Raw genomic sequence first — 57342 nt, 5'->3', positions numbered from 1 at the left:
CTCGAGGCGAACTTCGCCCTGATGTCCCGGCCCGAGGCGCACATCTTCTCGACACTCCTGATCGAAGCGGTGAGCCGCGAGTCGGCCCTGCGCACGACGTACGCCGAGGAGTACGCCAAGATCCGCGGCCTGTACGCCGACCACCTGCGCGCGACCGGCGCGCACGTCACCGACCCGGAGGCCGTCGCGGCGGCACTGCTCGGCGGCACCCTGGGCATCAACATCCAGCACCGCCTGGACCCGGCCCTGAACCGCCGACGGGCCGTGACCGCGATGACGGGCATCTACACCGACGCACTGTCCGGAACCGGAGCTGACACTCCGTCCGGCGCCTGACCCGCACCCGGCTCCGGGCCGCGCCGGACGAGGACGGTCACCAGTGCGCCGATCGATCCGACGAGCAACATGGGCACGGTGGTCGGCGCGGTGGCGACACAAGCCCGCCCCGCAGGAGTCCACCGAGCGGGCGCGTGATCGTCCTGCCGCCGAACACGAAGCCCGAAAGGCATGACCCCGTCGCGTGCCCGACGGAAGAGCTGCTGACAGCCGGCCGAACAGGCCGGTCACGCCCGGCCCGGGCCGAGGCAGCGGCTGCTGCGCAACGCCCGCCGGGACGCCGTCCTGGTCCGCGAGGACCTGCGTGCCTACGCCGCCGAGCATCTCGGCGCCGACGGTGTCGGAGTCGGAGGGCGGCTCGGGCTCGCCGGACATCACCCGCTCGATCGGCATCGCCCGGCATACCGCGATTGCGCAGAAGGGCAACCGAGGCACCGGTCGGTCGGAGGACCGGACCTCCGGGCGATGCCGTGATCGATCCTCACTGTTTCAGGCGAGGGTGACCTCAACAGGCAGCTTCTTGATGCCGTTCACGAAGTTGGAGCGCACCCGCGGGATGTCTCCGGCGAGTTCGATGCCCGCCAGTCGGGGGATGAGCTCCTCGAACATGATGCGGATCTCGGTGCGCGCGAGCAGGTTGCCCAGGCACAGGTGGGGGCTGCCCTTGCCGAAGGTGACGTGGTCGTTGTCCTTGCGGGTCACGTCGAAGTCGTAGGGGTTGCCGAAGACGTCCTCGTCGCGGTTGCCGGAGGCGAACCACATGACGACCTTGTCGCCCTCCTTGACCCGCTTGCCGCCGAGTTCGACGTCACGCGTGGCCGTGCGGCGGAAGTGGTAGACGGGAGAGGCCCAGCGCAGGAACTCCTCCACCGCCGTGGGGATGAGGGAGGGGTCCTCCTGGAGGCGGGCGAGCTGCTCGGGGTGCTGGAGGAGGGCCAGCATGGAGTGGCTGATGGTGTGGCGGGTGGTCTCGTTGCCGGCGACGACGAGGAGCAGGAAGTAGTTGTCGAAGTCCTGCGGCGAGAGCGGCACCCCGTCGCGCGGGGTCTCGTTGACGAGCTTGGAGATCAGGTCGGTGCCGTCGCCGCCGCGCCGCTGCCGGGCGAGCTCGCGGCCGTACGCGAAGACCTCGAGGGAGGCGGGCGAGCGGAACGGCAGGTCGCGGTACTTCTCGCTCTCCTCGCTGGCCAGGAGGACATCGGCGTAGTCGGGGTCGGTGTTGCCGATGATGCGGTTGCCCCAGTCGATGAGCTGCTGGTTGTCCTCCGGGGGCACGTCCAGGAGGCGGGCGAGGACGTTGATGGGGAAGTCGGCGGAGACCTCCTTGACGAAGTCGAAGGTGCCCTTGGACAGGGCCGCGTCCAGCGTGGTGGCGGTCAGGCCGCGCAGGAAGTCGGCGTAACTGTTGATGACGCTTGCGCCGAACTGGCGCTGCAGGAGGCTGCGCATGGCGCGGTGGCGCACTCCGTCCAGCTCCAGGATGGAGGCGCGCTTCTTGATCTGGTCGTCGTCGACCTCCTCCAGGTTCACGAACCTGGTAGAGGTGAAGGTCTCGGCGTCCCGGTCGACGCGGGCGATGTCGGCGTGCCGGGTGACCGCCCAGAAACCGGAGTTGGGCGCTTCTTCCGGCTGCCAGTGGACGGGGTCCTCGTGGCGGAGGGTATGGAACATGCGCCACGGTGTGACACCGTCGGTGAAGTTGTCGAGATCAGCCAGGTTCACCTGGTCCAGGGGCATCGGTTCGTCGATGGCACCGGACGCGGACGGTGTGGTCGTCACGGAGGTCATGGGTTCGTCTCCTCGGCTTTACAGGTGGTAGGCGTACTCGGTGAACTCCCAGTCGGTGACGTGCCGATGGAAGCGTGCGACCTCGTCGCGCTTGTACGAGAGGTAGGCGGTGGTGAAGTCCTTGCCGAGCACGTCGGTCAGAGCGGTGTCCGCTTCCAGCGCGTCGAGGGCGTCGGGCAGGGTCATCGGCAGGACGGCGGACTTGGTGGTGTCGTAGCCGTAGCCCTCCAGTGGGGCGGCCGGCTCCTCGCCGGCCACGACTCCCAGGAGCGCTGCCGCGATGGTTCCCGCGATCAGCAGGTAGGGGTTCGCGCTCGCGTCTCCCAGACGCAGTTCGAGGCGGGTTCCGGAGCCGCGTTCCGGCGGGATGCGGACCATGGCGCTGCGGTTGTCCAGCCCCCAGTCGATCAGCCACGGCGCGAGGGTGTCGGGGCCGAAGCGCTTGTAGGAGTTGACCGTCGGGTTGGCCAGCGCGGCAAGTGCCGGGGCGTGGGCAAGGATGCCGGCCACCGCGTGGCGTGCGGTGGCGGTCAGGCCGTACGGCGCGGACGGGTCCGCGAAGCTGTTCTTGCCCTCGTCGTCCACGCAGGACAGGTGGAGGTGGAAGCCGGATCCGCCCGCGCCCTGGAAGGGCTTGGCCATGAAGGTGGCCAGCCGGCCTTCCTTGCGGGCCAGTTCCTTGACCGCGGATTTGAAGCGGAAGGCACGGTCCGCGGCCTCCATGGCGTCGGAGTGGGTCAGGTTGATCTCGAACTGCGAGCCGTCGAACTCGTGGTTGCCGCTGGTGATGTCGATGTCCAGGTCGCGCAGCAGGCGCAGGGTGCGCAGCAGGTGGTTGTCGCTGTCGGCGCGCAGGCCCGCTGTGTAGACGACGCCCGCGGCGTCGCTGTAGCGGCGCCAGCCCTGCGGGTTGTCGGAAGTCGCGTCGCACAGGAAGTACTCCAGCTCCGGGCCGACGACCGGGTTCAGACCGTACTCGCCGCATCGGTCGACGACCGTGCGGAGCAGATCGCGGGGAGACTCCGGTGCGGGCAGCTCGGTGGCCGGGTCGGTGACGTCGCCGAGGCAGCTGGCGACGCCGGGTTCCCAGGGCAGGGCGGTCAGGGTGTCGAGGTCGGGGCGTACACAGATATCGGGCAGGCCTGCGTCCAGTCCTCCAGGGACGGGGACCACATCGCCCTGGGGGTTGGTGTGGTAGACGGCGCGGCAGAAGGCGAGGCCGTGGTCGCAGGCCGAGGGCAGGTGGTCCAGCAGGACGTCCCGGGCGCGTTCGGTGCCGATGAGGTCGGGATAGGTCACCCGGACCACGTCGATGCCCTCGGCGGCCAGCCGCTGCATGTGGTGGCGGACGGATGGGATGTCGGATGCGCTCACCGGTGTCTCCTCTGGGGAAGTGGGGCGCCTCCCAGGGCTCGCGGCACTGGGGGAAGGGAGTGCGACGGCTTCGGACTGCGGAAAGGCGCAGGACACCGCTCGCTTGCTGGTGGCAAACGGTAGGAACGCCGGTCGCTCTCCCGCAAGGGTTCTGCCGCAGAAATTTATCCATACGGATAGCTATTGACCGGAGCCCGGCCGGTTTCTATGTTGTTTGACGCCAAACGAGTTAGGGGCCGGTGCTCACCGAGCCCCTTTGGCCGGGCCCCGGCCCCCGTGAGTCCGGGTCCCCCTTTTTCTCCCTTCCCTTTCCCGACGCTCCCCCCAGCACCAGGAGGACCGGTCATGCAGGTCGTCGTCGACATGAACAAGTGCCAGGACCACGGCCAGTGCGTCTTCGCCGCCCCCGATGTCTTCCGCTTCGACGACGACGGGCGTCTGGCCTACGTCGCCGACCCCGACGAGGCGCTGCGCGGTGATGTCGAGGAGGCCGCCGACGTCTGCCCGCTGCAGGCCATCCGGATCGAGGACTGAGCCGTGAGCGCACCCATCGTCGTGGCCGGCGCCTCCATGGCCGGGCTGCGCGCCGCCGAGCAGCTGCGCGCCGCGGGCTGGGGCGGGCCGATCACCCTGGTCGGGGATGAACCCCACATGCCCTACAACCGGCCTCCGCTGTCCAAGGAGGTCCTGGCGGGCAAGGCGTCCTTCGCCTCGCTCGCCTTCCGGCCCCGGGCCGGCGTCTCCGACGCGCGGTGGCTTCTGGGTACCAGGATCGTCCGCGCCGGCCTCGACCGGCAGGTCGTCGAACTCGACGACGGCGAGACCCTGCCGTACCGCGGTCTCGTCGTGGCCACCGGCATGCGCCCCCGGCGACTGCGCTGCCCCGGTCCCGTCGTCGGCCGGCACACCGTCCGCACACTGGACGACGCCAGGGGACTGCGCGAGGCGCTGACCCGGCCGGGTGTGCGCGTGGTCGTGGTGGGAGCCGGATTCATCGGCTGCGAGGTGGCCGCCACCGCCATGGCCCTCGGCGCCGCCGAGGTCACCGTGGTCGACCCGCTGCCGCTGCCCATGGTCGGACCGCTGGGCGAGCTGCTCGCGGGAGCACTGCTCAGGCGCCATGAACAGAAGGGCATTAGCTTCGCCCTCGGCACGGGGGTGACCGCCTTCCACGGCGACGACCGGGTCACCGGGGTGGCCCTGGCCGACGGCAGGGTCCTCGCCGCGGACGTGGTGGTGGAGTCGGTCGGCTCCGTGGCCAACACCGAATGGCTCGAAGGCAACGGCCTGGACCTCTCCGACGGCGTGCTCACGGACGAGCACCTGCGGGTCGGCGGACGCCCGGACGTGATCGCCGTCGGCGACGTCGCACGCTTCCCCAACTCCCGGTACGACGGCGTCCCGCGACGCGTCGAGCACTGGTCCATCCCCACCGACACGGCCAAGCACGCCGCGAAGGTGCTCACCGACCACCTCACCGGCGCCGACGGCGACCTCGCGCCGTTCGCGCCGCTGCCGACCTTCTGGAGCGACCAGCACGACTTCCGTCTCCAGTCCTTCGGCACCCCGGCTCTCGGCAAGGACGACGTACGCGTCCTGGACGGCGACCTCGACGGGGACGTCCTGTGCGGCTACCACCGCGCGGACCGCCTGGTCGGCGTCGTGGCCCTGGGCGGCCGGGCCGCCGCGGCGGCCGCCGCCCGCTACCGCGCCGAACTCCTCAAGCAGCCCTCTCCCACCACGTAAGGAACCCAAGTGGCCCGTGTCCGTGGATACTTCCACCCCAAGACGGCGACGGGTGCCTCGTCGCTGATCCCCTCTTCGCCGTGGCGCTACTCCGGCGACCTCCTCACCGTCGAATACCGCACCGACCCCTCCCGCGTGCGCGAGCTCCTGCCCGAGCCCTTGGAACTCGCCGACGAGGACCCCGGCGCCGTCGCGCTGATCTGGGCCGACTGGCAGTCCTGCTCCGCGTCGGGACAAGAACTGCTCGACCCGGTGCTCGCCCAGTACAAGGAGGCGTTCGCCGTCGTGCGCTGCACGTACAAGGGGCGGACCTACACGCGCTGCGTGTACATCTGGGTCGACAAGGACTTCGCCATCGCCCGGGGACTGCACCAGGGCTACCCGAAGAAGCTCGGCTCCATCCACCAGACCCGCCCGCACCCGTACGGGCCCGCGCCCCGCATGGAGGCCGGAGCCCGTTTCGGCGCGACCCTCGCCGCCGCGGACCGGCGCCTGGCCCAGGCCGTCGTCACCCTGCGCGAGCCGTCCGAGACCAATGGCTTCGTCAACGGCCACCCGATGGCCCACCACCGCTGGCTGCCCTCCATCGAGAAGGGCAAGGGCCTGGCTCTGGACGAGCTGGTCGAGTCCGGCGCCGCCTCGTTCGAGGGCGGGCAGTCCTGGGTGGGCGACGCCGATCTGGAGCTGTTCGAATCGCCCACCGAGGAGCTGGCCAGGCTGGAGGTCCGCGAGCCGATCGCCGCCTACTACCGGCAGATCGGCGTGGTGTGGGACGGCGGCCGGCTGCTGGAGTCGAACACCTCCGGCGCCGAGTGAGCCCGCGCCGCATCGATCACGAGGACCGTGAGGACATGAGCGAACACATCACCACCGTCGCCGGAGTCGCCGTCGACACCCGGCACTGGATCGGCGGCGAACGCGTCGCGTCCACCGAGACCTTCACCGATGTCTCCCCCATCGACGGCAGCGTCCTCGGCGAGATCGCCCGGGGCACCGCGCCGGAGGCCGCCGCGGCGGTCGCCGCCGCCAAGGCCGCCTTCCCCGCCTGGGCCGCCACCCCGCCCGCCGAGCGCGCCCGCATCCTGCACGCCATCGCAGACGGCGTCGAGCGACGGCTCGAAGAGCTGGCCGTCGTGGAGACGGCCGACAACGGCGCCCTCCTGCGCTCCCACCGCCGCGGTGTCATGCCCCGCGTCGCGCACAACTTCCGATTCTTCGCCGACTGGCTGCTGCGGCTCGGCCACGAGGACTTCGACACCCGCGGCCACACCAACCACGTCAGCTGGGATCCGGCCGGCCCCTGTGTGCTGATCACCCCGTGGAACGCGCCTTTGATGCTGGCCACCTGGAAGGTCGCGCCGGCGCTGGCGGCCGGGGACACCGTCGTCCTCAAGCCCGCCGAATGGTCCCCGCTGACGGCCTCGCTGCTCGCCGACATCGCCGCCGAGGCCGGGCTCCCGGCCGGTGTCCTCAACGTCGTCCAGGGGTACGGCTCCGAGATCGGCGACGCTCTCACCTCCCACCCGGACGTACGCCGCATCAGCTTCACCGGGTCCGTGCCGACCGCCCGTCGCATCGCCTCGTCGGCCGCGGCCAACCTCACCCCCCTCAGCCTCGAACTGGGCGGCAAGTCCCCGCTGCTGGTCTTCGCCGACGCCGACCTGGACCTCGCCGTCGACCTCGCCGTCGAGCAGTACGACAACGCCGGCCAGGTCTGCCTGGCCGCCACCCGCATCCTCGTCGAGGAGACGGTGGCCGAGGAGTTCACCCGCCGCTTCGTCGACAAGGCGTCACGCCTCCGGCAGGGCGACCCGCGCGACGAGGCCACCGACGTCGGCCCCAACATCCACCTGCGCCAGCTGGAGAAGATCGACGGTTTCGTGCGGCGGGCGCTCGCGGCCGGGGCCCGTGCGGTCATCGGCGGACACCGGGGCGAGGGACGGTACTACGCCCCGACCCTCCTCACCGATGTCGCCCAGGACTCCGAGATCGTCCAGGAGGAGGTCTTCGGCCCCGTCCTGACCCTGCAGACGTTCATCGACGAGGACGAGGCCGTACGCCTGGCCAACGACACCCGCTTCGGCCTCGCCGCCACGGTCGCCACCGGCGACGCCGAGCGCGCCGGACGGGTCACCGCACAGCTCGTCGCCGGCACGGTCTGGGTCAACTGCTTCTTCGTCCGGGACCTCCAGGCACCGTTCGGCGGCTCCCGCCACTCGGGGGTCGGCCGCGAGGGAGGCACCTGGAGCTTCGACTTCTACTGCGACCTCAAGAACACCGTCACCGCGCCGAAGGGATGGAAGGACCATGGGTGAGATCGTCGGGGCGGGCCTGCTCGCCCACGTCCCCACCATCGTGCTGCCCGAGGAGACCAGGCGGGAGCTGAACGGCGGCAAGGAGATCACCCTCGTCACCGGCCTGAGGCAGCTGCGCGAGGACGTCTTCGAGCGCGACGACTACGACACCGTCGTCGTCCTGGACTCCCACTGGGCGACCACCGTCGAGTTCGTCGTCACCGCTCAGCAGCGCCGCGCCGGCCTGTTCACCTCCGAGGAGCTGCCGCGCGGCATGTGCCGCATGCCCTACGACTTTCCTGGAGATCCCGAACTCGCCCACAACGTCGCCTCGTTCGCCGACAAGCACGGCACCTGGATCACCGCGATCGACGACGCGTACCTGCCCGTCTACTACGCCACGATCAACCTGTGGAAGTTCCTCGGCGAAGGCCTGCCGGACAAGCGGTGGGTGACCATCGGCGTCTGCCAGACCGGCGACATGGAGGACCATCTGCGCCTGGGCCGCGCCCTGGCCGACGGCATCGCCGCCACCCCCGGCCGACGCGTGCTGCTGATCGCGTCCGGCGCCCTGTCGCACACCTTCTGGCCACTGCGCGAGCTGCGCGACCACGAGGCGAGCGACCCGGCGCACATCTTCACCCCCGAGGCACGGGCGGCCGACCAGGAGCGGATCGCCTGGTTCCAGGAGGGCAGCCACGACAGGGTCCTCGACACCATGGACGAGTTCTGGAAGTACAAGCCCGAGGCCAGGTTCTTCCACTACCTGATGATGGCCGGCGCCCTCGGTGAGCAGGCGTGCAAGGCCAAGGCGCGCCAGTACGGCGCGTACGAGAACTCGATCGGCACGGGCCAGGTCCATCTCTGGTTCGACCGCCCGCGGGACGGCTGGACGGGCGTCGGCCCGTCCTCGCCCTCCGCCCCCCGCAGCCACGCCTAGAAAGGCTCCCGCCATGCCCGAGTACCGCCGCATCCTCCTCGACGGCGCCGCAGTGGAAACCCTTCGCGACGGAGACGAACTGGTCGCCGGTGACGGCCGGCGCGTCGCGATCGACGACGCCCAGCACCTGCCGCCCGTCGTTCCCTCGAAGGTGATCGCCGTCCACCTCAACCACCGCAGCCGGGTGGACGAGTTCCAGATCGGTCTGCCCGACACCCCCACGTACTTCCACAAGCCGACCTCGGCCCTGAACTCCCACAAGGGCGCGATCGTGCGCCCCGAAGGCTGCAAGTGGCTCAACTACGAGGGCGAGGTCGCCATCGTCATCGGCCGGACCGCGCGCAACATCTCCCCGGCCGAGGCGGGCGAACACATCGCCGGCTACACCGTGGCCAACGACTACGGCCTCCACGACTTCCGCGACACCGACGCCGGCTCCATGCTCCGCGTCAAGGGCTCCGACACCCTGTGCCCGCTCGGCCCCGGACTGGTCACCGACTGGGACTTCCGCGGCAAGCGACTGCGGACCTACGTCAACGGCGAGGTCGTCCAGGACGGCTCCACCGACGAGATGACGTGGGACATGCACTATCTCGTCGCCGACATCGCGCGCACCATCACCCTGTACCCCGGCGACGTGCTGCTGTCCGGCACCCCGGCCAACTCCCGGCCCGTCCGGCCCGGGGACGTCGTCGAGGTGGAGGTCGAAGGGCTCGGCCGGCTCACCAACCACGTCGTCACCGGACCGACCCCCGTCCGGGCCGACGTGGGGGCCCAGCCCACGGAGTCGGAGGAAGTGCTGTCCACCGCGCTCGGCGGCGACTGGGAGTTCCGCGGCATCCGGCCGCCGAAGCGCTGACCGGCACCCCCCGGTAGGGTCGGCCTCATGACGGACCCCGCCCGGCCCTCCGGCGAGCGCAGCCCCCGCAAGCGCGTGACGAACTACGGGACGGGCCGGGTGGCCCTGCTGGACGCCGCCGTACGCGTGGTGGCCCGGGGCGGGCTGCGCAAGCTCACCTACCGGGCCGTCGCCCAGGAGGCCGGTGTCACCCATGGGCTCGTCGTGCACCACTTCGGTTCGCGCGACGCGCTGATCGAGGAGGCCGTCACCCACGCCATCCGCTCCTCGTTGGCCAGCAGCACGCTCGACATCGGCACGGGCAGTCCGGCCGACTTCGCCACCGGTCTCGTGGACATGGTCGAGTTCGGCCCCGAGCTGCAGGCGTTCCAGTACGAGTTGCTTCTGGAGGCCCGGCGCAGGCCCGAGCTGCAGTCACACCTGCGCAGCCTCTACGAGGAGTACTTCGAGGCCACTCGACGTGAACTGGACCGTATCCTGCCCGGCCCGGCGAGCCGCGGCATGTCCCGGCTCGTCTTCGCGGCACTGGAGGGCCTGGTGCTGCACCAGCTGGTGTTCGGCGAGCGCGAGGCCACCGAAGAGGCGCTGACGGAGCTGAGGAGCCTTCTGGCAGGACTGGCCGAGGGGCCCGACGGGCGCTGACCCGTTCCATCGGGCCGTGGGCTGCCGGCCGTCCGGGCGCCGTGGCCCGGGCCTCGGTCACGTCCGCGTAAAGATCCGTGCGACGGCCGGCCCTCCCGTCCCTCAACCCCTTGCCAAGCGGATGGTTGCACCCCACGATGAGGCAACTCGTTTGGCCTGAAACGAACTCCCTCTCTTCTGGCAGGTGATCCGAGTGGACAGTCAGACGGCTTCCGCCGAGCGGACCGTACGGGACGCCCCCACTGCAGCCACACTCAAACCCAACGCCCTGGGTGTCCTGGGCATCCTCTTCTTCGTACTGTCCGGTCAGGCCCCACTGACGGGTATCGCGGGCGCCGCCCCGATATCGGTCGCCATCGGCAACGGCTCCGGTACTCCCGCTGCCTACGTGGTGGCCGGGGCAGTGATTCTGCTCTTCTCCGTCGGGTTCGTCGCGATGGGCCGGTACATCGTGGACGCCGGCGCCTTCTACACGTACATCGGCACGGGCCTCGGCCGTGCCGCCGGCGCCGGCAGCGCGAGCGTCGCCCTGTTCGCCTACTGCGTCATCCAGGCAGCGATGTACGGCCTGTACGGCTCGATCGTCAGCGGGCTCCTCGCCGACCACACTCCGCTCCACGCTCCGTGGTGGGTCTGCACACTGGTCACCATGGCCGTGGTGCAGGTCCTCGGCGCCGCGGGAATCGAGATGGGGGCGCGGGTCCTGGCCGTGTTCGTGCTCGCCGAATTCGGCATCCTGCTGCTCTTCGACCTGGGCACCCTTCTCGAGGGCGGCGGACCGGAAGGGCTCGGGGTGGCCGACAGTTTCTCCCCTTCGGCCGCTCTGCAGGGTGCGCCGGGCGTCGCCGTGATGTTCGCCCTGGCGTCGATGTTCGGCTTCGAGGCCACCGCCATCTACGGCGAGGAGGCAAAGAACCCCAAGAAGACGGTGCCGCGGGCCACGTACCTCTCGGTGATCGTGGTCACCGGTTTCTTCGCCCTCACCTCGTGGACGCTGATCTCGGCCCACGGCGCCTCGAGAGCGCCGGGGGCGGCGAATGCGGCACTGGCGAGCGGTGACTCCGCCGGCTTCGTCTTCGCGCCCGTGGCCGACCTGCTCGGCGGCTGGGTCGACGGCGTGCTGCCGGTCCTCCTGGCCACCTCACTGTTCGCCGGCGTCCTCACCTTCCACAACTCCGCCAACCGCTATCTGTTCTGCCTCGGCCGCGACGGCCAACTGCCCACGATGCTGTGCCGGCTGAACGACCGGCACGCCCCGTGGATCGCGGGCCGGGTGCAGACCGTCGTCGCCGCGCTCCTGGTCATGCCCTTCGCCCTGGCCGGCGAGGACCCGGTACTCACCCTCTTCTCCTGGTTCAGCGGGCTCGCGGTCCTGGCGATGATGCTGCTCTACCTGCTGACCTCGGTGTCGGTCGTGGTGTTCTTCCGCCGCCGACGGGCGGACACCGGAGTGTGGAACACCCTGTTCGCCCCCGTGCTGGGCGCGCTCGGCATCGCGGGTGCCATCTGGCTCATCCTGGCCAACTTCACCACCCTGATCGGCGGCGAGGCGAGCACGGCGCTGTGGCTGGTCCTGTCGGTGCCCGTCGTCATGGTGCTCGGTGTGGCCAACCACCGGATCCGCCGCCGACGCACCGCGCCCGGCACCGGCTGACACCTCGTGCCCTTGGCGCGCCCGGCGACCGGGCCCACGCCAAGGGCACGGCCCCGCCGCCCGCTTCCGCTCCGCTTCACCGACGTGGTCTGGAGGACCGCATGACCCACGCCACCCATGACGATTGGCTCCGCCGGGCCGAGGCGTTGGAACCGCCCGGCGTGCACCTGATCGACGGCGCCGACGAAGCCGGTGGCGGCGGCACGTTCTTCGTGGTGTCGCCCCGCGACGGACAGGTGCTGGCCGAGGTCGCCGATGCCGACGTGGCCGAGGTCGACGCGGCCGTCGCCGCCGCCCGCCGCGCTTTCGACGACGGCCCCTGGCCGCGCCTGTCTCCCGTCGGACGAGGGCGCGTCCTGCTGCGGTTCGCCGATCTCCTGGAGGAGCGGCGATCGGAGCTGGCGCTCACGGTCAGCCTGGAGATGGGCAAACCCGTCACCGATGCCCATGACATCGAGATGCGGGCCGTCATCAGCACCTTCCGCTGGTACGGCGGGCTCGCCGACAAGCTGACCGACGAGTCCCCGCACACCGCGCCCGACGCCCTGGCCCTCGTCACGCGGGAGCCCGCCGGTGTCGTCGGCGCGGTCGTCCCCTGGAACTTTCCCCTCACGCTGGCCGGCTGGAAGATCGCCCCGGCGCTGGCCGCCGGATGCACGGTCGTGCTCAAACCCTCGGAGAACTCGCCGCTGTCCGCGCTGCTGCTCGGGCGAATCGGTCTGGAGGCCGGATTGCCGCCGGGCGTTCTCAACGTCGTGGCCGGCGACGGACCGGTGGCCGGACGGGCCCTCGGACTGCACCCGGACGTGGACGTCCTCGCCTTCACCGGCTCCACCGCCGTCGGCCGCCACTTCCTGCGCTACTCCGCCGACTCCAACCTCAAGCGGGTCTGGCTGGAACTGGGCGGAAAGTCGCCCAACATCGTCCTGCCCGACGCCCCCGACCTGGAGAAGGCCGCGGCCACGGCCGCCTGGGGCATCTTCTTCAACCAGGGCGAGATGTGCACGGCACCCTCCCGGTTGCTGGTTCACACCTCCGTCGCCGAACATGTCACCGAAGCCATCGTGGCACGCGCCCGCGCACTGCGCGTGGGCGACCCCCTCGACCCCGCCACCGAGATGGGAGCCCTGGTCGGCGAGGACCATCTCGGCCGCGTGCTCGACCACGTCCGCACAGCCCTCGACGACGGCGCTCGCCTGCGCACGGGCGGCGCGCGCACCCGGACCGGGACCGGTGGCGTCTACCTCGAACCGACCGTCTTCGACCGGGTCGCCCCGGACAGCCGCCTGGCTCGTGAGGAGGTCTTCGGCCCCGTGCTGTCCGTCGTCACGTTCGACGACCTCGACGAGGCCGTCGCCCTCGCCAACGCCACCGAATACGGCCTCGCGGCCGGTCTGTGGACGTCCGACCTGTCCACCGCCCACAAGGTCTCCCGAGCTCTCAAGGCCGGCACGGTATGGGTCAACTGCTACGAGGAGGGTGACCTCACCGTGCCCTTCGGCGGGATGAAGCAGTCCGGCAACGGACGCGACAAGTCCGCCCACGCCCTGGAGAAGTACACCGAACTGAAGACGACTTGGATACAGCTGTGACCCACCGCCCGCTCATCGCGATCCCCGCCCGTTTCGCCGCCACCACCTCCGCCCTGCGCCACGCTGCGGAGGCCAACGCCCGAGCCCTGATCGACGCCGTCTGGCGGGCGGGCGGCGAGCCCGTCACCCTCCACCCGCACGCTCCCCGGGGCGAGGCCGATCCCGCCGAGGTCTCCGCCCGTCTCTCCCGGTTCGACGCACTCCTCCTCCCCGGCGGCGGCGACATCGCCCCCCACCGCTACGGAGCGGCCCACACCCACGAGGCCGTCTACGACGTGGACGACGAGCAGGACGCGTTCGACCTGGAACTCGCCCGGCAGGCCCTCGCGAACGCGTTGCCGTTGCTGGCCGTCTGCCGCGGACTCCAGGTGGTCAACACGGCCCTGGGAGGCACCCTGCACCAGGACATGGGCGGCCCCGGACGCGAACACCGCAATCTCCGGCACCCCGTCTCCTTCGCCCCCGGCTCCGCCCTGACCCGTATCACCGGCGCCGACAAGGCCGAGGCGTCCTGCTACCACCACCAGCACGTGGACCGGCCGGGGGAAGGACTGGCCGTCGCCGCCCGGGCCGCCGACGGAACGATCGAGGCGGTCGAGCTCACGCGGCACGACGGCTGGTTCCTGGCCGTGCAGTGGCACCCCGAGGACACCGCCCACGAGGACGCGGCCCAGCAGCGCCTCTTCGACGCGCTGGTGCGCGCCGCGCGGGGAGCCGCCTGAGTCCGTGTTCCCCGGCCCTCCACCGGGGAACACATCGGCCGGCCCCGCCGCGCGCGGCAGCGGCGGCCGGCCGAGACCGCGTCAGGCGCGGGCACGCCGTCCGCTGCGGCGCGGCGCGGGTTCCTCGCCGTTCAGCAGCGACCGGCGTCGGTCTTCGCCCTCTTCCTCGACCTGGAGCACCACACGCCGCAACCCGTCGGCGAGGCTGCGGCACTCCTCATCGCTCAGCCGCGAGGTGACGAAGGACTCCTCCTCGTTGAACGCCGGGAACACCCGGCGCATGAAGTCCTCGCCGTCCTCGGTGAGCGCGAGCAGCACCAGCCGTCCGTCGGTGGGATGACCGATGCGCCGCAGCAGGCCGCGCGACTCCAGTGTGCGGGACACCCCGGTCAGCGTGCCCTTGGAGATCCCCGCCTCCTCGGCGACGTGCCGCGTCTCGGACTCGCCCCAGACCCACACCACCCACAGCACCACGAAGGCGGTCCAGGTCAGGTCCGAACCACGCAGGACGGAGTTCTCCAGATGCTGCCGCACCGCGGACGCGGCCCGGTAGACGTTGGCCACCGCGGCCATCCGTTCCCGGCGGATGGGAACCCCGCCGAGCTTCGCCTCCACGAGCCTTTCCGCCTCGTTGATGGACCGCTGGCCGGGCACGGGCGCTCCCTCATGTCGTCACCGAGCCGTGGGCCCGGCCGGGCCCACCGCCGTTCGGTGTCGCATTGTACGGGCGGACCGGTCGCGTCCGCCGGGCGCGGTACCCGGAGGGCTGTGCGGGTACCGGACGGGCATCGCCGCCGAGCAAGTGCCCGTCGCCTCGGCCTGGGCGGCCGTAGCCGGTTCGCCGCTCAGCGGGTCAGTTGGCGGCTGATGACGAGGCGCTGGATCTGGTTGGTGCCCTCGAAGATCTGCGTGATCTTCGCTTCGCGCAGGTAGCGTTCGACGGGATAGTCGCAGGTGTATCCGTAACCGCCCAGGCCTGGACGGCGTCCGCGGTGACCTTCATCGCGGCGTCGGTGGCGATCAGTTCGGCGACGCCGGCCTGCCGGCTGTAGGAGAGACCCGCGTCGCGGCGGCGGGCGGCGTCGAGGTAGGTGGCCCGCGCCGAGTCGACGGCGGCAGCCATGTCGGCCAGCAGGAACCCCCATCCCTGATGGTCGATGATCCTTCGGCCGAAGGTGGTCCGTTCCTGCGCGTGGGCGACCGCGGCATCGAGGGCGCATTGGGCCAGGCCGGTGGCGCAGGCGGCGATGCCAGAGCGGGGCGAGTTCCTTGTCGGCGACATCCCGGGCACGAGCGAGCAGGTCCTCGGCTTCCCGTGTGGGCAGCAGGCGATCGACAGGCATGACGGTTCTCGTTCTGGACGGCCGCAGCCGGTGGTCAGGACGTGGTGGCGGGGGCGGATTCCAGCGCGCCGAGAGCACCGCGTGCCTGATCGCGGAAGTCGGCGAGGCGGGCCAGATTGATGTCCTCGTAACCGCGGATGCCGTCGACGAGCCGCACCAGTTCCTCGACCGCGGTGGCGTTGTCCGGGGTGAGATGCGCCAGCGCGGCGCGGACCAGCCGTGGGTACTCCTCGAGCAGGGCGCGTTCCTCGCGGCGGACGTGGGCGTAGCCGAACTGTAGAGCAGTTTGTAGGTCATCGTCGCCCCGGCGGCCACGGCCGCGCGGATGGCGAGAGATCCGGAGTGGTGGAAGGTGCCGTCGCCGAGGTTCTGTACGAAGTGCCGGTCGTCCGTGAAGGGGGCGAGCCCGATCCACTGGGCGCCCTCACCTCCCATCTGGGTCAGCCCGATCTGGTTGCCGCGGCCCGCGCCGTCCAGCGCGATCATGACGTAGCGCCGCGGTCGGTCCGCGTCGGGCTGTCGGTCGCCGCGGTCAAGCGCCGGGTCGACCGACTCCGGGACAGCGGCGTCATCACCGGATTCACGGTCCAGGTCGATCACTCCAGGCTCGGATGGACCATCGAAGCCTTCGTCGAACTCACCTACACCGGCACCACGCCTGTGGGCGAGATCGTCCGCACCGCCTACAAGACGGCTGAAGTGCAAGCGGTCTTCACCATCGCCGGCGCTCCGGACGCCCTCGTGCACGTGCGCGTACGCGACATCGGACACCTGCAGCACGTCATCGACGGACTACGCCGCACCGGCAATGTCACCGGCACCAAGACACTCATGGTCCTGGGATCGTGGACGAGGAACTGACCCCCACCACGGTGACGGCGGCTCGCACGGCGCGGGCGCAGGTCACCGGATGTGGGCCGCCACCCCGCGCTGCCGACGCAGGGCGAGGTGCATGGCGGCGCGTCCGCCGAGTTCCAGATCGTCTTCGAGGGCCCTGAGCGCGACCTCGCCGCCCACGCGGAGTTGGTCGACGAGATGCCGGTGCACCATGGCCAGCCGCGGTGCCGAGAAATCGGACCGGATCGTCGCGAGCATGCAGTTGAGTTCGTTCTGGCACGCACGATGCGCCGCCACCACTCGTGCGTTGCCACCGGCCTCCACGATCTTCGTGTGCACCGCGCTGTGCGCTTCGACCACATGACGCCACGGCGTCTCGGCGGTGAGGGACTCGAGCCGGTCGACCGCTTCGGAGACCGCCGAGAAATCCGAGCCCTGGGTGAGCGCCAGCCTCAGCGCACCCAGTTCCAGGACCGACCGATACGAGCACATGTCATCGATGCGTTCGGCCGTCACCGCGGGGACGACGATTCCCTTGTTGCGCTGGTGTTCGAGGAGCCCCTCGGACACCAGGGCCTGCAGGCCGGACCTCACCGAATGCCGGCCGCACCGAAAACGAGCGCTCAGCGCTTCTTCGGTGAGCCGAGTCCCGGGTTCGAGGACACCCTCCAAGAGGTCATTGCGCAGCGCGTGCGCGATGCTTTCCGGCGTACTGCTCGCCTCGACTCCATCACGCAATTCGTCACTCGATTCGGCAAAGGCTCTCCCGGCGACCATTAAGCATAGACTCTCGCGGACCGCGCGGCGCAGCGACATCGACGGCGCTCCAGGAGGCCCGATCGAGACCTCGCCGCGTCAAGGCCGAAGGCACCATTCGCTGTTCCTCCCCCTCGTGCGCCGATCCGCCGGCCGCGGAGCGCCACGACCGACGCCCCGTCGACGCGCCGACGGGGCGAATGCACCCGGGAGGCAGAGGGGCATGGTGTGCCCCCACCGTCACAGTCGATGGGCCGGCCTCAGCGAGGCATGCTGTGCGCGGATCTCCTTCGTGCTCGCCACGCCGAGCAGCCGCATCGTTCGCGCGTACTCGGTGTCGAAGATCTCGATCGCCCGGTCGACGCCCTGCTCCCCCGCCGCCATGAGGCCGTAGAGGTACGGCCTGCCGACCATCGCCGCGGAGGCGCCCAACGCGCGCGCGACGAGCAGGTCGGCGCCGGTTCGCACGCCGGTGTCGATGAGGATCTCGCAGTCGTGCCCGACGGCGTCAACCACGCGCGGCAGCAGTTCGAGCGGAGTCGGAGCCCGATCGAGTTGCCGCCCCCCGTGGTTCGAGAGCACGATCGCGTCCACGCCGTGGTCGACCACCGTCTCGGCGTCCTCGACGCTCTGGATTCCCTTGACCACCAACTTTCCCGGCCAGCGTTCCCTCAGCCATCGCAGATCCTCGACGGTGACCGAGGGGTCGAACATTCTGCCGACCAACTCCTCGACCGTGCCGTCGAAGCTGCTCAACGCGGCGAACCGCAACGGCTCGGTGGTCAGGATGTTCATCCACCAGGCGGGCCGCATCGCCATGCCCGCGAGCGTGCGCAGCGTGAGGGTGGGCGGGATGGTGAGCCCATTGCGGATGTCGCGCATCCGCGCCCCGCCCACGGGCGTGTCGACGGTCAGGACCAGGGCCTCGTACCCGGCCTTCGCCGCTCGTTCGAGGAGCGCCTCGCTCGCCTCGCGGTCCTTCCAGAGATAGAGCTGAAACCACTGCCGTGCGGTCGGCGCACAGGCTCTGACGCTTTCGAGGTCGGTGGTGCCCATCGTCGACAGCACGTAGGGGATGCCGGCCCGGGCCGCCGCCCTGGCGACGGCGATCTCGCCCTCGTGGTGCATCATGCGGGTGAACCCCGTGGGCGCCAGCACGAGAGGGAGGGCCGTCCGCGCACCGAGAACGTCGGTGGACGCGTCGACCCGTGAGACGTCGCGCAGCACCCGCGGATGGAGCTCGGCGTTCTCGAACGCACGACGCGCCCTGCCGATGCCGATCTCCTGCTCCGCCGCGCCGTCGACGTAGTCGAAGACCGACCGGGGGGTACGGCGCCGCGCGATGGTTCGCAGGTCCTCGATGGTGTGAGCGTGTGCGAGGCGGCGCCCGCGGGCGTCGAACCGCGGCCGTCGGAACGTGATGAGCGGCCGGATCTCCGAGGGCCGGGGAAGTCGACGCTTCGGTCTTTCCCTGGGCAGCTTCTCGGCCGCGGGGTCGAGCGTGGTCATGCGGATACTCCTCATCGCCGAAGCGGAAGAACTCATGGGTGACGCCTGGCACGATCGGCACACAATGCCAACTCAAACCTGGGGGCATATCGCCAGAGATTGTCGGAGCGCTTCCCTTATCTGCCGTAACACCCCGCATTTCACGCAGGTTGGCGGCACTGCCATCGGCCGAGGCGGGCCGGTGGGCCTTTGTCGGCTCGACCGTCACGCCCGATCGGCACCGCTCTCCGTTGTCGGATCAAGCACGCGACCGGCCAACCGATTCATGGATTGTTACACAATTTTCGACGACGCTCCATCGGGTACATGACGACCGGACGCGAGGGGGATCGGCCGACGCACCCCCTCCGTATCCGTACGTCCCGCCGTCGGTGCCCGGGTGGTGAATGGTCTCGTGGCCGCAGTCAGCGATGCGCGACGCGCAGGGCGCACAGGGTGTCGAACTCGCGCTCGAAGGCGGTGCGGGCGAGTGCGGTGCGATTGGGGCAGTCGAGTTTGATGAGCGACGACTCGATGTGGCTCCGGACGGTGCGGACCGCGATGCCCAGCGCCTGGGAGATTCGTTCGTTGGGCCACCCTCGGGCGACCAGGCCGACGACGTCGAGTTCGCGGCTGGTGAGGTGGCCGAGCGCAGGGGCCCGGCCGATCCGGACGAGGACCCCGTCCGGCCGGCGCACCGCGCGCACGCGCCACCAGGTCCCGTCGGCGGAACGGTGATGAAATCCGATGCCCTCGCCCGTACCGGCGAGGGCGGACCGCACGGCGGGCCGAAGCTCGGCAGGGGTGAGCGGCGCTCGGTCGAGGTCTCCCGCCCTGACCTCGACCAGGTCCTGCGTGATCCAGAGGACCACCTCGGCCGCGGCGTCATCGGCCTCGGCCCCGGGGTCGACGAGTCCGGCGAGGTCGTGCGACAACAGCGTCAGCGCGAGACACGACTCGTCGTCGAGCGGAGTGGCGTGCCTCGAACTCATCACGACGAAACCGGGAATCGCCGCGCCGGCGACGGACGGCACCAACGGCAGGGTCAGTCCCTCACGAAAACCGTTGGGCCGGATCGCGTCCCGGTACGTCCGGGTCTCGCGGATGTCGAACGGCACGTCCACGAATCGCAGGGGGGTCCCCCGGCGCACGGCGAGCCGATGGACCGGACACGTCCGGCTGTATGTCGTCGTGACGTAGGCGAGGGTCTCCGCCGGATAGTCGAGATTGACGACGGCGGTGTGCGTGTTGCCGCCGGAGTGCGGAGGGCCGGAGGCGACCAGCGCGGCACAGTCGAAACCGAGCTTGTCGCGCGCGGCGCGAAGGGGGACCTCGACCGGCATGTCACCGCGGCCGGCCGCGCGGATCTCCCCGGCGAGCCGGACCCACCACTGTACGTCCGCGGCCATTCGGAACCTCCGATATCGGACGGATCATGACGGCGGTCACACGGCGGTGTCAAGCCCATGGACCGTGTTTGTAGAGCAATACCAGTACTCGAACGACGTCGACTTCGACATGGTTGTACGCCTCTTCGAGGCGCCCGCTCGCCCGGCGTCCGCTGCCGGATGCATATCCGGGGTGCGGAGGGAACGGCTTTTCGGCCGAGGTGCGGCACCTCACAGGCTCGTACCTTCAGGCGACCAAGCCGGCCAACGAGCCACATCCGCGTCACGGCAGAAGGAGTTCTTGATGAACATCGACGAATACGCCGCCCTCGACGCGACCGCCCTCGCCGCGGTCATCGCCTCCGGGGAGGTCACCGCCGACGAAGTGGCCGCACTGGCCACCGAGGCCATCGCCAGTGTCGACAAGGAACTGAACGCGGTCGCCGAGGGACCGTTCGACCGTCCCCTCGACCACGCCGCCGACGGCCGGTTCGCCGGCGTTCCGTTCGCGATCAAGGACCTCGTCTGCCACGCGGCAGGGGTGCCGACGCGCATGGGGACGCGCCTCCTGGGCGAGGGGTACGTGCCTCCTGCCGACACGCATCTGATGGAACGCTTCCGCGCGGCCGGCCTGGCGACGTTGGCCGTGACGACGACGCCGGAGCTGGGCTACAACGGCAACTCCGAGGCGCTGGCCTACGGCTCGACGCGCAATCCGTGGAACACCGCCCACAGCGCCGGCGGGTCCAGCGGCGGCTCGGCCGCGCTCGTCGCCGCGGGGGCGCTTCCGATCGCGCACGCCAACGACGGCGGCGGATCCATCCGCGTGCCCGCCGCCTGCAACGGACTGGTCGGGCTGAAGCCCGGCCGGGGCCGGGTGCCCTCCGGGCCGGACTGGGCAGAGGGGCTCTACGGGATGGGCGTCGAGCTCGCGGTGTCCCGGACGGTTCGCGACACCGCGGCGCTGCTCGACGAGGTGGCCGTGAGCTACCCGGGCGATCCGTTCGTCATCGCCCCGCCCGCGCGCCCGTGGCTCCAGGAGGTGGGTGCCGATCCGGGACGGCTGCGGATCGCCGTCCACACCGAATCCTGGGCGGGCAGCTACGTCGACCCGGAGGTGGCCCGGGCGGTCGAGGAAACCGCCAGGGTGCTCGAAGCGGCGGGACATCACGTCGAACGCCGGACGCCGAACATCGAGTGGGAGACGCTCCTCAACACGAACGTCGTGCTCTGGTCGTCCTTCCTGGCCGGTTCCGTAGCCGGGATCGAGGCGTTGACCGGCGTGACGGCGGGCCCGGAGAATCTCGAACGCACCTCGTGGGCATGCGTCGAGTACGGCCGCAAGGTCGGCGCGGTCGAACTCGGCATGGCCCTCACCGCGCTCAACACCGTCTCGCGCGAGGTCGGACGGTTCTTCACCGAGTACGACCTCCTGCTGACACCCACCATGAACACTCCCGCACCGCTGCTCGGCCACCTCGATGCGAACGCGGACCTCAACGCGTTCGAGTGGACCGCGCGCATCTTCGACGTCTGCTCCTTCACCTCCCTGTTCAACCAGACCGGCACTCCCGCGATCAGCCTGCCGGTCGCCCAGTCCACGCAGGGTCTGCCCATCGGCGTCCAGCTCGCCGGTCGGGCCTGCTCGGAGGCGATGCTGTTGCGTGTCGCCGGCCAGCTGGAGGAAGCGATGCCGTGGGCGGACCGGCGTCCCGCCATCCACGCGACCACGATCACGTCCCCCACCGCGTAGGCGCCCGATCGACGGCACCACATCGGTGGAACGAGTCAACGACAACGTCTCCACTCACATGGGATGGCGACGAGGATCCCGACGCCCTGTCGGGCTGTGCGAAAGGAAGCCATGAGGAAGACGCCCGATCTGATCGTTGTCAACGCCGCCGTATTCACAGCCGATCCGGCGGGAAGCACGGCCGAGGCATTCGCCGTCGCCGACGGCGAATTCACCGCCGTCGGAAGCTCTGAGGAAGTCACGCGACTGGCCGGCCCGGAAACGACCGTCGTCGACGCGGACGGCCGGATGATCATGCCGGGTATCTGCGACGTCCACACCCACCTCGGTCTGGGAGGGGCGTCGGTGGCATGGGACCTTCAGATCGCACCGCACTACGGACTCGATGAGATCTGCGAAGCGATCGAGGCGCGGGCGGCGGAGCTGAGGCCCGGCGAGTGGATCGCCGGCGGGGTCATCGGCTCGACGACGATGGACAGGCTCGCGAACGTCGACGCACTCGCCAGACTCGACAGGGCATCCGCCGGACGTCCCGTGGTGCTCAAGGACGATACGCAGCACAACAGGTGGGTGAACAGTGCCGCACTGGAGGCGATGGGGGTCACGGACGACTCACCCGGCCCCGAGGGCGGTACGTATGTCCGCGACGAGGCGGGCCGTCTCACCGGCGTCCTGTGGGAACAGGCGTCCCGCGTGGCGGAAGAGGCGTTCGCCGCGAGTATCGAGAACCCGGAGGCGCGGAACCGCGTCACCTTCGCGACCGCCGCGAAGGTCTGCAACGAGGTCGGGATCACCACCGCCTGCGATGCCGCGACCATGGAGCCGGCACTGCGTACGCTCTCGACGCTGGAGGCCGAGGGCGAGCTCACCCTCAGAGTGGTGGCGTCCACGGTGGCGCGACCACTGCTCGCGGAACCCGGAATCACCGGCGAGGAGCTGCTCGCGGCGTCCGAGCGGTTCGGTTCCGAACTGCTCCGCGTGGGATTCGTCAAGGTGTTCCTCGACGGCGTTCCCATGACCCGGACCGCTGCCATGCTGGACCCCTACCTGTCGGACGGGTGCTCCGGCCACGGACCGAGTTCCGGGGAATGCCTGTACGACCTGGACGAGCTCGTCGACGAACTGGAGGAAGCGGTCTTTGCCGGGCGCGGGGTGAAGATCCACGCGGCCGGGGACGCGTCGACGAGGATGGCCCTGGACGCGATCGAAGTCATGCGCCAACGGCACGGATCGCGCCCGGTCTTCCACATCGCGCACCCACTGTTCATCGACCCGTCCGACGTACGGAGATTCGCCGAACTGGACATCGTCGCGGACGCGTCGCCGTACCTGTGGTACCCGAGCATCATCCAGGACAGTATGGCGGCCTGTGTGCCGGCCAGGACCATCGAGAAGTCCATGCCGCTCGGGGACCTCCTGAACTCCGGGGCCAACGTCTCGGCCGGCTCCGACTGGCCCGCCGGGGCTCCCATGCCGCACCCCTGGACCGGGATCGAGACGATGGTCACCCGAGAAGCGCCGGGAGGAAGCGAGGAGACGATCAATTCCGCGCAGCGGCTCACTCTCCAGGAGACGCTGTTCAGCTTCACCCGGCGCCCGGCCGAGGCGATGGGTCTCGGTGAGAGCGTCGGCAGCATCGAGGTGGGCAAGTCCGCTGACTTCCTCGTCCTCTCGCAGAACCTGTTCGACATCGACGTCCGCCGGATCCACGAGACGAACGTGCTGGCGACCTATCTGCGCGGCTCGCGGGTCCACGACGCGAACTCGTGACGGCTCCCGGGCCGCCCGGCTCCGTGCGCCCGAGCGATCCACACCGACTGGTGGGACGACCGGAACCTCGGAACCGCCGAGACGTGTCGCGGCGGGGCCCCGGGGCTCGGACCACCGAGGAGGCCGGGTCGGCCGCCCGGCGCCAAGGGCCGCGGCCCGCCGCCTGTGGGCACACCAGCCGCCGCTCGCCGTTCCCGCCGGTGCGGAGCCGGAGTCTGGGCGCGCTTGACTGACACCCTGTCAGGTCAAGGGGAGTCCGTGGCCGTGCGTGCAGTGGCGGTGATGTCGGCGGTGGGTCGCTGCTCGGCGGCGGTGCCGAGTCGATGTGGATGCGGGGCACGCGCGGACTGACGCGGGTCACGATCTCGTAGTGGACACCTTCAAGCGGTCAGCGCGAGGATCCGCTGCGAACACGGGCCATGACACCTCTCTCGGTGCGGGCGCTCTCTCGACCCCGGCGCCCCGCAGCGGTGCGGGGCGCCGGGCATCTCCAGTGCGGTTTCGGCGCCGAGGAGTTGAGGTGTGGCCGACCACGCACTTACCCTCGGCTCCCCCTCGCCCGTAACTGCTGCGCCACCGTGCCGCCCGGGCGGGCGAGGGGCGGGTCGGGCCCCGGTGTCAGACGACCTCGAAGTTGGCCATCATCGCCATGTCCTCGTGTTCGGCGTTGTGGCAGTGGAAGAGGTAGCGGCCGCGGTAGCCGTCGAAGCGGGTGATGATCTCCGCGGACTCGCCCGGACGCAGCGAAACGGTGTCCTTGAGGCCGGCGTCGTGGGGCAGCGGGGGCCTGCCGCCGCGGGAGAGGACGCGGAAGCCGACCAGGTGGAGGTGGATGGGGTGGTGGACGTCGGCGATCAGGCGCCACACCTCCACGTCGCCCAGACCCACGGTGACGTCGGCGCGGGCGGGGTCGAAGGCGCGGCCGCCGACGAGCCAGCCGTGGCGGTCGTCGTCCATGCGTCCGGCGCGGAAGGCGAAGTCCCGCACCCGGACGGCCTCCTGGCGGCTCCAGGTGGGCAGGTCGGTGGCGAGGGCCGACGGGACGCGGCTGTCGTCGGTGGTGGCTCGGCGGGCGATGCGGAAGGCGAGGACGTCGCGGGTCCGGCCGGTGCCCAGGCGGTTGCGGACGCGCACCAGAGTGCCGACGGGGACATCGGTGAAGTCGACGACGACGTCGTAGCGTTCGGCGGGGGCCATCGGCAGGGTGCGGTGGGTGACGGGGGCGGCGAGCAGGCCCTGGTCGGCGCCGATCTGGACGAGTTCGAGGCGGCGGCCGTCCTCGCAGACGGCTTCGAGTTCGTAGTGGCGGGCATTGGAGCCGTTGAGCAGGCGCAGGCGGTGGCGGGCGGTGTCGACCTCGTGGACGGGCCAGGGGGCGCCGTTGACGAGGATGACGTCGCCGAGCACGCCGGCGAGGTAGGGCTCAGTGACGCCGGAGCGGTGGCGCAGGGTGGGGTCGAGGGAGGGGTAGGCGAGGGTGCCGTCGGCGGCGAAGGCGCCGTCGGCGATCATCAAGGGAACCTCGCGCGGCCCGGCGGGCAGGCCAAGGGCCTCTTCGGCGTCGTCGCGCACGATGTACAGGCCGGCCAGGCCGCGCCAGATGGCGGGGGCGGTGAAGTCCATGCGGTGGTCGTGGTACCAGAGCAGGGTGGGGCGCTGGTCGTTGGGGAAGATGTAGTCGCGGGTGAGGGCGGTGGCGACGGCGCGGGGGTCGGCCATGTGTCCCGTACCGGGCATGCCGTCCGTGCTGTGGCTTGCGGTCTTGGGCCAGGCGGCGGGCAGGACGAGGTCCGTGGGGTAGCCGTCGGATTCGGCCGGGGTGCGTCCGCCGTGCAGGTGGACGACGGTGGGCACCGGCAGTTCATTGCGGTGGGTGACGGTGACCGGACGGCCGCGGCGGGCCTCGATCGTGGGGCCGGGACGACGTGCTGGTTGACCTGCCCGTTTGCTTCGTCAGCCGACGAGGGTGAGGTTGTGGAGGCGGGCGATGCCGAGCAAGGCGTGATGGACGCCGTCGCCTTTCAGGCGGCAGTCCCGGAGGATCGTCCAGTGCCTTACCCTTGCTTCGCGTTAGGCTGATTCGTTGGGTGGCGTCTACCCTGACGTGATGACGACGGTCACACCCAACCGCATGCCGCAGGGCGAGGAACTGGCGCTGCTCATGCGCTGCGCTGGCTACCGGTTCAATCGCAACGGTGTAGCAGCCGGAGCCACTGCACCGCCGAAGCAGGAGGACCTGGTTGCAGCCCAGCAGTTGGGCTGGACTGTCGGAGTAAAACAGGAGTGGACAGCACGGGAAGTTCTCACTCGTGCAATCGACGCTGTCCAAAGCCTGGACGTCGACTCCGTGCTGTCGGCGTTCATCGCCGGCATCGGGGGGAGCGCGCTCCGGGGTAGGCAGATCGTCATCTCCTACGCGTGGGCGTGCCACCTCGCCGACGCCCCCCGCGGGCCGCAGGCTGTTCCCGATTGCGGGCTCGAAGAGGTCGAGTGGGTCGACGTGACCGAAGTACTCGTGAGAATTGCCTGCGGCTGGGCATGGAATGAACTCCCGGCGCGGTACCTGCCTGATCTGGAGGTCGCAGCGGCGCAAGGACTGCCGGAAGCCACCGATGAGGACCGAAACGTGCTGGACGCGTTGCTGGATCACATCGCCGCACAGCCAGAGGGCACCACCCCCGGCCAGCTGGAGAAGTCGATCGCCCGTGCCCGCCTCCTGCCACGGACCGACAAGTACCAGCGCTACGGCATCCTCATCGCCCTGGCAGAACTCGGCGTCCTGCCAAACACTCTGCTGCCTCCCTCCATCGACCGATTCGTCTCCAGGACCGAGTGCCAGGCCGCCTACCGGCGAGTGCGAGGCGCACCGCGCTCAGACATCACCCTTCCACTGGCCGCCTGGCGCGGCGGCCTGGACACAGCACGCGTAGCAAGACTGGCGAACGCCGGCCGCTGATACAGCACCCGCGACGAACCTGCATGGTTGCGAGCGCTGTCGGGGGCCGGGGTTCATCGTGTGAGGAAGTCGAGCAGGATCTGCCGGCTTGTCTGCGACGACAGGCTCCCATACGCATCGTCGAAGGCGTGCTCCGCGAAGGGGAGTTGCTCGACCACCGTGTCGACCTCTTTGACGCGCAGCACCGTTGCGAGGTCGTTCACCGTGGACGGCGGCGCGCTGCGGTCCCGGTCCCGACGACGAGCAGCGTGCGCTGCAGCCCCCTTCGCGACCTACTCTGTCGGCGACACCTCGCTATAGCGGTCGGGGTTGCTCGCGGGGCGTGCCACCGGTGAACAGTTCGGCGGCCTCGCGCGAACCCCCGACGTCGCGCTGCCCACATGTCGGTCACGTCGGTGCCCGGGGAGAAGCCGACGACTGGCAACGCCGTCCGTCAGCCCCGTTGGTCTCGTACGGCTGGGCCGTGCGCCGCTGCCGTCGTCACGTTCCTCCGTTTGCTCTGCATGCGCTCCCGGTGCGCTCTGCCCGGAACACCCCCGTCCGGCCTACGTTGTCGCGGCACTGACCGACTACCGAACGGGAGACCCCGATGTTCATGCGCCGTGCCGCTGCAGCTGTTTCCACACTCGCTCTTGGAGCAGGCTTGCTGCTGGCGACAACAACCCCCGCAGCGGCCGGCCCCAGCCAGGCCGAAGCGGTGACCTGCGGCGGCCTGAAGGAGCTCGTGGGCACCGGAGGGCACCACGGGGCGTCGATCCTGTGCCTGGGAAGTGGCTCTTTCACACTCGCGATCGACTGCCTCAAGACCAGCACCGGCTACTGGTACAGGCACTATGGCAACAGGGCCACGGCACCGGGCACGTCCACGGCATGGTGCGACCTGGGCGCCACGATCGAGGGCTACGCCATCCTGTAGCCAAGAACGGTCCGGCCCACTTCCGCGCCCTCCTGGCACGGACGCAGCCGTGCGGCCCCGATCGCGTGGCCCGGGAGTCCAACGGAGAGGCGTCGGGCGAGGGCCTCGGAGCGAGCGTCCAGCTCGCGGTACGTGAGGAGGCGGTCCCCGTCCTTCACTGCGATCTTGTCCGGATGCCGTTCCACCTGCATGCGGAGCAGTCGGACGACGGTGTCGCCGTCCGACTGCTCCTCCACGCCGGCGAGCAGCCCACGCCGTTCGTCCTCGTCCATGATCCGGAGTGATCCGAGTGGGAGATCCGGATCGACACGGCATCGCGCAGCGGCAGGAGCAGCCGGTCGACCATGCGGCGCACGGTGCCGACATCGAAGAGGTCCGTGGAGTACTCCACGGCCCCGTCCAGGCCGCCGCCCCCGGCGGGCTGGGGCATCAGGGCGAAGTGGAGATCGACTTTGGCCGCCCGGGTGTTGGTGGGACGGAACCGTGAGACCACCCGGTGCCGGATTGGCACGGTACCCGGCAAGGCCGCTCCGGCGAGTACTTCGCCCAACGAGCCCGGCCTGGAACCAGAAGCGTACGACCCGCACCTGGATGTCGACTTCAACCTGATGCGCGACGACGACCCGCCCGCCCCGGACGACTACGGCCTGACCATCTGCCGCTGCTCGGGTCAGGTCCTGCGCGGGCGCAGCCGGGGCGAGGAACGGTGCCGACGCTAGCCTGGTCGACTGGTCCGGCTGCGGAGCGGGCCCTCCTTCATGTCGGGGTTGTGTAGGGGAAGGAGGAGGTCGAATCAGATCACACGGAAGAGGTCGGCGGCGGCGCGGGTGTCGGTGAGGTCCTCGATGGAGCGGAGGTTGTCGCACAGGGCGTCCAGGACCGAGCCGGCTCCGGCGACGCGGCTGCCACCGTCTTCGTCACGTGCGGCGTGGAGGCGCCGGTCCGCGACATCGCGGCCGAGGCCGGCGTCGGGATGGCCACGATCTACCGCCACTTCCCCACCCGGGCGGAACTCGTCATCGCCGTCTACCGCCACCAGGTCGACGCCTGCGCCGAAGCCGGTCCGGCCCTGCTCGCGGCCGGCCCGACACCCCACGCCGCGCTCGCGCGGTGGGTCGACCTCTTCGTCGATTTCCTGGTCACCAAACACGGGCTCGCCGCCGCGATGCAGGCCGACAACGCCGGCTTCGAAGCGCTGCACACCTACTTCCTCGACCGCCTCCTGCCCGTGTGCACCGAACTCCTGGACGCCGCCGCCACCACCGGCGAGATCCGCCCCGGCATCGACGCCTACCAGCTCATGCGCGGCATCGGAAACCTCTGCATCGGCGCCGAGGACGATCCCCGCTACGACGCGCGCCGACTCGTCGCGCTCCTCGTCGCCGGACTCCGCGACCCGCGCTGAAGCAGGCGGGACCCCGAAGAGACGGGTGGCACCCTCAAGTGACCAACGCACTGGGGGCCTTGGAGGCACAGGCGCGTGACTACGCGTCTTCGCCAGCTCAGCAGGATGAGATCTTGAGGCGATGGCGGGAGGGGCAGTCCTCCAGCTTGATGGGGCGGGCGCTCAGGGCTCCGACGCACCACGCCCATGGCTACCGCACTCCGGCAGAGGTCCAAGCCGGCCTCCTGAACAGCGGTGATGCGCTGACCGCTTGAACTCGTCCCTGGCCGGCGCCGGCCCTTGCGCGCCAGGGACGTGAGGACCTCGGTCACGAAATCGCCGAGGTCCCCGCGGAGCTTCTCCGCCTCACCGAGATCCACGAGCCGCGGCATGCACGGCCACGACCGCCAAGGACTGGGCGAGGGGCTGGTGTCAGACCCGGCGGCGAGCGTCCTCCAGGTAGTGCAGTACGGCGGCGACGCGCCGGTCGACCTGCTGGGTGGGCGCAAGGTCGAGCTTGGCGAAGATACTGCGGATGTGTTTGTGGATGGCACCGTCGGTGACGACGAGCCGCTCGGCGATGGCGCTGTTGCCCAACCCCTCAGCCATCAGGGCGAGTACATCCTCCTCACGTGGGCTGAGGCGTTCCAGCCGGGCATCCCGGCGTGAGCGCGTGAACAGCTGCGCGACGACTTCGGGGTCGACGGCGGTACCGCCGTCCACGACCCGTCGCAGTGCGTCGAGGAACTCTTCGACCCGTCCGACACGTTCCTTGAGAAGGTAACCGATGCCTCCGATGCCGCCGGTGAGCAGTTCGGTGGCGAAAGTCTGCTCGACGTATGCGGAGAGGACGAGGACGGCGAGACCGGGGCGCCGACGCCGGGCCTCGATGGCGGCGCGAATGCCCTCGTCGGTGTGGGTGGGCGGCATTCGCACGTCGAGGATGGCGGCATCGGGCCGGTGCGTGTCGATGGCGTCCAGCGCCTCGTCGGCCGTTCCGGCCTTGGCCACCACGTCGAGCGACTCCGCGCGCAGCAGGAGAGCGAGGCCCTCGCGCAGCAAGGGGTCGTCCTCCGCTATCACGATCCGCATGGAAGGTTCACCTCAAGGGTTGTTGGTCCGCCGAGCGGACTGGTCAGGTGAAAGGTCCCGTCATGGGCCGCGACGCGGCGGCGGATGCCGGTGAGGCCGGAGCCGCCCTTCTCGTCGGCACCGCCCCGGCCGTCGTCCTCGATGCGCAACAGAAGTCGGCCGCCTCGGCTTCGGACGGTGACGGTGGCCTGGGCGGCGCCGCTGTGCTTGGCAATGTTGGTGAGGGCCTCGGCCGTCACGAAGTAGGCGGTCGCCTCGACAGAGGAGGCGCACCGCTCCGGCAGACGGGCGTCGGTCCGGCAGGGCACCGCGCAGTGTGCGGCCAGCCCGGAGAGCGCGTCGGCCAGGCCGCGATCGGCGAGCACGGGCGGCAGGATGCCGCGGGCGACGGTCCGTAATTCGGCCAGCGCCTGTTCGGCTGCGGACTGGGCGCGTTCGAGGAGTTCGTCGGCGCCGACCGGGTCGCGGGCCACCATACGGCGGGCGGCACCGAGCAGCACGGTGACGGTGACGATGCGGTTCTGGGTGCCGTCGTGGAGGGAACGTTCGATACGGCGCAGTTCGGCGGCGTGGGCGTCCAGCGCGGCGGCCCGGGTCGCAGTCAGCTCGATGATGCGCAGGGGGAGATCGGTGTCCGGCCCGGCCGTCAGGAGGCGCGCACCGGGCCAGGCCTGGAGTCGGGCCAGACTGGGGCCGAGGCCGAGGATGATGGCGATCCAGCCCACGCCGAGCAGGCACACTGCGGCGGCATCCAGCCAGGATTCCGCTGTTCCGAACCCCAATGCGGTGCTGGTGGCATCCGCAGGCGCGAATGGCCACAGCAGCGGGAAGGCGGTGTCCCGGACAGCAGCGATCGGCAGCACAATACCGAGCAGCCCGAGGAACAGGCCGAACGTGGCGTGCGTCACCAGCCAGCCGGCCTCGCGGCGGGTGGTGGCATCGACGAGGGCGAGACGCAGCTGGGTGGGCGGTGGGTCCGGGGCGACGACCTCGACACCGTGGTGACTGAGCCGGTCGCGCTCCTGGCCGGCCAGCGCGTGCAGGGCGCGCAGCCCGGCCGGCGCGGCGAGCAGGCCGATGCCCACCAGACAGACCGCGGCCGTCAGGGCGAGCCAACCCAGGACGGCCAGCGCGAGCAGGGCCGTCCCGAAGCCGCTCGCGAGCTGTCCCAGCGCGGCGGAGGCGGCACCGACGACGTCCTTGACGAAGCCCGTCACACCGGACCCGGTCCGATCGTCGGCCCTGAAGTCCTGCTGGGTGGTCACCCCACTCCTCCTTGCCTCGCTCTCCGATGTGCCAATCACCCTATGCCTGGGTCGACATGGCGGGTGTCGGTGGTACAGCCTGCTATACCACCGATACGGCGGTACGAGGGATGGGCCGGGAAGAGACCGGTCCGTAGTGTCGATGACACCGCAGCCTTCCGGAAGGAGCTCCCGTGGCGCACACGGACCCCTACCGCCTCACCCCGGCCGACAGCCGGGACGGGGCTCAGGCCGGCATCGACCCTGCCGACGTTGTCGGCGTCCTGCTCCGGGCAGCCCTGGTAATCAGCGTGATCGGCAACATGGTGGTTTCGTACGGTGCGGTGGGCAGCGGGGCGCACCTGGCCTTCGGCGGGCTCACCGCGGTGTGCGTCATCGTGCTGTTCGTGCGCCGTCTGCGGAGCCGTCGATGAGCTCTGCCGCCTTCAGCCCCCGCGAAGTCGTCCGCGCGTCGGCTGACGCGTCGACTGACGCGTCGTCAGACCCTGCGGCTGTGCCGACGCAGGTCAGCAAGGTGTACACGGGAGAGACGCGCGCCCTGGACGATGTGCCGCCGACTGTGGGGCACGGCATGTTCCTCGTCGTGATGGGGCCATCGGAGTCCGGCAAGAGCACCTTGATGCACTGTGCTGCCGGACCGGACTTGCGGTCGCCCACCCGAACCGCGGTTGAACACCCAGGTCAAGCTGAAGGCGATGGTGCTGGCGACGAATTCCGCCGGCTGCCACCAGGACACGTCCGGCCGGCTGCCCCGTTCCGTCAGGAACAACGGCAGATGCCACACGTCCCACAGCGGGCCGGTGATCAAGGCGCCGGGCAGAACGCCCGGTGGCTGACCGGCCGTGCCGCCGGGGGTAGGAGAAGTCCGGGGCGCCCACACCGCTCCCGGACAGGATGTACGGCGTCCACGCCAGCCGGCTGAGCAGGTAGGCCAGCGAGAAGAACCAGGTCAGCGGTCGGCGACGGAGGCTCCCCCGTGAACCGCCCGGACGACCGCGCGGGTCTGCTGGGAGCGCCGGGTCATTGTTGTGTTCCGGTCCGGAGCCCGTACTGAGTGGTGTGCGCGTGCTCACCGGAGCATCCCTTCCGGCGTGTGTCAACCAACCTGTTCAGAAGGCCAGTTGTGGGAGACCGGGTCATTATCGCGCACACCCCGGACCGGGGTACAGCAGGCTGTACCCGCTGAATGAGGCCGCCAGGCGCTCACGGCCGGGACCGCTCTTCCGGAAGCGTTCTCCGCAAATTGTGGGACCAAGTGGGACCAATAGCCTGGCCAACGGACTTGAGTACGAGAAAGAGAGAGGGACGGCAGGAGCACCACCATGATCGAGCCTTTGGGGCCGGGGGATCCGGCCGAGATCTCGGGTTACATGCTGCGTGGAAAACTCGGCGAGGGAGGGATGGGCAGCGTCTATCTGTCCCACACCCGAGGCGGGCAGCCCGTTGCCCTGAAGGTGATTCGGCGTGAGTTCGCGCAGGACCCCGAGTTCCTGCGGCGTTTCGCCCGCGAGGTGCAGGCGGCATACCAGGTGCAGGGGGCATATACCGCCGCAGTGCTCGACAGCAGCATCGACGGGCACCAACCGTGGATGGCCAGCGCGTATGTCCCCGGTCCTTCGCTGGCGGACGCCGTGCTCGAACACGGACCGCTGCCGTTGCAGACCGTACTGCTGCTGACCGCGGGTGTGGCCGAGGCGCTCCAGTCCATTCACGCGGCCGACGTGGTGCACCGCGACCTGAAACCGACCAACGTGTTGCTCGCCGCGGACGGCCCCCGCGTCATCGACTTCGGCATCGCACGGTCCGCCGAGGCGACGGCGCTGACCGGCACCGACGTGCGCCTGGGCACGCCCGCGTACATGTCGCCGGAACAGGCGGAGGGCAAACCCGCGACATCAGCACTCGACATCTTCGCGCTCGGCCTCATCGCATATTTCGCGTCAACCGGCGGTCATGCGTTCGGCGAGGGCGACGGGCACGCGCTGCTGTACCGGATCGTGGCCCGGCAGCCGGACCTGGCCGCGTGTCCCGAGCCACTGCGTCCCCTGATCGCGCGCTGTCTGGCCAAGGAACCGGGGGAGCGGCCCGTGCTCTCCGAAATCATCGAAGAATGTCACAGGATCGCGGCGGCGAAGGGCATGACGCTGACCCGGGGCGAGGGCTGGTGGCGGCCGGTCACGGCGGCCGAGGGTTCGACGGGACCGGCCGGGTCCATACCAACGGCGCAGCCGTCGTACGAGCCGACCGCACCGGAGTCACCGCAGGCGTACGGACCGAACGCGCTCGATCCGCGGATGTATTTCGTACAACAGGCGGCATCCGCCCAGTTCGCCCCCCAGCCATCGGCCCCGCACTCGGGCAGGGACCGCGGCGCAGCGGCAGTCCCCGCGGTGTTCGGGGAAAGCGACCGCTCCGACCGGACCGACGTGAACCCGCCCGATGGCATCCGGCACCGCCTGATCGGTTGCCTGCGCCGTCTGTTCGACGGCCGGCACCGCCGGGTTGCGATGGCTGCGGCAGCAGCACTGGTGCTTCTCGTGATCGTGACCGGGCTGCTGAACGGGCTGGGGGTTCTGAAGGACTAGTGCCGTGACCGGCAAGGTTTGCCCGGAAGCGGTCAGGCAACCAACGTGACAACGCCCGGTGAGTGTTCGCCTGCACGGCCGGACCACATGTGTGCCCCGGCGAGCAGCGGCCGTGTCCGGCAAACTCCCTTCTTGCAGCCGACGGCCCCTCCGGCGGGCTCGTCCACGACACCGTGACGTCACTCCGTTGCGGTGGCCCTCCCTCCGGTCGCTACCGCATGTCCGCCGGCCGAGGACAGGCGTTCGTAGAGCACGGCGTACGCCGTGTGGGCAGCGGGAAGTATCTGGGCCGCGGTCAGCAGCACGGCGGCGGCGATCGGAGCGAGGACATCCGCCGCGCATGCGACATACGGATTGTCGGTGCCGTACGCCAGAACAGCGGACCGGACCCCGTCACGCAGCGGCCCTGCGGCACGGTGCATAACTCCGTACGTCCCAACGGTGATCACGCCTGTCGGCAGGACGACGGCCACGGTCCGCGGCAACCGCGTCCGATCCCACACCAGTGACCACGACCGGCGCAGCGCCGCCATGGGGTGAGCCCGTCCCCCGCTGCCGCGGCCGGAGCCAGGGCGCGGCGCGGTCGGCGCCTCGTCCCTGTCGCAGACCGCGCTCCTGGAGCACGCCGCCGCCCATCACCTCCGTACGCCCTGACGTCCCATCAGAAGGTGGAGCGGGCTGCCGCATTCGCGGAGAAGACATCTCGGACCGCCGCGGAGCCGTACGCCGACGGCGCCTCGGACGACGACCTGGCGGCCGTGGACCGGTTGCCGAAGTCGTCGAGCGACGCGGCCTTCTACGCGCCGGAGGCAGGCCCCACGTACCCCGGACGGAGTCCGGCCGGCGTGGCTGTGCGGCGACCAGTTCGTAGCCGAGCGGCCCCGATGTCCTCCGCCAGTTCGCCAACGGCATCGACGCCGCCGACCACCGGTCCACCGCGCGTTCCTCGCGAGTGTTCGCGTCCTTGATGAAGGCGACCACCGGCATTCGCTGTGCGCAGCGCTGAGCGCGGTCGGTGTCGAGAAGGCGTTCGGTGGTGCCTGCACTACTTCACGTGGGCAACTGGCTGCATTGATGGGGCGGGGCGCTCTTCCTACCGTCGAAGGCTGTCGAACTCAGGCTCCTGGAAGGTGCCCGCCCATGTCAGTGCCCCTGCCCACCGACGCCGTCCGCCTTGAGCGGGTCAGCAAGACCTACGGAGGTGATCAACCGGTCACGGCGCTGGCCGAGGTCGATGTCCGGTTCCTCCGCGGGACGATGACGGCGGTGATGGGGCCGTCCGGGTCCGGTAAGAGCACCCTGCTGCACTGCGCGGCCGGACTGGACCGGCCCACCTCGGGCCGTGTCATGATCGGCGCCGCCGACCTGTCATCGATGTCGGAGAAGCGGCTGACCGAGCTGCGCCGCGACCGGATCGGCTTCATCTTTCAGGCGTTCAACCTGGTCGGCGCGCTCACCGTGGAACAGAACATCCTGCTGCCGTCCCGGCTGTCCGGCAGGCGCCCGGACCCGGCGTGGCTCGCGGAGGTGATCGGACGGGTCGGACTGGGCCACCGGCTCGGGCACCGTCCGGCGGAACTGTCCGGCGGCCAGCAGCAGCGGGTGGCGATCGCACGGGCGCTGGTCACCCGGCCCGAGGTGATCTTCTGCGACGAGCCGACCGGGGCACTCGACACGCAGACAGCCGCTGAGGTGCTGGCTCTGCTGCGGTCGGTGGTCGACCAGGCCGGGCAGACAGTGATCATGGTGACCCATGACCCGGTCGCCGCGTCGTACGCCAACCGCGTCATGGTACTGGCCGACGGCCGGATCATGCAGGACATGCCGCAGCCAGGCGTTCAACGAATCGCCGAGCAGCTGGCGATGCTCGACCGCCGCTGGCGGCAGCCCGTCGCAAGCCGGAAGGGCTGAGCGGTGCTCGGACTCGCCGCACAGATGCTGCGGTACCGCAAGGGCACTTTCATCGCGACGTTCATCGCGCTCGCCGCCGGGGTCGTGATCCTTACGGTGTGCGGGGTGCTCGTGGAGTCGGGGCTGCGGTACAAGGGGGAGACGCAGCGGTACGACGCGGCATTCGCCGTCGTCGCCAAGCACGAGCTCACGGTGCAGGGGCCGGAACGGTTCGGTGAGCGCGAGACCAGCACGGTGACACTGCCCGAGCGCGGGGGTGTCCCGGAGTCGCTGGTCGGCAAGGTCGCCGCAGTCCCTGGCGTGGCGCGGGCGGTGGGAGATCGGACGATCAGCGTCGCGGCGGCGGTCGCACCGAAGGTGCCGGTCACGGGCCACGGCTGGGGAAGCGCGGCGCTCACTCCCTACGAAGTGGTGTCCGGCACCGCGCCGCGGGTCGAGGGCGAGATCGCCGTGGATCAACGACTCGCAGCGGCGGGGAAGCTGCGTCCCGGCAGCACCACGACGATACTCACCGAGGGTGCCGTCCAGCAGGTCCGGGTGAGCGGCGTCGTCGGGACGTCTGGCACGCGCGGATCGCAGGCGGTGGTGTTCTTCACCGACGCACAAGCGGCCCGGCTCCACCCCCGTCCCGGCCTTGTCGACGCGGTCGGCGTTCTCGCCGCGAAGGACGCCGACCGGGCGGCCGTCACCGCCGCGGTGAAGCGCATCGCGGACGGCACTGGGACGAAGGTGTACACGGGTGACGAGCGGGGACTGGCAGAACAGCCCGAGGCGGCCGCCGCCAAGGACTTCACCGTGGAGGCCGGCGGCGCGTTCGGCGGCTACGCCGCGCTGATCACCAGTTTCGTGGTCGCCGCGACGGTCGGCCTGTCGGTGCGGCACCGCCGCCGCGACTTCGCCCTGTTGCGGGCGGTCGCGGCGACCCCTGGCCAGGTGCGGACGCTGGTCCTCGGCGAGGTGGGCATGCTCAGCCTGCTCGCAGCGGTGGTGGGTGTCCCACTCGGACTGCTCGCCGGGCTCTGGATCAGGGCCGAGCTGGTGACCCGCGGGTTCGTCCCGGATACGTTCACCATGAACGGCGGGGTCCTGGCCGCGCCGGCGGTGGCCGGTGCGGTGGCCACTGTCGCGCTGCTTTCCGGCTGGATCGCCGCCCGGCGCGCCACCCGCATCCGCCCCACCGAGGCGCTCGGAGAGGCCTCCGTGGAGCCGACTCTGGGTGGCAAGGTCCGGATCGTATCCGGGGTGGCGCTCCTCGGCGTCGCGTTCGCACTGATCGCCCTCACCGGCAGCACCAGCGGCCAGACGGCCATGGGCTCCGCGGTGGGCATGCTGTACACGTTCGTTCTGGCGATCGCGCTGCTCGCCCCGTGGATCAACCGGGCCGCCGCCGTGGCGCTCGCCCCGGTTCTGCGGACGGTGTTCGGCGACAGTGGGTACCTGGCCGCCGCGAACCTGCGGGCGAACGCACGCGGCATGGTCGCCGTCCTGACGGCGCTGGTGCTCTCCGTGGGGTTCGGCGGCACCGTCTGGTTCCTGCAGGACAACCTGGAACGCCAGACTGTGATCCAGAGCAAGGAGGGCACGATCGCCCAGTACGCGCTGGTCGGCAGCGCGGGCCTGCCCGCTGCGGCGGCCGCGCAGGCCCGGCAGATCCCCGGGGTGCTCGCCGCGACCGGGGTCCGCCGTACCTCGGTGCTCGTGCCCTTCATGGACGAGGCGATGGCGGTGGTCGCGCAAGGCATTGATCCCCAGGGTGCGAGCAAGACCATGAACCTGAAGGTGACGTCCGGGAACCTGGATGACCTGCGGGGCCGTGACACGGTGGCGGTCTCCTCGTCCCAGGCGGACACTTCGGGCTGGAAGGTCGGCAGCACGGCCAAACTATGGCTCGGGGACGGCACGCCGGTCGCCCTGAGGGTCGTCGCCGTCTACAGCCGCGGTTTCGGGTTCGGCGACGTCACACTGACCAACGAGACGCTGGCCGGACACACCGCGACCGGCCTGGACGACCACGTGCTGATCCGCAGCGCGCCGGACGCCGACGTGGGGCCGGCCCTGGCGAAGCTGGCGGGCGCGTACCCGGCGAGCACCGTGACCGGCACCGATCAGTTCACCGGTGAGCTGGCCAAGGACCTGGCGATCAGTTCTTGGCTCAACCGGCTGCTGGTCGCCGTGCTGGTCGGGTACGCCGTGCTCGCGGCCGCCAACACGCTCATCATGGCCGCGCTGGCCCGGGCCCGGGAGCTGTCGCTGCTGCGTCTGGTCGGAGTGACTCGCCGCCAGGTGAAGTGGATGGCGAACTCCGAGCAGGCCGCATTGCTGGGCGTGGCACTCACGATCGGCGTCGCGGTCGCGGCGGTCACGCTGTCCTCGATCGTCAACGCCGTCGCCGGGCAGCCCGTCCCATACGTTCCGGCGCTGGGCTTGGTCGTCGTCATCGGCGGCACGGCCGTGCTGGCGCTGGTGTCCACGAGCATCCCGATCGGGCGGCTCCTCCGCACCCCGCCGGTCGAGGGAATGGGTATCCGCGAATAGCAGCGTGCACGGCTCCGCATCAGTCGGGTGTGCCGCCCGCCAGGCGGCGCACCCGACTGATCTGTGCCGGATCAGTAGGTGGCCGGCCCGTCGTAATCGCTGTGCCGGGACGGTAGCACTGGCTACACCATGTTTCTTCCTGCGTGCGTTATGGAGCCGGATGCTCGTGATCGAGATTCTTGAGGCGTTACTGAAAACGTCCCCCACACCACTTACCAGGTGGTTTTGAGGAGCAACGGTGTCCGAGCACTTCCAGCCCGCCACCCGTCCGAACGTCCCGTCCAAGCGCCGCCGGAGGCTGTCACGGATCACTGTGGCGACCATGGTCGGCGTCCTCGCCGTGGGCGGCCTGACGGGCTGCAGAGACGGCGACGCGTCCGACGCCGAGGCGGAGATCGGCACGGCGAAGAACGAGATTGCCCTGCAGAAGGCGATGCGGCAGCTGGTGCAGGCGGGATTCCCCGGCGTGCTGGTCTCCGTCAAGGGCAAGGACGGCAGGACCCGCGACTACACGGCCGGGATCGGCAACCGCGAGACGGGCGCCCCTCCGCCGAAGAACGGGCACGTGCGGATCGGCAGCAACACCAAGACATTCGTCGCCGCGACCGTCCTGCAACTGGTCGGCGAGGGCACGGTGAAGCTGGACGAACCGATCGACACCTACCTGCCGGGCGTCGTCGAGGGACCGGACTACGACGGCAAGAAGATCACCGTGCGGAACCTGCTCGGGCACACCAGCGGCCTCCCCGACTACACCGAGTTCGTGGAAGCGAACACCGCCACCGTCCCGAGCCGGACCTACACGGCGAAGGAACTCCTCGGCCCCACACTGCGGCACAAGGCGGTGTTCCCTGTCGGGAAGAGGCGCCAGTACAGCAACACCAACTACATCGTCGCGGGGATGCTCGTCGAGAAGGTCACCCGCAAGCCGGTGGGCGAGGCGGTCACCGAGCGCGTCATCGAACGGCTCGGCCTGAAGCAGACCTACTGGCCCGAGCCCGGGGACAAGAACGTCCGGAAGCCGCGGATGGAGGGTTACATCGCGCCGCCCGGAGGCGAGTTGAAGAACGCCACCGAGATGGACCCCTCGGTCTCCGGAGCCGCAGGCATGGTGATCTCCACCCCGCGTGACCTCAACCGCTTCTTCGCGGGCCTGGTCGGCGGCAAGGTGGTGCCCGCGGCGCAGCTGAAGGAGATGCAGAAGACCGTCGAATCACCGGACGAGGAACCCAACACCGTTTTCGGTCTCGGCCTCGACAAGACAACTCTGTCCTGCGCCGCGATGTGGGGCCACGGCGGCGACATTCACGGCTACGAGACTCGCGGTGGTGTGACCAGCGACGGCCGTGAGGTCACGGTGGCCGTCAACGCCCTGCCCGGCGCGATCGTCTCCAAGCAGGACTCGAATGAGGCGATGATCAAGGAGGCCATACAGAAGATCGAGAAGGTCACGAACCTGGTCGACACGGCCATCTGTGGGTGACAAGACCCTTGCGGCGTGGCCGGAAGCTCCCGGACAGTGCGGGGACCAGGCTGGTCCTCGTGACGGAGAGCGCCCCGGCCTCCTCATGCTGTTGTCAAGCTGCCGCCATTCGTGCCAGGCCTCGCCAACCCGTTGACCTCAGGCCAGCACGATCCTAATATCATCCGTACACCAATGATTGCTGTACGGATCAAATGCGTGATGCCTCGCATTTCCTCTGCCTCGGCGTCTTGTCCCCCTCCCCCACGTCAGCCTCAGGAGCCCGTATGCCCGCATTCCCTTCTCCCGCCCATATCGTCGTCGTGGGCGGCGGCATCGGCGGCCTGGCCGCAGCTCTGGCCATCGCCCGCGCCGGCCGCGACGTCACACTCGTGGAACGGGCAGCCCGGTTCGGTGAGATCGGGGCCGGCCTCCAGCTCGCCCCGAACGCCTCGTTCGCTCTTGAAGAGTTGGGGGTTCTCGCCACTGTCCAGCGCACCGCGGTCGCCCCGCCGCGTCTGGTGATGATGGACGCGTTGTCAGGGGACCAGATCACCGCTCTCGATCTCCGCAGCGCCGAGTACAAAGAGCGGTTCACGCATCCCTACCTCGTCACACACCGCACCGACCTGCATGCAGCCCTGCTGGCTGCCTGCCAGGAACACCCCGCGATCACACTTCGCACGGGACACACCGTCACCCGCGCCGACCAGGATTCCTCCGGCGTGCGGCTGCACTTCGCCGAGTCGTCGGAGGTATTGAGCGCCGACGCGGTCGTCGCCGCGGACGGACTCCATTCGGGACTGCGCCAGGCGCTGGTGGGCGACGGGGATCCGGTCTGCTCCCGGTACGTGGCCTTCCGGGGAGCGCTGCCCACCGAGAAGATGACCGGCCGGATGTCCCAGCACGCCGCCTCGGAAGCAGTGATGGTGTGGGCCGGTCCCCGTATGCACCTGGTGCAGTACCCGGTCCGCCGTGGAGAGCTGTACAACCAGGTCGCCGTCTTCGAGAGCGACAACTACACGCCGGACTCCGACGACTGGGGAACGGAGGCCGAGCTCGAAGAGCGTTTCGGCAAGGCGTGCCAGGCCGTGCGCGACTCGCTGCCTCTGGTCTCCCGCGAACGACGCTGGCCGTTGTACGACCGGCTGCCGATCGACAACTGGGTCCACGGTCGCATCGTGCTCCTCGGCGACGCCGCCCACCCCATGCTGCAGTACCTGGCTCAAGGAGCGTGTCAGGCGTTGGAGGACGCCGTCGCCCTGGGACGGTCACTGACCCGGTTCCCCGACGCGGCGGATGCGTTCACGGCGTACGCCGCACAGCGCCGGGAGCGTGCGGCACGGGTTCAGACCAACGCGCGCCGCTTCGGCGAGATCTGCCACTTGGACGGTATGGGGGCGACGCTGCGCAACGTCCTGCTCTCGTCCCGCACGCCCGAGGATTTCGACGACGTCGCCTGGGTGTGGACTCCGGCCCCGGCTGCCGTCGCCGCCTCGTGAGCCCCGACCAGGATCACAGGGAGGATGTCATGAACGACGAACTCGCCTACAAGGCACTGAAGGGCCTGGGGGCCGCGCCGCTGTGGCGGTTCTACGGGAACCTCTTCCCTGCCGAGCCGCACAGCCGTGCCGTGCCCTACCGGTGGAGCTGGCAGGAGCTACGGCCCAACCTGCTCCACTTCTCCAGGACGCTCTCTCTCGACGAGGCCGAACGGCGGGTTCTCATGCTCGTCAACCCCGGACTGACCGATCCGCCGGCCACCGTCAACACGCTGTACGCGGGGCTGCAGATCATCCTTCCCGGAGAGACCGCGCAGGCACACCGGCACACCTCCAACGCCTTCCGCTTCATCCTGGAGGGCAGCGGTGCCTGGACGACGGTCGACGGTGAACGCGTCTTCATGGCCCCGGGCGACCTGCTGCTCACGCCGGGCTGGCACTGGCACGACCACACCCATGAGGGCGACGCGCCGATGATCTGGCTGGACGCTCTCGACTACCCGCTCGTCAATGCGCTGGAGGCGGGCTTCTACGAGCAGTACCCACAGCGCCTGCAGCCGGTGACCCGTCCCGACGACGCGGGCAGCCGCCAGTTCCTGCACGGCAGGCTCACCCCTGCCTGGCTCTCCCAGGACGGGCCCAGCTCCCCCGTCACCCGCTACACCTGGGAGGAAACCAGCCGCGCGCTGGACGCGATCGCCGACACGGCCGAGGGCAGCGACGTGGACGGCGTCGTCCTCGAGTACACCAACCCCTGGACGGGCGGCCCGGTGATGCCCACCATCGGCTGCCGCATCCAGCGACTGCGCCCGGGCTTCGACGGAGTCGGCCGCAAGCAGACGACATCGACCATCTTCAGTGTCGTACGCGGCGAAGGCTCCACGATCGTCGACGGGGTCCGCTTCGACTGGTCCGAGAACGACACGTTCGCCGTCCCCGGCTGGGCCTCCTACCGCCACCTCAACACCTCGTCCTCCCGCGACGCAGTTCTCTTCTCCTACAGCGACGAACCGGTCATGCGGTCGCTCGGCCTCTACCGCACCGAAAGCGCCGACCCCGGCGCCTGACCCCTCCACCTCGAACACCTCACAAGGAGGTCCTCATGCGCCTGGCACTGTTCAACAAGGGACGGCTCGGCCTCGTCGACGGGGACGAACTCGTCGACGTGACCGACCAGTTCGCCACGTACGATCCCCACTCCCCCACCGGTGCGCTCCAGCAGCACATCGAGATCACCGCCCGCGCCGGCGCGGCTCCGCGCGTCGACCTCACCGCATGTGCCCGCGTACCGCTCTCCGAAGCCACACTCGAAGCTCCGTTGCCGCGCCCTGGCAAGATCGTCGGTGCGCCGGTCAACTACCTCGACCACAAGGCCGAGATGGCGTACAGCACCTCGGTCGCCGACCTCGGCGTGTTCCTCAAGGCGAACTCCTCCGTCATCGGACCTGGCCAGGACATCGTCCTGCCCTACTCCGACAAGCGCACCGACCAGGAAGGCGAGCTGGGTGTCGTCATCGGGCGCACCGCCTCCCACGTCAGCGTCGACGACGCACTCGATCACGTCTTCGGCTACACGTGCGTGCTGGACATCACGGTCCGTTCCGGCGAGGACCGCTCCACCCGGAAGTCGTTCGACACGTTCACCCCTATCGGCCCTTGGATCGTCACCGCGGACGAGATTCCCGACCCTGACTCCCTCGACCTGCGCTGCGACGTCGGGGGTTCCACCCGTCAGCGGACCAACACGGCGCACCTGATCTTCGGTGTACGGGAGCTGATCGCGTACACCTCGTCCGTGATGACGCTGTATCCCGGTGACGTGATCGCGACGGGCACTCCGGCCGGCGTCGGACCGCTCGGCCATGGAGACCGCGTCGTCGTGGAGATCGAGCGCGTGGGTCGCCTGGAGGTGGGTGTCGACGCCAGCAGGGCCACCTCCTACGAGCAGCGACCGGGCCGTCGGAGTCGCTGACCCGGCGGCGCGTGCCGCAGTGGTGCCGCCTGACCATAGACTCACGGGCGAGCCGCTCGCCCCATCAGGCGGCACCACCCAGCAGCAAGGCATACGGAGCATCGTGGCGCGCGCACTCGACCTGGAGAACTACATCGGACATCTGATCCGGCGTGCGGAGCAGGTACACACAGCGTTGTGGAGCCGACACGTCTCTCGCGGGATCACCTCCCAGCAGTTCTCCGTCCTCAACGCCCTCGGCCGCGAGCCCGGCATCGACCAGCGCACGCTCGCACACCTCACGTCCCTGGACCGGTCCACGGTCAACCTGATCGTCCGCCGTCTGACCGATCAGCAGTACGTCAGCCAGGTGCGGGACGAGAAGGACCGCCGACGCACCCTGCTGAGGCTGACCGACGAGGGAGCCGAACTGCTGAGCTCCCTGATCCCCCCCGCCGAAGAGATCAACGAACAGCTCCTGCAGTCCCTCCCCGCCGATCAGCGGTCTCTGGCCGTTGACATTCTCCGTCGCATCGCGCTTCTGGGTGATGAACTGAACACCGGCGAGCAATAGCGCACACCGGGGGGCCAGAGCCATTGACCGGATGAGGAGTCCCGCCGTGCCCCACGAACACGCCACCGTCACACCACCGCGGCACCGCCACAAGCGTCCCCATCCGGGCCCGGCAACCGGCACGGGCCCCGTCATCTGGCGTGCCCTGCAGATCCTCGGCGCGTTCTCCGCACAGCGCCCGCACCTGACCCTGAGCGAACTGGCCCGCAAGGTGGACATGCCGGTCTCCACCGTGCACCGCATGCTGGGAGATCTTCTCGCCTGGGGCGCGCTGGAACGCGACGAGCAGGGGCAGTATCGTGTCGGGCTCCGTCTGTGGGAGGTCGCCTCCCTGGCGCCCCGCGGCCAGGGGCTGCGCGAGCGCGCTCTGCCCTACCTGGAGGATCTCTGCCAGATGACCCGCGAGAACGTACAACTGGCCGTACGGGAAGGCACGGACGTCGTTTTCGTCGAGCGCATCGGCGGCAGCAGGGCGGTTCCCACGCTGACGCGCGTCGGTGGACGTCTGGCCATCACGGCCACCGGGGCGGGACTGGTCCTGCTCGCCCATGCCCCCACCTCGATTCAGGACGAAGCACTGGCCCGCCCCCTCTCCCGTCACACGCCCTTCACCCTGACGGACACGACCCAGATCAGACGGGCCCTCGCGCAAGTACACGCTTGTGGTTACGCCGTGAGCGACCGCCAACTGTCACTCGACACGCTCTCCGTCGCGGCGCCGGTCGTGGGCGTCACCGGGGAGATCGAAGCCGCGGTGTCCGTCGTCGTACGACACGGGTCCATGCCCACGGGGGCACTGGCGGACCTCGTCCGTACCAGTTGTCGTGCCATCTCGCGAGCACTCCACACATCCGTTCCCTGACCGGCACATGCCGGAGACCATTCGTTTCCCGGCATGCGGAAACGGGCCTGGCCACCCCTCCCAGCGACTCGGAACATGGCTGCACCGACGGCTGAAAACAGACTGCCTCGCGTGTCGCTCTTCAGGCCTCGTCGGCTACACCGCAGTCGACAACGGAGTGCTGCCATGCCCATCTTCTACGTTTGCCCCGCCTCTCGATCGGCCGCCCGATGAGCGCCACCTTGCGGGAGGCCCTGGACAAGGGGCCCATGAGCCGTTTCCAGTGGAGCGCGATCGCGGTCTGTGTGCTCCTCAACACGCTCGACGGATTCGACGTACTGGTCATGTCCTTCACCGGCAAGACCGTTTCCGGCGAGTGGCACCTCACACCCGGCCACCTCGGGGTCCTCCTCAGCAGCGGACTGGCCGGAATGGCCCTGGGCGCGCTCCTCGTCGCCCCCAGGGCGGACCGGGTCGGCCGCCGGCCCGTCATCCTGGCCGGACTGGCCGTGGCCGCCCTCGGCATGCTGCTCTCGTCGACCAGCCAGAACTGGCAGCAGCTGGGGGCGCTCCGGCTCGTGACGGGCGTGGGTATCGGCGCGGTCCTGGCCTGCAGCAACGTGATCGCCGGTGAGTTCGCCTCACAGCGCTGGCGCGGGCTCGCGGTCAGCCTCAACTCGACGGGATACGCCGTCGGCGCCACGGTGGGCGGCCTCTCGTCCGTGTTCCTCATCGACCACTACGGCTGGCGGTCGGTCTTCCTCACCGGCGGGCTCGCCACGCTCGCCATCCTCCCGCTCGTCTACTGGTGCCTGCCCGAATCGATCGACTTCCTCGTCACCAGGAAGCCTGCGAACGCCTTGCAGAGGGTCAACTCCCTTGCGCGGAAGATGGGGCACGCCGAGCTCGACGCTCTTCCGGCCGCCACTGCGGGCGACACCTCGCAGACCGGATTCCGTGCCCTGCTCGTCCGTGGACTGCGAGGACCGACCCTGGTGATGTGGGGTGCGTTCTTCCTGGTGATGGCCGCCTTCTACTTCGTCACCAGCTGGACCCCGACGCTTCTGGTGGAAGCCGGCATGTCCTCGACCCAAGGACTGACCGGCGGCACGCTGCTCAACCTGGGAGGAATCTTCGGAACGGCTCTCCTGGGTGTGCTGGCGGCACGGTACGCGCTGCTCAGCGTGCTGCGGAGTTATCTCTTCGGGGCCGCAGTCCTGATCGTCGCTTTCGCTGCCTCCACCAGCCTGCTGACCCTCGCCTTCTGCCTGGGCGCCGTCATCGGCGTCGCCGTCAACGGATGCATCGCGGGACTCTACGCCCTCACGCCGGGCGTGTACTCGACGAAACTGCGTGCGACCGGTGTCGGAGCGGCCATCAGCGTCGGGCGGGTCGGAGCCATCCTCGCGCCTTCAGTCGCAGGGTGGTTGCTGGACGCCGGATGGGCACCGCGGTCCTTGTACGTCGCCACCGGTGCGGTCTTCGCCGCGGCGGGCCTGCTCCTGTTCGCCATGCGAGCAAAGCGGCCCACGTCCGCAGTGGCGAGCACGGCGGAACCCGCTCCGTCCGGGGCGTAGGCCGACTGTGACCGGCTGCCCCTGTCCGTTCAGGGCCGACCCGTCTCAGGACGAGGCCGGAGCGGAAGGGCGGCAGGTCCCTTTCCGTCGAAGTGGTGGCAGCGGGAGGCCCGGTTCGCCCGGATCCGCGGGCACCGCCGACCTGGTCGGCCTGGTGTCCGCGGACGCCGCCGTTCACCGCGGTGTCCGCGGCTTGCTCACACCGTCACCGCCCCGGGTGGCCACCTTCTCGGTGCCGAGTGGCATGCCCGTGGACTTGCCGAAGATCAGGCGGAGTTCGGGGGTGGGCTCGTGCGGGCGGGGGAGGGCGACGGCGTAGCCGGTGCGGCCGGTGTGGTCCTTGACGTCGCCGAGGGAGCGCACGCCGGGTTCGGCGGCTGCGGCGCCCCCGGTCCCCCTGTGCAGCCAACGGTGGGTGCACCCCGTCCGGGGAACGGCGGGGGGCGGCGGCTCGGGGCGCGTAGGCGCGGGCTGCGATGCGTCCACGGTCACTTTCTCTCGTTCTCCCGGTGCCGGGCCGTCGTGTGCGCCTCCGCTTGTTCCGCCCCCTACCGACGATCATAGTACGCTCGCATCAAGAACGAACGTTTCTGATCCGATAGCTCTGGGGAGTGCCGTGAGTGCCCGACCACGCACGAGAGCACGCCGCGCCCCCTGCCTACGACAGGGGAGCAGCGTGACCGTGATTCGGCAGAAAATATCGAACCGAATTCTGATGGCGGCCGGATTTCCGGTCCTGGGGGCGGTGGCCGGATGGCTGCTGAAGCTCTGAGCTGTGCTGGGATTTGTGGAGTCCCTGATGCCAGGGTTGTGGTCCTGGCGGAGGAGAACCACCAGCACCATGGCAGCACCGCGTAAATACCCCGACGAGCTCCGCGAGCACGCGGTCCGTGAGGTCCGTGCCGTCGAGCGCGAGAAACTCAGGCAACTCCGCTGGGAGAATGCGGAGTTGAAGCAGGTGAACGAGAGCATGAATGCAGCCTCGGTGTCTTCTGCCCGGGAGATCGACCGTCTCCGGCGAGCCGCGCAGGTGGTCGACCACCTGCGCGGGAGGGGCCTCGGGGTCGATCCCGTCTGCCGGGTTCTTCGGCTGTCGCCGTCGACGTACTTCGCTGCGGCGGGAGCGAGGAGCACCGCCGGGTGGCGGCCGGCCGTAGCTTCGGCGCCTCTGTGGATCAGCCCACGGATCCGGGCGGGACCACCCCGGTGCTCCGCCCGTTCTCGTCCACCAGACGGCCGTAGATCTTCACCTGTCGCAGCACCAACCGCCGTTCGGTGACCGTCACTCCGGGCAGGCTGGTGGCGATCCGGACGAGGATCTCCTCCAAGTGCCCGAACGACCGCAGGTTCAGGATGACCGCGAGGTTCGTCGGGCTCGCCACCGCCGCGCACGTCCGGGTCTCCCCAGCCCGCGATGCGGTTGCCGACGGTGCGCAGTTCGGCGACGTGGGGCAGGTGTACGACCCGTGGACCGCCCTGGCCTGGCTTGCGGCGCACACCTCCCGGATCACCCTCGCTGCGGGCAGCGTGATCTTCCCGCTGCGGCACCCCATCGATCTGGCCGAGCAGGCGGCCTCCGTCGACCACTTGAGCGGGGGCCGGTTGGTACTCGGCGTGGCGTCCGGCGACCGCCCGGTGGAGTTCCCTGCGTACGGTCTCGACCACGCAACGCGTGGTGCCCGCTACCGGGAGGCAGTCGGCTCATTCCGGGAACCGCTGTCTCGGCCTGTGGGGCCGGACACGGCTGAACCTGGAACCGCACCAGCGATACTGAGCCGATCAACTCGCCGCCGGTGCGCCGACAAGCTGACCGGACCGCGTCCGACCCGCCCAGCTCGGAGCCGCCGGCCGCGCCATCGCCCATGTCCCCCACGTTGTGAAGTCCTCCTACTGCCCACGCGCTTGTGAAGGAGCTGCCGTGAACCACAGCCAACTCCGGGCCTCCCTGCCGGAGACCGACCGCACCCGCCACCGCCGTCTGCGGGAACAAGGGAGCCTGGACCGTGCCGAACTCGACGCGATCCTGGATGCCGGCTTCGTGTGCCACTTCGGACTGGTCGTCGACGGGCACCCCATGGTCGTCCCCACCGTCTACGGGAGCGACGGGCGCAACCTCTACTTTCACGGGTCTGTGGCCAGCCGAAGCCTGGTCGCCTCGCCCGATGCGACGGTATGCGTCACCGTGACGCACGTGGACGGCCTCGTCCTCGCACGGTCGGTGTTCGAACACGGCATCAACTACCGCAGCGCGATGATCTACGGTGTCCCGCGCCTGGTCACGGATCCGACGGAGAAACGGGAAGGTCTGCAGTGCCTGACCGAACAATCGGCACCCGGACAGTGGGACTACGCACGACAGCCGAACCGCAAGGAAATGGCGGCAACCTCCCTGCTCGCCATGTCGCTCGAGGAGGCATCGGTCAAGATACGCACCGGCGCCCCGGAGGACGGCGACGGACCCGACGCCGCCCTCGGGATCTGGGCGGGCATCCTCCCCCTCGTCACCACCTGGGGCGAACCCGAAGCCGACCCACTCCTCCCGGACCACATCGAACCGCCCGAACACATCACCGCCCGACGCAACACCCGCGCAGGGCAGACCGGGCGGCAGCACACCCCGTGACGGCGCACTCGGGAAGCGGGCCGACCCCGGCGCGATACCACTTGCCCGCTGCTCACCGCCCGGAGGGCAGCGGCGGCCTGCCCGGCTTCGCCCGGTTGCCGCCATCGGGATCGACTCGACCACGGGGCCTTCGGTACGGGCCCCATCCTGCGGGCGCGGCACGCGCCCGGCAGGATCGTTGGCCGTGACGGGTGGGGGCCTGTTCCGGCGGGCCATCACCCGGAGCGGTGCCGGACACCACGCGCACACGCCCGAGACCGCGCGCCTCATCACCGAACGTCTGGCCGCACTCGTCGGCGCCGGGTGCACCGTCGAAGCCCTCGCCGCCGTCCCACCGCAGGACCTGGTTGCAGCCAACAGCCGACTCGCTCAGGAGATCGCCCGCAGTACCGATCCGGGCCAGTGGGGCGAGTCCGCAGGAGGCGGCACGACCGTTCTCCCGGTGGCCGGGACCGCGACGCTGCCCGAGCGCCCCGTCGACGCGGTGAGGCGCCGTGCCAGGCGTAGCGGGCCGGGCGGGACTTTCGCAACACGCCCCAGGGGTCGTCTCCTCGTCTGTGCCGGATGAGGAGGCGTCATGGGCGGCCCTGGAAGGGAGGACGGCTCGATGTGGTGAGTCGTTCCGGAGGCTGTCCGCGGGCCAGCCGGTGAACGGGTCGACGTCAGCGCTCTTCCGGGTCGGAACCGCCGGTGTACGTGCGCGGTACCCGCGCGCCGATGCGTGTGACGATCTCGTAGGAGAGGGTTCCGGCGGCACGTGCCCAGTCCTCGGCACCGGGCTCCCCGCGGTCCCCGGGGCCGAAGAGCACGATCTCGTCGCCGGCTGCGGCCGTGTCGTCGCCGAGGTCGACGACGAACTGGTCCATGCAGACCGTGCCTGCCACCGTGCGCCGTCGGCCGACGGCGAGGAGCGGACCGGCACCGGAGGCGTGCCGGGGTACGCCGTCGGCGTACCCCAGCGGGATCAGACCGAGCGTTGTCTCACGGGGGGTGCGGTAGTGGTGACCGTAGGAGACTCCGTGCCCGGCGGGGACGCGCTTGACGGAGACCAGCCGGGCGGTGAGCGTCATCGCCGGCCGCAGCCCCAGGGCCGCCGGCTCGGCCGCCTCCGGCACTGGGCTCAGCCCGAAGAGCGCAATCCCGGGGCGCACGAGGTCGAAGTGGGTCTGCGGAAGGTCGAGGGTGGCTGCCGAGTTGGCCAGGTGGAGGACTTCGGGACGCAGCCCCGCCTTCCGCGCGAGCTCGACTGCGTCACGGAAGTGCTCCACCTGCCGGTCGGACTCGGGGTGGCCAGGGGAATCGGCGTGGGCGAGATGGGACCAGATCCCAACGACCCGGACATGCCCGGACGCCTCCGCACGTGCGGCCGTCTCCAGCAGGGCGGGCCAGTGGGCGGGGGAGGCGCCACCGCGGCCCAGCCCGGTGTCGATCTTCAGGTGCAGCAGGCCCGGCCGGCCTGCAGCCGGTGCCGCCCGGGTCGCGGCCTCGACTGCCCAGGGGTCTCCGGCCGATAGTTCGATCCCGGCGGCAACGGCGGCAGCCCAGTCGTCCCCGGGGCCCAGCAGCCAGGCGAGGATCCGGCTGCCGATCCCCGCTGCGCGCAGCGCCAATGCTTCGTGCATGCGTGCGACGCCGATCCACGTCGCGCCGCCGGCCAGTGCTGCGCGGGCGCAGGGGACCATGCCGTGCCCGTAGCCGTCAGCTTTCACCACGGCCATCACTTCGGCGGAACCTGCCGCATCGCGCAGCCGAGTCGTGTTGGCTCGGATCGCCGCAAGATCGATCCGAGCCTCCGCGAGCGCGGGTTCTTCGTGAACCGGGTGCGCACGACTGATGACCTCGCGGCTGTTGGCCGCGTGAGAACTGCCGATCTTCACGCCATCGTCCTTCCCATGAATCCACCGATGCCCGGCTGGGCCATGGAGTGGAGCCATGGTGTCGATGGGGGGAACCCGCCGTCATCGTGTGAACGGCACCGTTCTTCGGCGGCCGGGAGTGCGGCTGGCACAACGCGCAGTGGATGTGCCGGACGCGGCAAGGGGCTCCCTGCTTTCTTGACGATTACCCCCTCACTGGGGCGGTCGGGCGCGGTGGTCGGCCTTGGCGTGCGGGGTGCCCTCTGTGCCGTAGCGGAGGGCCGTGAGTTGAAGGAGCAGCGCGGACCGGACCTTTGGGCTGTCCAACCGCAGCTCCACGATTTCCTGCAGGCGGCGCATCCGGTGGCGGAGCGTGTTCGGGTGGACGTGCAGCCGGGCGGCGGCGGCCTTCAGGTCGCCCATCTCCTCCAGCCACGCTTCCAACGTCGGCACATGACTGGTGCGGCACTCGCGGTCGTGGTCCATGAGTCGTGGCAGAGGTCCGATGTCCGCGGTCCGGGCGGTTGAGGTGGCCAGGGCCGTGCGGCGGAGGACCACCTCGGCCCATACGTCGTCATGGACGGCCTGGGATTTCGCGACCAGGCCTGCCGTGAGCAGCCCGAGCGTGTCGTCGGCCTGCTCCCGGGAGGCGGCAAGTTCCGGAATCGAGGCCGCGAGCCCGCCCACGGCGATGAGCGGTGTTGCCCGGCCGGTGGTCTCGCCGACCTCGTAAAGCCAGTCGGACTGGCGTCCGGAAGCGGTAGTCACCGCCTCGGCAGCCACGATGCTGTAGACCACGCCGCCGATATCGGCGGCGGGTGAGCGCAGACGTGACCCGGGAAACCGGGACAGCCGTTCCCGTACTGTCAGGCGCTGCGTCTCGGCCTCGTGTGCGTCCTCGCAGCGCACGCCCACGGCGACCACCCGCCACGGTCCTGCCACCAGCCCGAGGAGGCGCGCCGCGTCCGCGGCACCCTCCTTCCCGTGCAGCACGCTCGCCACCATGTCCGTCAGTGCCAGGCGCTCCCTGTCGGCCTCTGCACGCCGACGGAGCAGGTGCAGGGCAGCGGCGTCTGCGGCGACTGCGAATGCTGCGGCTCGCTCGGTGGGGACGGGGCCCGGCACGATCGCCCAGATCGAGCCGAGGACGTCCCCGCCGGCATGTACGGGCATCACGAGCCGGGGCTTGCTGCCCCCGACGGCCGCGGGAACATATATGGGTCGCTTGTCCTGAACGATCCTGCGGAAGACTCCGTGCCGCCGGTAGTGCGCGGCCAGCTCGTCGGGAACGTGTCGGCTCATGATGGTCGCCACCCGTGCCTCGTCGCCGCACTCCTGCCGGGTGGAGTAGGCGAGTACGCGAGAGTTGCGGTCCTCGATGGTGACCGGCCCGTCGATGATGCAGGCGATCGCATCGGCCACTTCGAACAGGTCCCCGGCTTCGGCAACCTCCCGGCCCGCCGCGGCCCCTGCGAGCCCCTCGCTGTCGAGCGCCGCGCGCAGCAGTGACACCACCTGGGCCCACCCTGCCCGATGTGCGACCTCCACCAGCGCCACTCCGGTGGCTCTCGCCGCCTCGGTCACCTCTTCGTCGACAGCCACCGGCGCCTTGAGCAGCAGCGCGGCCGCGGACTGACGGGCACACACCGACAACAGCCGAAGGGCCGCCATCCGGTCGATCAGGTTCACACCGAGAACCACATCGCCCGCAGCCAGCTCCAACTCGCCGTCCGATTCGGCGATCACCACATCGCCCACCAGGACCGGAGCCCCCTCGGGAGCGCACACCTCTGACAGCACGGACGGTCCTACAGCGTCGAAAAGCCGCTGGAGACTGATCACTGGTCACCACCTGCTCGTTACATCCGGGTCGACATCGTGCACCATCGCCCGATGCCGGGCTCCGAGGGTCCGTACCAGCCTCAAGGAACAGCTGCATGCGTGCGTCGAGCACTGGCCTGGTGCGGGGCAGCGTGGACGCGATTGTCCATGCATAGAACCGTGGCGACGCCGGCAAGCGGAGTGAGTCACTCACAGTGAGCGCGTGGCGGCGACTTCCTGAACCCGTCTCTAGAGGCCCTGCCACAGGGTACTGGTGGGCCGCCGGCGAGGTGCCTGCTGGGCAGGTCCTTTTCCCACGGCCCCCGGCGCGAGCGACGCATGCGGCTTGTCACCGCACGTCGCTCTCCAGTGGCTGTTCCGTGAGTGCTACGACAGGTCTCTTGCCGTGGATGTCCGCGTGACAGCCCTTGCCACAAGGGCCTGGCGCTTCGTTGCGGCCATGAGCTCTGCCCACGGCGGCCGGTTGCCCCGATCGTCCGAGATCAGTGAGCTTGGCAACGTGGTGGACTTCCGCCGCGTCGATTCGCCCGCTTGCCTCGCGCTGTCCGGCGAGGAGCCGGGTGACCAGCTCCTTGCCCTTGGGGTTGACCGGGGCCGGTCGGCGATCGGTTCAGTGGCATGAGCATCAGCCCGCAACCGTGTTGTCCGGCTCCGTCCGGACTGGCTCGTCACGATGGAGATGTGCCTGCAGCACCAGGGTCACGGCCAGTCGCTGTTCGGGATCTGACAGGTCCACTCCGTGGAGAAGGTGCTCGATGCGGCGCATTCGTTGTCGCACGGTATTGGGGTGGAGCCGCAGGGTCCGCGCGGCGCGGTTGTAGTCGCCCCAGTTCATCAGCCAGGTCAGCAGGGTGGAGGCCAGCGCCTGCCGATCGCGGCCCTTGTCATCGAGCCTGCTGAGGTCGTGGATCAGGTCACAAGGCAGGTTGGCGTGGGTCCGGCGGATGACCACTTGGGCCCATACCTCTTCGTAACTGACGGCTGGGCGCTCCAGAGCCACGCCGGTGCCCAGCACTTCGAGGGCCTCCCGGTTCCTGGCAGGTAGAGCCGTCGCAGAAGAGGTAGGGCGACTTGCTCCGACCTGCCCGATACGCCCGTTCAAACTCAGGGAGCGAGCCCAGGCCCAGCTACCCGGTCCGTCACCGTCTGTGAGGATCGCGAACACCAGCCCCTCCATGTCGGTGAGGATCGGATCGGCCCAAGCGTGACGTCGGAAAACGGTGCGCCACACGGCGAGGTCATTCTGTGCGCTCGTGCCGTTCAAGCGGCCCAGCGCCGCCACCCGGACCTCTCGAGCGGGCAGGACCAGGGGCTCGGTCGAGGAGCTGTCAACGGGTCTGCGGAACGCCTCACGGATCCGGTCCGCTGTGTAGCGGCTGGAGAGTTCTTCGTGCGCACGCAGTCGAACGAGCAGCAATCCCAAGGAGCGTGCCATGTCGAGAAGGCGTTGCCGCTGCTGTGGCGTCAGCTCACCGTTGTGGATTGCCCAGATTGAGCCGATGACCTCGGGGCCGACGCGGATGGGGACAACCAGACGTGTCAGGAAGCTGGGATCCTCGATTTCGACCTTGAACGGCTCATGACTCACTGCAAGGCGGCGGAAGGTGCCTGCTGCGCGCAGCTGCGTCACGATCTTGTCTGGTACCGCGCGCCCCAGGATGCTGTCCATTCGTACTTGGTCGGCGATCTCTCCAAAAGCCGAGTAGGCCACTACTTGGCTCCGGAGGTCCTCCACCATGATCGGGGCGGCCAGCAGCTCGGCGACGTCGTCACTGAGTCGGAAGATCCGTTGGTGCGCGTCGTGGGCGTTGTCGAGTGGCGCGTGGAGTTGTTGGAGCATGGCATCAGCCATCGAGATGAACTGTGCCCAGCCCACATCCTCGGCCAGCTCACCCAGGGCGAGGTGGCCATCGGCGGCCCGATGCCGCACCCGATCATCGACAGGACCACGCAGCAGAACACCCGCCGCCTGCCGTTCAGTGGCGCTGTCCATCACCTCGAGCTGGGTCTCTGCCGTGAGGGCTCCGGTGGCGAGAACGAGCACGCCGCCCACCGTCGCGTCGGCCGGGTCGCCGTACACGTGGAGCCCGGTCACTTCCACCGGCTGTCCCGCAACCAGCGTCGTGGTAACACCCGGGCCAAAGCTCTCAAAGACGCGACATGCGGTGACCATGCTTCAGGAATGTAATCCGAGAACATTCCAGTATGCCAAGAGTGGCGGAATCCGACATTCAATTGTGATGGGGGCTCCCTCCATGATGGGGGCCATGGCGAAGGCGATGAGTGATCGGCACCCGCGGCGTGTGGCCGTCGTCGGCGCCGGCATGGCGGGACTCTCCGCTGCTTGGTATCCCCTCCTCGCCGGTGTACGTGCCGCCGTCGGCAAGTCCGCGTCTTCTCCGCTTTCTCGCCCGCTTCGTCGGCAGCAGCACGCAGCGGTGCCGGGATGGTGCGATGGCGGCGCTCGCCCCGCTGAACCATCAAGGGCGCACTCCGAGCGACTGGTGCCCCCGAGACGAGGAACCACGAGCTCACCGGCCACCCCGTTATCGACCAGTTGATCAGCAACGACCCGAACGGCGGCACAGCCGGAGGGCGTAACGACCTCGTCCACGATTGGCAGCGGCATCGCGGTGTCTGGGACCTCCGCCTCCGGCGTTGTCGTCAGCCCCCGACGCTCCTTCCCCAAGCTCTCAGCTGCTTTCGAGCAGGGGAGACCCCATCCGACTCCCACCTCCGCCTTGGATTCGAAGGCCCCAGACGCCGCTCCTTCCCCCCCTGCCAATCGTGGACGAGGTCGTAAGGGCCCATGCCGGTCCCGTCCATGGCGTCGACGGGACCGGCGCCCCCATCATCCGAATGGTGGGCCTGTGACCGAATGGGGCGCCGATACACCACTGGCACACACGCGTCAGGCCGCGCGGCCTCGCTCACGTCCCGCTGGGGCGTGTTTCGAAAATCCCGTCCGGCCTGCGACGCTACTTTCGCAACACGCCCCAGCCCATCCCACCCGACACGAATGTCTGCGGACGTATCACGAAGGAAATCGAGCTTGTCTACGGAGAGCGTGAACACGTTGTCACGTGCACGACGAAAGGCGCGGATATGACCACCTCGAAGGTCCCGGAGGCGGCAACTGCTGACGCCTCCGCAGAGGGCTACGAGCGCGGACTCGGCAGCCGCCAGGTGCAAATGATCGCCATTGGCGGCGCGATCGGTGTCGGACTCTTCCTGGGAGCCGGCGAGAACATCGAGAAGGCCGGCACCAGCCTCATCCTGATGTACGCGCTCGCGGGCGTGGTCATCTTTTTCATCATGCGGGCGCTCGGTGAGCTGCTCCTGTACCGCCCGGTCTCGGGCTCGTTCGCGGAGTACGCCCGCGAGTTCCTGGGCCCGTTCTTCGGCTACGCGACCGGATGGACGTACTGGCTGATGTGGGCCGTCACCGGCATGACCGAGCTGACCGCGGCGGCCATTTACATCAACTACTGGTTCCCGGACATCCCGCAGTGGATCAGCGCGCTTGCCTTCCTGGTGGTGCTCTTCGGCGTCAACCTGATCTCGGTGAAGATCTTCGGCGAGCTGGAGTTCTGGTTCTCGATGGTCAAGGTGACGGCCATCATAGGAATGATCGTCATTGGCGCGGGCGTGCTGACGCTGGGATTCTCGCAGGCCGGCGACACCGCCACGGTGAGTAACCTGTGGTCGCACGACGGCATCTTCCCGAACGGCATCGGGTCCAGCCTGATGACGCTACAGGGCGTGATGTTCGCGTACCTTGCTGTCGAGCTGGTCGGCGTCACGGCGGGCGAGTCCGAGAACCCGGAGAAGACCCTCCCGAAGGCGATCAACACCCTCCCGTGGCGCATCATCGTCTTCTACGTCGGCTCGCTGATCGTGATCCTGTCGGTCGTGAAGTGGACGGAATTCCACGCCGGCGTGAGCCCGTTCGTGGCGGCCTTCGACAAGATCGGCATCCCGCTGGCGGCCGGCATCGTGAACTTCGTCGTCCTGACGGCAGCCCTGTCGTCCTGCAACTCGGGCATGTACTCCACCGGCCGCATGCTGCGCGACCTGGCGGCGAACTCCGAGGCGCCGAAGATCTTCGGCAAACTGAACGGGCGGAAGGTCCCTGCCGCGGGCATCACAGTGTCGGTGATCGTGATGTCGATCGGCGTGATGCTCAACTACCTGGTGCCGGAGAAGGCGTTCGGGTACGTCATGTCGGTCGCAACCGCGGCGGCCATCTGGACCTGGGCAATGATCCTGCTCAGCCACATCCGCTACCGCGCCAAGGTACTCAAGGGCCTGCTGCCGGCCTCTTCCTTTCCGGCGCCCGGCGGCACGGTGTGCAGCTGGATCGCGCTGACCTTCCTCGCCTTCGTCACGGTGCTGACGGCGATGGACCCCGATGGCCGGATCTCGCTGTACGTCGGCGTGGTCTGGGCGGTGCTGCTGACCATCGGCTGGTTCGTCGGCAAGCGCGGCAACCTGGCGGCTGAGGCCGAGCCGGACTACGCGGGTGCGACGTCGCGCTGACCCACGCGGGGTTCAGGGGCCCGCTCCACCGCTCAGGACTGCGATGGGCCTGGCGTTCGCTTGCCTGGTGCACCGTGCGCCGCCTGGAGGTCGCCTTGTCCCAGTGCTTTGTCCCGAGCTCTGCTGTTTGATCTGTGGTGTCGGGTCGCGCCAGGAGATGGCGGCTTCGCAGGTGAGGCGACGTGCCATGAGGCCGGTCGTGGCGAGGTGGATCACGGCTTCGGAGCGGGCGGGCAGGGTTTCGTAGTCGCACGCCAGGCCGGCACGGACGGACGCGGCTGGGTCCGTCCGGCGCTCGGGCGGCCGAGAGCGGACCGGACGGAGAGGAGAGCTGGTCGTGGAGCGGCCACAAGTTCGTCGTCGCCGAGCCCGAGGCGCGGCCGTCATGTCCGTGGCCAGGTAGATCACCGGCTGGTCACGGCATTTTCGGCGCCGCGTCATGCAGGGGGTGGCAACCGCATCAGGTCTGTGCGGGTCGGCCGGCCGGCTGCCCATGAGCTGGTCCAGCGACTTGGACGGCGTGGTGCACCGATGCCGACGGTCCCGGGCGGCACCTAGGACTTGTCCGGTCGATCATGTGACTGCCTTGCGCCTGGATCGTTGATGTGGGCATGGGGCGGGGTGATCTGAGTGATGCCGAGTGGGAACG

General features: G+C 69.8%; 51 protein-coding genes and 4 pseudogenes (1 of these 55 only partly in view). 33 read left to right on the top strand and 22 right to left on the bottom strand.

The features are described 5' to 3' along the window. Nucleotides 1-336, top strand: the 3' portion of a protein-coding gene (locus ACFYY6_RS31175) for a TetR/AcrR family transcriptional regulator (RefSeq protein ID WP_351519055.1). It extends 273 nt beyond the left edge of the window; only the last 336 of its 609 coding nucleotides appear in the window; its start codon lies off the left edge, out of view; it ends in the stop codon at nt 334-336. Nucleotides 337-825: 489 nt separating this feature from the next. Here the strand turns inward: ACFYY6_RS31175 and ACFYY6_RS31170 are convergent, their stop codons facing one another. Together ACFYY6_RS31170 and ACFYY6_RS31165 are read right to left on the bottom strand one after the other, a co-directional pair. Beyond that, complete coding sequence (locus tag ACFYY6_RS31170) at nt 826-2124, bottom strand: cytochrome P450 (RefSeq protein ID WP_351519057.1); 1299 nt, start codon at nt 2122-2124, stop codon at nt 826-828. 18 nt (nt 2125-2142) lie between these two features. Further along, nucleotides 2143-3498, bottom strand: a complete 1356-nt coding sequence (locus ACFYY6_RS31165; protein WP_389196788.1) for a glutamine synthetase family protein — start codon at nt 3496-3498, stop codon at nt 2143-2145. 345 nt (nt 3499-3843) lie between these two features. Here ACFYY6_RS31165 and ACFYY6_RS31160 point away from each other — a divergent pair, with 345 nt between their 5' ends. The 10 genes from ACFYY6_RS31160 to ACFYY6_RS31115 all read left to right on the top strand — a co-directional run bounded on the left by ACFYY6_RS31160 (nt 3844) and on the right by ACFYY6_RS31115 (nt 13947). Further along, the gene (locus ACFYY6_RS31160; protein ID WP_335932777.1) at nt 3844-4032 is read left to right on the top strand and encodes a ferredoxin; all 189 of its coding nucleotides are present in this window, start codon (nt 3844-3846) and stop codon (nt 4030-4032) included. Between the two features lie 3 nt (nt 4033-4035). Continuing rightward, complete coding sequence (locus ACFYY6_RS31155) at nt 4036-5244, top strand: NAD(P)/FAD-dependent oxidoreductase (protein WP_388652492.1); 1209 nt, start codon at nt 4036-4038, stop codon at nt 5242-5244. Between the two features lie 9 nt (nt 5245-5253). Continuing rightward, complete coding sequence (locus tag ACFYY6_RS31150; protein ID WP_351519062.1) at nt 5254-6060, top strand: acetoacetate decarboxylase family protein; 807 nt, start codon at nt 5254-5256, stop codon at nt 6058-6060. A 35-nt stretch (nt 6061-6095) separates the two neighbouring features. After that, nucleotides 6096-7559 (top strand): aldehyde dehydrogenase, encoded by a 1464-nt coding sequence (locus ACFYY6_RS31145; protein ID WP_389196786.1) that lies wholly within the window; start codon nt 6096-6098, stop codon nt 7557-7559. Beyond that, entirely contained in the window at nt 7552-8478 is a 927-nt protein-coding gene (locus ACFYY6_RS31140) for a 3,4-dihydroxyphenylacetate 2,3-dioxygenase (protein WP_351635193.1), read from the top strand. The genes ACFYY6_RS31145 and ACFYY6_RS31140 overlap by 8 nt, the downstream gene beginning before the upstream one ends. A 13-nt stretch (nt 8479-8491) precedes the next feature. Beyond that, nucleotides 8492-9337 carry a fumarylacetoacetate hydrolase family protein gene (locus ACFYY6_RS31135; protein WP_351519065.1) on the top strand — a complete coding sequence of 282 codons (846 nt, stop codon included), beginning with the start codon at nt 8492-8494 and terminating at the stop codon, nt 9335-9337. 27 nt (nt 9338-9364) lie between these two features. Then, the gene (locus tag ACFYY6_RS31130; protein ID WP_389196783.1) at nt 9365-9979 is read left to right on the top strand and encodes a TetR/AcrR family transcriptional regulator; all 615 of its coding nucleotides are present in this window, start codon (nt 9365-9367) and stop codon (nt 9977-9979) included. Nucleotides 9980-10172: 193 nt separating this feature from the next. Beyond that, nucleotides 10173-11633 (top strand): APC family permease, encoded by a 1461-nt coding sequence (locus ACFYY6_RS31125; protein WP_389196781.1) that lies wholly within the window; start codon nt 10173-10175, stop codon nt 11631-11633. Nucleotides 11634-11734: 101 nt separating this feature from the next. After that, a complete protein-coding gene (locus tag ACFYY6_RS31120; RefSeq protein ID WP_389196779.1) occupies nt 11735-13225 on the top strand; it encodes an aldehyde dehydrogenase in 1491 nt (496 codons plus the stop codon). Beyond that, the gene (locus tag ACFYY6_RS31115) at nt 13222-13947 is read left to right on the top strand and encodes a gamma-glutamyl-gamma-aminobutyrate hydrolase family protein (RefSeq protein ID WP_351519069.1); all 726 of its coding nucleotides are present in this window, start codon (nt 13222-13224) and stop codon (nt 13945-13947) included. Before ACFYY6_RS31120 ends, ACFYY6_RS31115 begins: the two co-directional genes overlap by 4 nt. An 81-nt stretch (nt 13948-14028) precedes the next feature. Here ACFYY6_RS31115 and ACFYY6_RS31110 read toward each other — a convergent pair whose 3' ends face one another. The 3 genes and pseudogenes from ACFYY6_RS31110 to ACFYY6_RS31100 all read right to left on the bottom strand — a co-directional run bounded on the left by ACFYY6_RS31110 (nt 14029) and on the right by ACFYY6_RS31100 (nt 15705). Then, complete coding sequence (locus tag ACFYY6_RS31110; RefSeq protein ID WP_389196777.1) at nt 14029-14601, bottom strand: MarR family winged helix-turn-helix transcriptional regulator; 573 nt, start codon at nt 14599-14601, stop codon at nt 14029-14031. Nucleotides 14602-14792: 191 nt separating this feature from the next. Beyond that, nucleotides 14793-15214: pseudogene (locus ACFYY6_RS31105) on the bottom strand (acyl-CoA dehydrogenase family protein); the annotation flags it as partial. Nucleotides 15215-15324: 110 nt separating this feature from the next. Then, on the bottom strand, nt 15325-15705 hold the full coding sequence (locus ACFYY6_RS31100) for a DUF6537 domain-containing protein (RefSeq protein WP_389196775.1): 381 nt from the start codon (nt 15703-15705) through the stop codon (nt 15325-15327). On the opposite strand from ACFYY6_RS31100, the gene ACFYY6_RS31095 reads away from it, so the two are divergent. Then, nucleotides 15633-16151: an Lrp/AsnC family transcriptional regulator gene (locus tag ACFYY6_RS31095; protein ID WP_389196773.1), complete on the top strand. Its 519-nt coding sequence runs from the start codon at nt 15633-15635 to the stop codon at nt 16149-16151. The two genes, ACFYY6_RS31100 and ACFYY6_RS31095, sit on opposite strands and share 73 nt — an antisense overlap. Before the next feature lie 42 nt (nt 16152-16193). On the opposite strand, the gene ACFYY6_RS31090 is transcribed toward ACFYY6_RS31095, so the two are convergent. The 3 genes from ACFYY6_RS31090 to ACFYY6_RS31080 form a co-directional block, all read right to left on the bottom strand. Then, nucleotides 16194-16943, bottom strand: coding sequence for a GntR family transcriptional regulator (locus tag ACFYY6_RS31090; protein ID WP_388652480.1), 750 nt, complete (start codon nt 16941-16943; stop codon nt 16194-16196). 180 nt (nt 16944-17123) lie between these two features. After that, nucleotides 17124-18392, bottom strand: coding sequence for an alpha-hydroxy acid oxidase (locus tag ACFYY6_RS31085; protein WP_351519074.1), 1269 nt, complete (start codon nt 18390-18392; stop codon nt 17124-17126). A 404-nt stretch (nt 18393-18796) separates the two neighbouring features. Then, nucleotides 18797-19780 carry a LuxR C-terminal-related transcriptional regulator gene (locus ACFYY6_RS31080; protein WP_389196771.1) on the bottom strand — a complete coding sequence of 328 codons (984 nt, stop codon included), beginning with the start codon at nt 19778-19780 and terminating at the stop codon, nt 18797-18799. A 283-nt stretch (nt 19781-20063) separates the two neighbouring features. On the opposite strand from ACFYY6_RS31080, the gene ACFYY6_RS31075 reads away from it, so the two are divergent. Beyond that, nucleotides 20064-21512: an amidase gene (locus tag ACFYY6_RS31075; RefSeq protein WP_389196769.1), complete on the top strand. Its 1449-nt coding sequence runs from the start codon at nt 20064-20066 to the stop codon at nt 21510-21512. Nucleotides 21513-21623: 111 nt separating this feature from the next. Continuing rightward, the gene (locus tag ACFYY6_RS31070; protein ID WP_389196767.1) at nt 21624-23282 is read left to right on the top strand and encodes an amidohydrolase; all 1659 of its coding nucleotides are present in this window, start codon (nt 21624-21626) and stop codon (nt 23280-23282) included. Nucleotides 23283-23900: 618 nt separating this feature from the next. Here ACFYY6_RS31070 and ACFYY6_RS31065 read toward each other — a convergent pair. After that, entirely contained in the window at nt 23901-25190 is a 1290-nt protein-coding gene (locus tag ACFYY6_RS31065; protein WP_389196817.1) for a multicopper oxidase family protein, read from the bottom strand. A gap of 45 nt (nt 25191-25235) precedes the next feature. Continuing rightward, a pseudogene (locus ACFYY6_RS31060) lies at nt 25236-25346 on the bottom strand (IS5/IS1182 family transposase); the annotation flags it as partial. A 43-nt stretch (nt 25347-25389) separates the two neighbouring features. Here ACFYY6_RS31060 and ACFYY6_RS31055 point away from each other — a divergent pair. Continuing rightward, the gene (locus tag ACFYY6_RS31055) at nt 25390-26238 is read left to right on the top strand and encodes a hypothetical protein (RefSeq protein WP_351519079.1); all 849 of its coding nucleotides are present in this window, start codon (nt 25390-25392) and stop codon (nt 26236-26238) included. A gap of 53 nt (nt 26239-26291) precedes the next feature. On the opposite strand, the gene ACFYY6_RS31050 is transcribed toward ACFYY6_RS31055, so the two are convergent. Further along, entirely contained in the window at nt 26292-26441 is a 150-nt protein-coding gene (locus tag ACFYY6_RS31050) for a hypothetical protein (protein WP_351634575.1), read from the bottom strand. 521 nt (nt 26442-26962) lie between these two features. On the opposite strand from ACFYY6_RS31050, the gene ACFYY6_RS31045 reads away from it, so the two are divergent. Further along, the gene (locus tag ACFYY6_RS31045) at nt 26963-27154 is read left to right on the top strand and encodes a hypothetical protein (protein WP_351519080.1); all 192 of its coding nucleotides are present in this window, start codon (nt 26963-26965) and stop codon (nt 27152-27154) included. Here the strand turns inward: ACFYY6_RS31045 and ACFYY6_RS31040 are convergent. Next, nucleotides 27139-27426: a hypothetical protein gene (locus ACFYY6_RS31040; protein ID WP_389196765.1), complete on the bottom strand. Its 288-nt coding sequence runs from the start codon at nt 27424-27426 to the stop codon at nt 27139-27141. The genes ACFYY6_RS31045 and ACFYY6_RS31040 overlap by 16 nt on opposite strands. A 198-nt stretch (nt 27427-27624) precedes the next feature. Between ACFYY6_RS31040 and ACFYY6_RS31035 the strand changes: the two genes are divergently transcribed. Then, nucleotides 27625-27873, top strand: a complete 249-nt coding sequence (locus ACFYY6_RS31035; RefSeq protein WP_386609435.1) for a hypothetical protein — start codon at nt 27625-27627, stop codon at nt 27871-27873. 74 nt (nt 27874-27947) lie between these two features. Here the strand turns inward: ACFYY6_RS31035 and ACFYY6_RS31030 are convergent, their stop codons facing one another. Next, nucleotides 27948-28148 carry a hypothetical protein gene (locus tag ACFYY6_RS31030; protein WP_351519117.1) on the bottom strand — a complete coding sequence of 67 codons (201 nt, stop codon included), beginning with the start codon at nt 28146-28148 and terminating at the stop codon, nt 27948-27950. On the opposite strand from ACFYY6_RS31030, the pseudogene ACFYY6_RS31025 reads away from it, so the two are divergent. Continuing rightward, nucleotides 28050-28559: pseudogene (locus tag ACFYY6_RS31025) on the top strand (TetR/AcrR family transcriptional regulator); the annotation flags it as partial. The gene ACFYY6_RS31030 and the pseudogene ACFYY6_RS31025 overlap by 99 nt on opposite strands. Nucleotides 28560-28970: 411 nt before the next feature. Here the strand turns inward: ACFYY6_RS31025 and ACFYY6_RS31020 are convergent. Both ACFYY6_RS31020 and ACFYY6_RS31015 read right to left on the bottom strand, forming a co-directional pair. Then, complete coding sequence (locus ACFYY6_RS31020) at nt 28971-29630, bottom strand: response regulator transcription factor (protein ID WP_351519084.1); 660 nt, start codon at nt 29628-29630, stop codon at nt 28971-28973. Continuing rightward, the gene (locus ACFYY6_RS31015; RefSeq protein WP_389196815.1) at nt 29618-30847 is read right to left on the bottom strand and encodes a sensor histidine kinase; all 1230 of its coding nucleotides are present in this window, start codon (nt 30845-30847) and stop codon (nt 29618-29620) included. Before ACFYY6_RS31015 ends, ACFYY6_RS31020 begins: the two co-directional genes overlap by 13 nt. A gap of 221 nt (nt 30848-31068) precedes the next feature. On the opposite strand from ACFYY6_RS31015, the gene ACFYY6_RS31010 reads away from it, so the two are divergent. Together ACFYY6_RS31010 and ACFYY6_RS31005 are read left to right on the top strand one after the other, a co-directional pair. Beyond that, entirely contained in the window at nt 31069-31308 is a 240-nt protein-coding gene (locus ACFYY6_RS31010; RefSeq protein WP_351519086.1) for a hypothetical protein, read from the top strand. Nucleotides 31309-32217: 909 nt separating this feature from the next. Beyond that, a complete protein-coding gene (locus ACFYY6_RS31005; protein WP_351519087.1) occupies nt 32218-33480 on the top strand; it encodes a serine/threonine-protein kinase in 1263 nt (420 codons plus the stop codon). 179 nt (nt 33481-33659) lie between these two features. Here the strand turns inward: ACFYY6_RS31005 and ACFYY6_RS31000 are convergent, their stop codons facing one another. After that, nucleotides 33660-33902, bottom strand: a complete 243-nt coding sequence (locus tag ACFYY6_RS31000; protein ID WP_389196762.1) for a hypothetical protein — start codon at nt 33900-33902, stop codon at nt 33660-33662. A 718-nt stretch (nt 33903-34620) separates the two neighbouring features. On the opposite strand from ACFYY6_RS31000, the gene ACFYY6_RS30995 reads away from it, so the two are divergent. The 9 genes from ACFYY6_RS30995 to ACFYY6_RS30955 all read left to right on the top strand — a co-directional run bounded on the left by ACFYY6_RS30995 (nt 34621) and on the right by ACFYY6_RS30955 (nt 45833). Next, the gene (locus ACFYY6_RS30995; protein WP_351634609.1) at nt 34621-35391 is read left to right on the top strand and encodes an ABC transporter ATP-binding protein; all 771 of its coding nucleotides are present in this window, start codon (nt 34621-34623) and stop codon (nt 35389-35391) included. Nucleotides 35392-35394: 3 nt separating this feature from the next. Further along, a complete protein-coding gene (locus ACFYY6_RS30990) occupies nt 35395-37926 on the top strand; it encodes an FtsX-like permease family protein (protein ID WP_388652450.1) in 2532 nt (843 codons plus the stop codon). Nucleotides 37927-38164: 238 nt separating this feature from the next. Next, nucleotides 38165-39409, top strand: a complete 1245-nt coding sequence (locus ACFYY6_RS30985; protein ID WP_389196760.1) for a serine hydrolase domain-containing protein — start codon at nt 38165-38167, stop codon at nt 39407-39409. Between the two features lie 266 nt (nt 39410-39675). Next, a complete protein-coding gene (locus tag ACFYY6_RS30980; protein ID WP_388652447.1) occupies nt 39676-40890 on the top strand; it encodes an FAD-dependent monooxygenase in 1215 nt (404 codons plus the stop codon). Between the two features lie 29 nt (nt 40891-40919). Then, nucleotides 40920-41957: a cupin domain-containing protein gene (locus ACFYY6_RS30975; RefSeq protein WP_351634591.1), complete on the top strand. Its 1038-nt coding sequence runs from the start codon at nt 40920-40922 to the stop codon at nt 41955-41957. 35 nt (nt 41958-41992) lie between these two features. Beyond that, a complete protein-coding gene (locus ACFYY6_RS30970; protein WP_351519095.1) occupies nt 41993-42862 on the top strand; it encodes a fumarylacetoacetate hydrolase family protein in 870 nt (289 codons plus the stop codon). Between the two features lie 103 nt (nt 42863-42965). Continuing rightward, entirely contained in the window at nt 42966-43415 is a 450-nt protein-coding gene (locus ACFYY6_RS30965; RefSeq protein ID WP_351519096.1) for a MarR family transcriptional regulator, read from the top strand. Nucleotides 43416-43461: 46 nt separating this feature from the next. Then, nucleotides 43462-44277, top strand: a complete 816-nt coding sequence (locus ACFYY6_RS30960) for an IclR family transcriptional regulator (RefSeq protein WP_389196758.1) — start codon at nt 43462-43464, stop codon at nt 44275-44277. A gap of 209 nt (nt 44278-44486) precedes the next feature. Further along, a complete protein-coding gene (locus ACFYY6_RS30955) occupies nt 44487-45833 on the top strand; it encodes an MFS transporter (protein ID WP_389196756.1) in 1347 nt (448 codons plus the stop codon). A 174-nt stretch (nt 45834-46007) separates the two neighbouring features. Here ACFYY6_RS30955 and ACFYY6_RS30950 read toward each other — a convergent pair whose 3' ends face one another. Continuing rightward, nucleotides 46008-46319 (bottom strand): hypothetical protein, encoded by a 312-nt coding sequence (locus ACFYY6_RS30950; RefSeq protein ID WP_386609427.1) that lies wholly within the window; start codon nt 46317-46319, stop codon nt 46008-46010. A 689-nt stretch (nt 46320-47008) separates the two neighbouring features. Then, nucleotides 47009-47215 carry a hypothetical protein gene (locus tag ACFYY6_RS30945; RefSeq protein ID WP_351519101.1) on the bottom strand — a complete coding sequence of 69 codons (207 nt, stop codon included), beginning with the start codon at nt 47213-47215 and terminating at the stop codon, nt 47009-47011. On the opposite strand from ACFYY6_RS30945, the gene ACFYY6_RS30940 reads away from it, so the two are divergent. The 3 genes from ACFYY6_RS30940 to ACFYY6_RS30930 all read left to right on the top strand — a co-directional run bounded on the left by ACFYY6_RS30940 (nt 47187) and on the right by ACFYY6_RS30930 (nt 49024). Continuing rightward, nucleotides 47187-47741: an LLM class flavin-dependent oxidoreductase gene (locus tag ACFYY6_RS30940; protein ID WP_386609426.1), complete on the top strand. Its 555-nt coding sequence runs from the start codon at nt 47187-47189 to the stop codon at nt 47739-47741. The two genes, ACFYY6_RS30945 and ACFYY6_RS30940, sit on opposite strands and share 29 nt — an antisense overlap. A 10-nt stretch (nt 47742-47751) precedes the next feature. Further along, nucleotides 47752-48456 (top strand): pyridoxamine 5'-phosphate oxidase family protein, encoded by a 705-nt coding sequence (locus ACFYY6_RS30935; RefSeq protein WP_351519103.1) that lies wholly within the window; start codon nt 47752-47754, stop codon nt 48454-48456. Between the two features lie 184 nt (nt 48457-48640). Further along, nucleotides 48641-49024, top strand: a complete 384-nt coding sequence (locus ACFYY6_RS30930) for a hypothetical protein (RefSeq protein ID WP_389196753.1) — start codon at nt 48641-48643, stop codon at nt 49022-49024. Between the two features lie 94 nt (nt 49025-49118). Here ACFYY6_RS30930 and alr read toward each other — a convergent pair whose 3' ends face one another. The 3 genes from alr to ACFYY6_RS30915 all read right to left on the bottom strand — a co-directional run bounded on the left by alr (nt 49119) and on the right by ACFYY6_RS30915 (nt 54327). Then, entirely contained in the window at nt 49119-50291 is a 1173-nt protein-coding gene (alr, locus tag ACFYY6_RS30925) for an alanine racemase (protein WP_351519115.1), read from the bottom strand. A gap of 234 nt (nt 50292-50525) precedes the next feature. Further along, on the bottom strand, nt 50526-52112 hold the full coding sequence (locus ACFYY6_RS30920) for a helix-turn-helix domain-containing protein (RefSeq protein WP_351519106.1): 1587 nt from the start codon (nt 52110-52112) through the stop codon (nt 50526-50528). Nucleotides 52113-52779: 667 nt separating this feature from the next. Then, nucleotides 52780-54327, bottom strand: coding sequence for a PucR family transcriptional regulator (locus tag ACFYY6_RS30915; protein ID WP_389196751.1), 1548 nt, complete (start codon nt 54325-54327; stop codon nt 52780-52782). Between the two features lie 932 nt (nt 54328-55259). Between ACFYY6_RS30915 and ACFYY6_RS30910 the strand changes: the two genes are divergently transcribed. Continuing rightward, nucleotides 55260-56693: an amino acid permease gene (locus tag ACFYY6_RS30910; protein WP_351519109.1), complete on the top strand. Its 1434-nt coding sequence runs from the start codon at nt 55260-55262 to the stop codon at nt 56691-56693. A 123-nt stretch (nt 56694-56816) separates the two neighbouring features. On the opposite strand, the pseudogene ACFYY6_RS30905 reads toward ACFYY6_RS30910, so the two are convergent. Further along, nucleotides 56817-56951 (bottom strand): annotated as a pseudogene (locus ACFYY6_RS30905) (IS5/IS1182 family transposase); the annotation flags it as partial. Nucleotides 56952-57342 lie beyond the last annotated feature (391 nt).

The sequence above is a fragment of the Streptomyces sp. NPDC001750 genome, assembly GCF_042892615.1.
Lineage (GTDB): Bacteria > Actinomycetota > Actinomycetes > Streptomycetales > Streptomycetaceae > Streptomyces.
Note: the sequence above shows the minus strand (reverse complement) of the source record. Positions and strands in the feature narration are given on the sequence as shown.

Excerpts from the sequence above, each read along its gene's own strand:
- ACFYY6_RS31170 (WP_351519057.1), bottom strand. The coding sequence starts at position 2,124 with ATGACCTCCGTGACGACCACACCGTCCGCGTCCGGTGCCATCGACGAA.
- ACFYY6_RS31160 (WP_335932777.1), top strand. The coding sequence starts at position 3,844 with ATGCAGGTCGTCGTCGACATGAACAAGTGCCAGGACCACGGCCAGTGC.
- ACFYY6_RS31145 (WP_389196786.1), top strand. The coding sequence starts at position 6,096 with ATGAGCGAACACATCACCACCGTCGCCGGAGTCGCCGTCGACACCCGG.
- ACFYY6_RS31140 (WP_351635193.1), top strand. The coding sequence starts at position 7,552 with ATGGGTGAGATCGTCGGGGCGGGCCTGCTCGCCCACGTCCCCACCATC.
- ACFYY6_RS31135 (WP_351519065.1), top strand. The coding sequence starts at position 8,492 with ATGCCCGAGTACCGCCGCATCCTCCTCGACGGCGCCGCAGTGGAAACC.
- ACFYY6_RS31130 (WP_389196783.1), top strand. The coding sequence starts at position 9,365 with ATGACGGACCCCGCCCGGCCCTCCGGCGAGCGCAGCCCCCGCAAGCGC.
- ACFYY6_RS31120 (WP_389196779.1), top strand. The coding sequence starts at position 11,735 with ATGACCCACGCCACCCATGACGATTGGCTCCGCCGGGCCGAGGCGTTG.
- ACFYY6_RS31090 (WP_388652480.1), bottom strand. The coding sequence starts at position 16,943 with ATGTCGCTGCGCCGCGCGGTCCGCGAGAGTCTATGCTTAATGGTCGCC.
- ACFYY6_RS31085 (WP_351519074.1), bottom strand. The coding sequence starts at position 18,392 with ATGACCACGCTCGACCCCGCGGCCGAGAAGCTGCCCAGGGAAAGACCG.
- ACFYY6_RS31080 (WP_389196771.1), bottom strand. The coding sequence starts at position 19,780 with ATGGCCGCGGACGTACAGTGGTGGGTCCGGCTCGCCGGGGAGATCCGC.
- ACFYY6_RS31075 (WP_389196769.1), top strand. The coding sequence starts at position 20,064 with ATGAACATCGACGAATACGCCGCCCTCGACGCGACCGCCCTCGCCGCG.
- ACFYY6_RS31070 (WP_389196767.1), top strand. The coding sequence starts at position 21,624 with ATGAGGAAGACGCCCGATCTGATCGTTGTCAACGCCGCCGTATTCACA.
- ACFYY6_RS31055 (WP_351519079.1), top strand. The coding sequence starts at position 25,390 with ATGACGACGGTCACACCCAACCGCATGCCGCAGGGCGAGGAACTGGCG.
- ACFYY6_RS31040 (WP_389196765.1), bottom strand. The coding sequence starts at position 27,426 with ATGGACGAGGACGAACGGCGTGGGCTGCTCGCCGGCGTGGAGGAGCAG.
- ACFYY6_RS31020 (WP_351519084.1), bottom strand. The coding sequence starts at position 29,630 with ATGCGGATCGTGATAGCGGAGGACGACCCCTTGCTGCGCGAGGGCCTC.
- ACFYY6_RS31005 (WP_351519087.1), top strand. The coding sequence starts at position 32,218 with ATGATCGAGCCTTTGGGGCCGGGGGATCCGGCCGAGATCTCGGGTTAC.
- ACFYY6_RS31000 (WP_389196762.1), bottom strand. The coding sequence starts at position 33,902 with ATGCACCGTGCCGCAGGGCCGCTGCGTGACGGGGTCCGGTCCGCTGTT.
- ACFYY6_RS30995 (WP_351634609.1), top strand. The coding sequence starts at position 34,621 with ATGTCAGTGCCCCTGCCCACCGACGCCGTCCGCCTTGAGCGGGTCAGC.
- ACFYY6_RS30980 (WP_388652447.1), top strand. The coding sequence starts at position 39,676 with ATGCCCGCATTCCCTTCTCCCGCCCATATCGTCGTCGTGGGCGGCGGC.
- ACFYY6_RS30975 (WP_351634591.1), top strand. The coding sequence starts at position 40,920 with ATGAACGACGAACTCGCCTACAAGGCACTGAAGGGCCTGGGGGCCGCG.
- ACFYY6_RS30970 (WP_351519095.1), top strand. The coding sequence starts at position 41,993 with ATGCGCCTGGCACTGTTCAACAAGGGACGGCTCGGCCTCGTCGACGGG.
- ACFYY6_RS30955 (WP_389196756.1), top strand. The coding sequence starts at position 44,487 with ATGAGCGCCACCTTGCGGGAGGCCCTGGACAAGGGGCCCATGAGCCGT.
- ACFYY6_RS30940 (WP_386609426.1), top strand. The coding sequence starts at position 47,187 with ATGACCGCGAGGTTCGTCGGGCTCGCCACCGCCGCGCACGTCCGGGTC.
- ACFYY6_RS30915 (WP_389196751.1), bottom strand. The coding sequence starts at position 54,327 with ATGGTCACCGCATGTCGCGTCTTTGAGAGCTTTGGCCCGGGTGTTACC.
- ACFYY6_RS30910 (WP_351519109.1), top strand. The coding sequence starts at position 55,260 with ATGACCACCTCGAAGGTCCCGGAGGCGGCAACTGCTGACGCCTCCGCA.